This window comes from Flavobacterium sp. C4GT6 (genome assembly GCF_036347315.1).
Classification (GTDB): domain Bacteria; phylum Bacteroidota; class Bacteroidia; order Flavobacteriales; family Flavobacteriaceae; genus Flavobacterium.
This window is the reverse complement of the sequence record NZ_JAZGZU010000015.1, coordinates 55,895-102,712: the sequence shown is the minus strand read 5'-3', so window position 1 is coordinate 102,712 and position 46,818 is coordinate 55,895. Positions and strand designations below refer to the sequence as shown.

45 protein-coding genes and 3 tRNA genes (1 of these 48 running past the window's edge) are annotated in these 46,818 nt (G+C 37.3%); 34 read left to right on the top strand and 14 right to left on the bottom strand.

The features are described 5' to 3' along the window. Positions 1-822: 822 nt before the first annotated feature. From V3Z67_RS15375 to V3Z67_RS15365, 3 genes are all read right to left on the bottom strand, one after another. Positions 823-1,602 (bottom strand): hypothetical protein, encoded by a 780-nt coding sequence (locus V3Z67_RS15375; RefSeq protein ID WP_330444149.1) that lies wholly within the window; start codon positions 1,600-1,602, stop codon positions 823-825. 73 nt (positions 1,603-1,675) lie between these two features. Next, positions 1,676-2,152, bottom strand: a complete 477-nt coding sequence (locus V3Z67_RS15370; protein ID WP_330444148.1) for a hypothetical protein — start codon at positions 2,150-2,152, stop codon at positions 1,676-1,678. Between the two features lie 37 nt (positions 2,153-2,189). Continuing rightward, positions 2,190-2,669 (bottom strand): hypothetical protein, encoded by a 480-nt coding sequence (locus V3Z67_RS15365; protein ID WP_330444147.1) that lies wholly within the window; start codon positions 2,667-2,669, stop codon positions 2,190-2,192. A gap of 290 nt (positions 2,670-2,959) precedes the next feature. On the opposite strand from V3Z67_RS15365, the gene V3Z67_RS15360 reads away from it, so the two are divergent. Further along, complete coding sequence (locus tag V3Z67_RS15360; protein WP_330444146.1) at positions 2,960-4,936, top strand: trehalase family glycosidase; 1,977 nt, start codon at positions 2,960-2,962, stop codon at positions 4,934-4,936. Positions 4,937-4,955: 19 nt separating this feature from the next. On the opposite strand, the gene V3Z67_RS15355 is transcribed toward V3Z67_RS15360, so the two are convergent. After that, positions 4,956-5,444 carry a hypothetical protein gene (locus V3Z67_RS15355; RefSeq protein ID WP_330444145.1) on the bottom strand — a complete coding sequence of 163 codons (489 nt, stop codon included), beginning with the start codon at positions 5,442-5,444 and terminating at the stop codon, positions 4,956-4,958. Between the two features lie 140 nt (positions 5,445-5,584). Between V3Z67_RS15355 and V3Z67_RS15350 the strand changes: the two genes are divergently transcribed. Then, a complete protein-coding gene (locus tag V3Z67_RS15350; RefSeq protein WP_330444144.1) occupies positions 5,585-6,091 on the top strand; it encodes a hypothetical protein in 507 nt (168 codons plus the stop codon). Between the two features lie 71 nt (positions 6,092-6,162). Beyond that, positions 6,163-6,534, top strand: a complete 372-nt coding sequence (locus V3Z67_RS15345) for a hypothetical protein (RefSeq protein WP_330444143.1) — start codon at positions 6,163-6,165, stop codon at positions 6,532-6,534. A 116-nt stretch (positions 6,535-6,650) separates the two neighbouring features. On the opposite strand, the gene V3Z67_RS15340 is transcribed toward V3Z67_RS15345, so the two are convergent. Further along, positions 6,651-6,959 (bottom strand): GIY-YIG nuclease family protein, encoded by a 309-nt coding sequence (locus tag V3Z67_RS15340; RefSeq protein WP_330444142.1) that lies wholly within the window; start codon positions 6,957-6,959, stop codon positions 6,651-6,653. Between the two features lie 233 nt (positions 6,960-7,192). Here V3Z67_RS15340 and thrS point away from each other — a divergent pair, with 233 nt between their 5' ends. The 7 genes from thrS to V3Z67_RS15305 all read left to right on the top strand — a co-directional run bounded on the left by thrS (position 7,193) and on the right by V3Z67_RS15305 (position 13,848). Next, positions 7,193-9,145, top strand: coding sequence for a threonine--tRNA ligase (gene thrS, locus V3Z67_RS15335; protein ID WP_330444141.1), 1,953 nt, complete (start codon positions 7,193-7,195; stop codon positions 9,143-9,145). A gap of 19 nt (positions 9,146-9,164) precedes the next feature. Further along, entirely contained in the window at positions 9,165-9,719 is a 555-nt protein-coding gene (gene infC / locus V3Z67_RS15330) for a translation initiation factor IF-3 (protein WP_442902272.1), read from the top strand. 63 nt (positions 9,720-9,782) lie between these two features. Continuing rightward, positions 9,783-9,980, top strand: a complete 198-nt coding sequence (gene rpmI, locus V3Z67_RS15325) for a 50S ribosomal protein L35 (protein ID WP_084596089.1) — start codon at positions 9,783-9,785, stop codon at positions 9,978-9,980. Between the two features lie 99 nt (positions 9,981-10,079). Next, complete coding sequence (rplT, locus tag V3Z67_RS15320) at positions 10,080-10,424, top strand: 50S ribosomal protein L20 (RefSeq protein ID WP_035135856.1); 345 nt, start codon at positions 10,080-10,082, stop codon at positions 10,422-10,424. Positions 10,425-10,605: 181 nt separating this feature from the next. Then, positions 10,606-12,081, top strand: a complete 1,476-nt coding sequence (locus V3Z67_RS15315) for a glucosyltransferase domain-containing protein (protein ID WP_330444140.1) — start codon at positions 10,606-10,608, stop codon at positions 12,079-12,081. Positions 12,082-12,091: 10 nt separating this feature from the next. Then, on the top strand, positions 12,092-13,048 hold the full coding sequence (locus tag V3Z67_RS15310) for a glycosyltransferase family 2 protein (protein WP_330444139.1): 957 nt from the start codon (positions 12,092-12,094) through the stop codon (positions 13,046-13,048). A 35-nt stretch (positions 13,049-13,083) separates the two neighbouring features. Next, a complete protein-coding gene (locus tag V3Z67_RS15305; protein ID WP_330444138.1) occupies positions 13,084-13,848 on the top strand; it encodes a hypothetical protein in 765 nt (254 codons plus the stop codon). A 28-nt stretch (positions 13,849-13,876) separates the two neighbouring features. Here V3Z67_RS15305 and V3Z67_RS15300 read toward each other — a convergent pair whose 3' ends face one another. The 6 genes from V3Z67_RS15300 to tgt form a co-directional block, all read right to left on the bottom strand. Then, positions 13,877-15,139, bottom strand: a complete 1,263-nt coding sequence (locus tag V3Z67_RS15300; protein ID WP_330444137.1) for an asparagine synthetase B — start codon at positions 15,137-15,139, stop codon at positions 13,877-13,879. 320 nt (positions 15,140-15,459) lie between these two features. After that, entirely contained in the window at positions 15,460-17,016 is a 1,557-nt protein-coding gene (gene dnaB, locus V3Z67_RS15295; RefSeq protein ID WP_035135852.1) for a replicative DNA helicase, read from the bottom strand. A gap of 154 nt (positions 17,017-17,170) precedes the next feature. Next, entirely contained in the window at positions 17,171-18,124 is a 954-nt protein-coding gene (locus tag V3Z67_RS15290; RefSeq protein WP_330123372.1) for an acetyl-CoA carboxylase carboxyltransferase subunit alpha, read from the bottom strand. 67 nt (positions 18,125-18,191) lie between these two features. Beyond that, entirely contained in the window at positions 18,192-19,085 is an 894-nt protein-coding gene (locus V3Z67_RS15285) for a DMT family transporter (protein WP_330444136.1), read from the bottom strand. Continuing rightward, a complete protein-coding gene (locus V3Z67_RS15280; RefSeq protein ID WP_330444135.1) occupies positions 19,072-20,154 on the bottom strand; it encodes an LptF/LptG family permease in 1,083 nt (360 codons plus the stop codon). The genes V3Z67_RS15285 and V3Z67_RS15280 overlap by 14 nt, the downstream gene beginning before the upstream one ends. A gap of 21 nt (positions 20,155-20,175) precedes the next feature. After that, positions 20,176-21,306, bottom strand: a complete 1,131-nt coding sequence (gene tgt / locus V3Z67_RS15275; protein ID WP_330444134.1) for a tRNA guanosine(34) transglycosylase Tgt — start codon at positions 21,304-21,306, stop codon at positions 20,176-20,178. Between the two features lie 135 nt (positions 21,307-21,441). Between tgt and V3Z67_RS15270 the strand changes: the two genes are divergently transcribed. The 5 genes from V3Z67_RS15270 to V3Z67_RS15250 all read left to right on the top strand — a co-directional run bounded on the left by V3Z67_RS15270 (position 21,442) and on the right by V3Z67_RS15250 (position 27,427). Then, complete coding sequence (locus tag V3Z67_RS15270; RefSeq protein WP_330444133.1) at positions 21,442-22,230, top strand: SMEK domain-containing protein; 789 nt, start codon at positions 21,442-21,444, stop codon at positions 22,228-22,230. Positions 22,231-22,234: 4 nt separating this feature from the next. Beyond that, positions 22,235-24,424, top strand: coding sequence for a tetratricopeptide repeat protein (locus V3Z67_RS15265; RefSeq protein WP_330444132.1), 2,190 nt, complete (start codon positions 22,235-22,237; stop codon positions 24,422-24,424). A gap of 413 nt (positions 24,425-24,837) precedes the next feature. Beyond that, the gene (locus V3Z67_RS15260; protein ID WP_330444131.1) at positions 24,838-25,686 is read left to right on the top strand and encodes a transketolase; all 849 of its coding nucleotides are present in this window, start codon (positions 24,838-24,840) and stop codon (positions 25,684-25,686) included. 80 nt (positions 25,687-25,766) lie between these two features. Further along, positions 25,767-26,720, top strand: a complete 954-nt coding sequence (locus V3Z67_RS15255; RefSeq protein ID WP_035135841.1) for a transketolase family protein — start codon at positions 25,767-25,769, stop codon at positions 26,718-26,720. Between the two features lie 248 nt (positions 26,721-26,968). After that, positions 26,969-27,427: a hypothetical protein gene (locus tag V3Z67_RS15250; RefSeq protein ID WP_330444130.1), complete on the top strand. Its 459-nt coding sequence runs from the start codon at positions 26,969-26,971 to the stop codon at positions 27,425-27,427. 67 nt (positions 27,428-27,494) lie between these two features. Here V3Z67_RS15250 and V3Z67_RS15245 read toward each other — a convergent pair whose 3' ends face one another. Continuing rightward, positions 27,495-28,394, bottom strand: a complete 900-nt coding sequence (locus V3Z67_RS15245) for an FKBP-type peptidylprolyl isomerase (protein WP_330444129.1) — start codon at positions 28,392-28,394, stop codon at positions 27,495-27,497. 81 nt (positions 28,395-28,475) lie between these two features. Here V3Z67_RS15245 and V3Z67_RS15240 point away from each other — a divergent pair, with 81 nt between their 5' ends. Further along, positions 28,476-28,880 carry an RNA-binding S4 domain-containing protein gene (locus V3Z67_RS15240; RefSeq protein WP_330444128.1) on the top strand — a complete coding sequence of 135 codons (405 nt, stop codon included), beginning with the start codon at positions 28,476-28,478 and terminating at the stop codon, positions 28,878-28,880. 60 nt (positions 28,881-28,940) lie between these two features. After that, positions 28,941-29,435, top strand: a complete 495-nt coding sequence (locus V3Z67_RS15235) for a phosphoribosyltransferase family protein (RefSeq protein WP_330444127.1) — start codon at positions 28,941-28,943, stop codon at positions 29,433-29,435. Between the two features lie 2 nt (positions 29,436-29,437). Here the strand turns inward: V3Z67_RS15235 and V3Z67_RS15230 are convergent, their stop codons facing one another. Beyond that, complete coding sequence (locus V3Z67_RS15230) at positions 29,438-29,953, bottom strand: shikimate kinase (protein WP_330444126.1); 516 nt, start codon at positions 29,951-29,953, stop codon at positions 29,438-29,440. Positions 29,954-30,081: 128 nt separating this feature from the next. Between V3Z67_RS15230 and V3Z67_RS15225 the strand changes: the two genes are divergently transcribed. From V3Z67_RS15225 to V3Z67_RS15170, 12 genes are all read left to right on the top strand, one after another. Then, positions 30,082-30,154 (top strand) — tRNA-Lys (locus V3Z67_RS15225). Between the two features lie 37 nt (positions 30,155-30,191). Beyond that, positions 30,192-30,264, top strand: a tRNA-Lys gene (locus V3Z67_RS15220). Positions 30,265-30,319: 55 nt separating this feature from the next. Continuing rightward, a tRNA-Leu gene (locus V3Z67_RS15215) sits at positions 30,320-30,401 on the top strand. A gap of 206 nt (positions 30,402-30,607) precedes the next feature. Next, a complete protein-coding gene (locus V3Z67_RS15210; RefSeq protein ID WP_330444125.1) occupies positions 30,608-31,606 on the top strand; it encodes an aldo/keto reductase in 999 nt (332 codons plus the stop codon). 72 nt (positions 31,607-31,678) lie between these two features. Next, complete coding sequence (locus V3Z67_RS15205) at positions 31,679-32,575, top strand: helix-turn-helix domain-containing protein (protein ID WP_330444124.1); 897 nt, start codon at positions 31,679-31,681, stop codon at positions 32,573-32,575. A 149-nt stretch (positions 32,576-32,724) separates the two neighbouring features. After that, entirely contained in the window at positions 32,725-33,573 is an 849-nt protein-coding gene (locus V3Z67_RS15200; protein WP_330444123.1) for a bifunctional helix-turn-helix domain-containing protein/methylated-DNA--[protein]-cysteine S-methyltransferase, read from the top strand. A 12-nt stretch (positions 33,574-33,585) separates the two neighbouring features. Beyond that, entirely contained in the window at positions 33,586-34,299 is a 714-nt protein-coding gene (locus tag V3Z67_RS15195) for a 2OG-Fe(II) oxygenase (protein ID WP_330444122.1), read from the top strand. A gap of 2 nt (positions 34,300-34,301) precedes the next feature. After that, positions 34,302-34,547: an Ada metal-binding domain-containing protein gene (locus tag V3Z67_RS15190; RefSeq protein ID WP_330444121.1), complete on the top strand. Its 246-nt coding sequence runs from the start codon at positions 34,302-34,304 to the stop codon at positions 34,545-34,547. Further along, positions 34,534-35,142, top strand: coding sequence for an alpha-ketoglutarate-dependent dioxygenase AlkB family protein (locus V3Z67_RS15185; protein WP_330444120.1), 609 nt, complete (start codon positions 34,534-34,536; stop codon positions 35,140-35,142). Before V3Z67_RS15190 ends, V3Z67_RS15185 begins: the two co-directional genes overlap by 14 nt. 200 nt (positions 35,143-35,342) lie before the next feature. Next, complete coding sequence (locus V3Z67_RS15180; RefSeq protein ID WP_330444119.1) at positions 35,343-36,908, top strand: arylsulfatase; 1,566 nt, start codon at positions 35,343-35,345, stop codon at positions 36,906-36,908. A gap of 236 nt (positions 36,909-37,144) precedes the next feature. Next, a complete protein-coding gene (locus tag V3Z67_RS15175; RefSeq protein ID WP_330444118.1) occupies positions 37,145-37,762 on the top strand; it encodes a DUF6597 domain-containing transcriptional factor in 618 nt (205 codons plus the stop codon). Then, the gene (locus V3Z67_RS15170) at positions 37,749-38,048 is read left to right on the top strand and encodes an FAD-dependent oxidoreductase (RefSeq protein WP_330444117.1); all 300 of its coding nucleotides are present in this window, start codon (positions 37,749-37,751) and stop codon (positions 38,046-38,048) included. The genes V3Z67_RS15175 and V3Z67_RS15170 overlap by 14 nt, the downstream gene beginning before the upstream one ends. A gap of 52 nt (positions 38,049-38,100) precedes the next feature. On the opposite strand, the gene katG is transcribed toward V3Z67_RS15170, so the two are convergent. Further along, positions 38,101-40,374 (bottom strand): catalase/peroxidase HPI, encoded by a 2,274-nt coding sequence (gene katG, locus V3Z67_RS15165; RefSeq protein WP_442902271.1) that lies wholly within the window; start codon positions 40,372-40,374, stop codon positions 38,101-38,103. A 306-nt stretch (positions 40,375-40,680) separates the two neighbouring features. Here katG and V3Z67_RS15160 point away from each other — a divergent pair, with 306 nt between their 5' ends. The 5 genes from V3Z67_RS15160 to V3Z67_RS15140 form a co-directional block, all read left to right on the top strand. Continuing rightward, positions 40,681-42,438, top strand: coding sequence for an amidohydrolase (locus tag V3Z67_RS15160; protein ID WP_330444116.1), 1,758 nt, complete (start codon positions 40,681-40,683; stop codon positions 42,436-42,438). Positions 42,439-42,615: 177 nt separating this feature from the next. After that, complete coding sequence (locus tag V3Z67_RS15155; RefSeq protein WP_330444115.1) at positions 42,616-43,818, top strand: Ca2+-dependent phosphoinositide-specific phospholipase C; 1,203 nt, start codon at positions 42,616-42,618, stop codon at positions 43,816-43,818. A gap of 177 nt (positions 43,819-43,995) precedes the next feature. Next, positions 43,996-44,604 (top strand): hypothetical protein, encoded by a 609-nt coding sequence (locus V3Z67_RS15150; RefSeq protein WP_330444114.1) that lies wholly within the window; start codon positions 43,996-43,998, stop codon positions 44,602-44,604. Positions 44,605-45,015: 411 nt separating this feature from the next. Further along, the gene (locus tag V3Z67_RS15145) at positions 45,016-45,915 is read left to right on the top strand and encodes a MerR family transcriptional regulator (RefSeq protein WP_330444113.1); all 900 of its coding nucleotides are present in this window, start codon (positions 45,016-45,018) and stop codon (positions 45,913-45,915) included. Between the two features lie 55 nt (positions 45,916-45,970). Further along, on the top strand, positions 45,971-46,818 hold the 5' portion of the coding sequence (locus V3Z67_RS15140) for a phytoene desaturase family protein (protein WP_330444112.1). The gene runs 664 nt beyond the window's last position; the window shows 848 of its 1,512 coding nt (coding positions 1-848); its start codon is at positions 45,971-45,973; the stop codon falls past the right edge of the window.

Here is a 46,818-nt window from a genome sequence, read left to right as displayed (position 1 = left end):
TCATCCTGAGCCAGGATCAAACTCTTCATCGTATATTTTTAATGTTTTTACGATCTTTATTGCTAGGTCTGTTTTTTCGATAAATCGAGTTTCTTACTCTCTCTTTATGCTGTCAATCCAATATGTCTATGAACGTGTCTTCTTATTTCTTAATCGCTCCTCAACCAACACCTCTCAGTGTTTGTCTCTCAAAGCGGCTGCAAAACTACAACTTATTTTTAAACCTGCAAGCTTTTTTTTTAGAAAAAAATTTCTTTCATTTTAAAAGCTTTAAACCGGTAAAAATATCAGTGATTTCCGCTGTTTCGATCGCTCAAAACAGGAAGGCAAAGGTAATATCTTTTTCCCTTAACCTGCAAATCTTTTTGATTATTTTTTTTCGGTTAATTTAAGTGATTTTCTTTATTCAATATATCACTTAAATACCGGTCTCAATTTATCAATGTACGTCGCTGTTATTGCGGATGCAAAAGTAGTAAAGTTTTTCTTTTCTGCAAATATTTTCTAAACTTTTTTTTCGAAGCTTTTTAAAGCTACTCCCTTTATTTAAAAGGGTTTCAGGACACTTACATCACCAAAGAACCTTGCTGTTATTGCGGGTGCAAAAGTAGCCATCTTTTCTACTTTTACAAACTTTTAGTACTGTTTTTTTAATGTTTTTTTAACGCTATTTTATAACTAACTGAATAGGTGTGTTTTGAAAGCGAAAGTTTTTTTTGAGAGAGACTTGAAACGACTTGAGATAATAGAGAATAGACTGAAGACAGCTATACTATATATAAGAATACCCCCATACTCTATTATATATGGTGTAATGATTACTTAATTAGAATGCTCATCATAGTAACGCACTGCCAGATATATATTTTCAAAACCTAAAAAACCTGATTTAAAATGGTTAAGTACGCTTGGTTTATCTACAAATAATCTACTTAGTAGCTCAAACCAGTCTTCATCCATACGTAAAAGATGCATTTCGCTATCCTTTTCTATAAAATAACAGGTACCCTGATGACCGGTAGCATATCCGTACAGCTTTAAATCTTTACCTTTATATAGTAACAAGAGCCAATCTTCTTTTGAATCGAGCGTTTCTACTTTTGGTTTATCCCTATACTCATATATATACTGACCTGTTTTATACACCAAACCCAGTTCACCCTTAAACTTCATTTTCTTCCCCTGTTTGGAAATAATGTAACGGGAACCCAGCAAAGGCTTATATACATCACCATATATAGTGTCGTTATTTTTTATAAGGTAATCATCGTGATTATCGATTGAAGTATCCTTTTTAGCATTGAGTCCGGTATAGATACCGTCTTTTGGCTCTTTATTAGTAGTAACATAACCATTATAACGATACCCTTTCAGCTTATCGGCCTCATATCTGGTAAACGATTGGTCTTTATCATTATCAAATTTCAGGAGATAGGTTTTAAGCAACTCCTCTTTCACAGCTCCATATATAGTATCTCCGTTTTGGGTAACAACATAATCTAAAAAGAAATACTCCCTACCCACATCTGTTTCCTGAGCACACACACTATTAATAAAGAAAGTACAAAAGATATATAATAAGCATGCTTTAGCGAAGGACATATAATTGATTTGCTTTTACTGATTTCTAAATATAGTAATAAAGGTTTTTGAACTACACCTATATAATTAGGTATTAATCCAGGAAATGGAGATTGATGAAATAATCACGTGTATGCACATCATAATACACTTCTATTTCCTTTTGCATATATAGTTTAGCTAGCAGCGTTTCCTTACCTACAGGAAAACTATCGCTTTTTAAAGTTTTTGTTGAGCCGTTAATTTTAACCTTTACTTCAATGGTACTGGATATGTGTTGGGTTGTTACTTCGGCATTACGGGAATCCAGTAGCGAATTGAGCGCCTGTGCTCTGTATCCTCCCGATGCCGGCTTTGTAGTGTACCTTTTTGATGTTGTTACCTTACAGTTATCAAAGGGAACTATTATTTTATCCCCCTCTTTCATCAATCGGTTTTTATACTCTGATTGCTGCAGTTTTTGCAAACGCTCATCTTTACGACGGTTAACTTTCTCCCTAATAAGAAATACAAGCATAGCGATTATCGCAATAAGGATTATATAATTACCAATACTACTCATAAAAAGCATGAAATTTATTTTACATCATTAATCGTCACAACACACATTAATCTAAAAAATGTAGATCAAAAAAGTAACCTTCCGTATCGGGGTAATAATATACATTAATCTCTTTTTGCATATAAAGCTTAATTAACAAATTGTCTTTATCAAGAGGCACACTACACTCAAAAGTATGAATTAAACCATCTATCTCTATATTTGCCTCAATTATACTATCTATATACTCTAGCTCTATTTCATCATGACTGTTGTACATAGCCGACTTCAAGCTATCACTATAGTAATCTTTTGCACGTACAGTAGCATAACGCTTTTTTTCTTTAACCGTGTAATCATCAAAGGAGAGTGTTATTTTAATCCCGTCATCACGGAGTTTGGCTTTATATTCAGATGTCAGTATTTTTTGTGAACGCTTCAATTTCAGGTTATTCCTTTTAAACCATAGTAAAACAAATAACCATAGAGCTATTACAGTAAGCACCATGCAATCTTGTGCTGATATTTGAAAGATAAGGGTGGTCATTTTTATTATTTTTCCAAATATAACAAATAGCCTTTATACTTTAGCCCCGATAGAGCCGACATCCCTGTAATGCAGTGAAAGGATACAGGCGAAAGCGGGAAAATGGTTTACCGACACCGCCCGCTCATTATGCTCCTGATAATTTTATCCCTGTTATTTTTAGGATTTAGCAATATAACCCCCTTTAATTTTGAACACATACTAATATTATGTTAAGCAATGTCTTACAATTTTAAAAGCTGTAAGAATTTACTATTTTTAAGCTTTCTCACTTTTAAATACTTTTAAAAATGAGCCACAATAATAAACCAAATGCTACACGTACTCTTATATATATAGGTATAGGCGTAGCCATAAGTATATCTGGTACTTTTATGAGTTGTAACGATAAATTTGTTGAAAGCCAAACCGTGTTTGACCTTCCGGTAAACAGAACCATGCAGGAACTACTTGCCGGATATGACACCGACGGCGATAAGAAAATAACCAAAGACGATGCCCCTAACAAAGATTACTTTTTAGTAAGTACTAAAGGGGACACCGTTATTATACGTAATACCTATTACCTGTCTAACCTGTTGCAGGAACTTGCCATTGCAAACGAAAATGCACAGGATACAGCCCTTATTACCCTTAGACAGATACAGGAACCGCCTGCCGAACGCATATCACGACGCATAAAAACCCAGTTTTGGGACGACCTGACCCGTACTATTGACGAAAAAGGGATTAACCGAATTATGGACGATGATAAAATGCATGATGAGCGCAGGCGCATTTATGTTCCGTATGATGATCAGGTAGGGATTGCCTATTTCCAGAACCTGCAAAAAAAGATGCCGAAACTTGAGGTGGTTGTACTTCCGGAAAATATTACTCCCGAATATGTAGAGTCTATTAACAACATGCCCGGTATTTTAGCACTTAAAATAGAAAACAACAAAGGAGTTCCATTTGTAGTCCCCGGCGGACGTTTTAACGAGATGTACGGCTGGGACAGTTACTTTGAGGGGGTAGGTCTTATTATTGACCACAGGCTGGATCTTGCCAAAGGGATGGTAGATAATTTTTGCTATCAGATTAGGCATTACGGAAAAATACTAAATGCCAATCGTTCCTATTATTTAACCCGCACGCAACCTCCGTTCCTTTCATCTTACATAAGAGAAGTGTATGCTGCTATGCATCCTAAAGATAAAAAATGGCTGGAGGAATGCGTTGCCACTGCCATAACGGAGTATGAAAATGTATGGATGCAAAGCAAGAGATACACACCCTCTACTGGACTTAACCGTTTTTACGCTAGCGGAAAAGGTATTCCGCCGGAAACAGAACCAGGGCATTTTAAAGCGGTATTGCAGGAATATGCCGACAGGCACAAAATTGCGGTGGAGGAATTTGAAAAACTATACAAAGCCGGAGTAATTAAAGACAGTACTCTTGATCGTTACTTTACGCACGACCGTACCCTACGTGAAAGCGGACACGATACCAGCTGGCGACTGGATAATATTGCTGCCGACCTGAATTGTGTTGACATCAATGCCCTGCTGTATAAATACGAGAAAGATTTTGAGTTTTTAATAGGTACTTATTTTAAGGACAGTTTTACCGTAAACGGAAAAACCTACACATCGGCTTACTGGAGCGAAAAGGCTGCCGACCACCGTGAACTCATGGAAAAATATATGTGGAACGAAAAAGCAGGCTGCTTTTTTGACTACAACTTTAAGAAGGAACAAATAACTGATTATATGTCGGCTACCAATTTCTTTCCGCTATGGGCTGGATTATGCACCCATGAGCAAGCCGAAAAGATGGTACCTATACTAATGAGTGACCTCAAAGCTAAGGGCGGTATACTGGCATCTACAAAACAATCGGTAAAGAAATACAAAACCAGCGAGGTACAACGCCAGTGGGACTACCCTAACGGGTGGGCTCCGCACCAAATGTTGTTATGGAAAGGACTTATTGATTATGGCTACGAAAAAGAAGCACGCGAACTGATATACCGCTGGCTGTGGACCATTACCCAAAACGCGGTTGATTATAACGGTACAATACCCGAAAAGTATGATGTGGTAAACACCACCCATAAGGTATATGCCGAGTATGGAAACGTAGGAACCGAATTTGCTTACATTACAAAGTCGGGCTTTGGGTGGATGAATGCGTCTTACCAGTACGGGCTTTCATTACTGCCGCAGGAGTACATTCAAAAACTGGATAATTTAGAAAACCCCGATGTGGTTTTTGGGGAGTAAAAAAACGCTTATCGTTAACCTACTTTTTATCCATTAACTTAAAGGCATCGGTTCTGGTTACGTTTTTTCCGTCAAAGTAAAAATAGGCGTACAGGGGGAAGTCGGCTTCTTTTACAATTACCTGCCTCTGCTCTCCTTTATTAATGTATACCACATTTTTTTGGGTATACTTTATATCTATTTTTAACGAATCCATACGGGAGGTTACCGCATCATGATACAACATATTCTCATCGGCCAGAGTATAAAAACTACCATCTCCTATTTCTTTTTTTAAATCGTTAATCTGATTAGAGTTTAATGCTACTACAATAACCGTAGGTTTATCCAGCATATACTGCTCGGCAGCCATAACGAGTTTTGCATGCGGGGAGTCGGCATCGGTATTAGGTCCGTTAGTATTTTGCTGCATTTCGGTAGTTGTTTCATTTCCTTCCGGTTCTTCTTTGGCTTCCCGCTTGCAGGAATACAAAGCAAACACTGCTAGTAAAATAACAATGCGGTTCATAGGGTTATGGTTTTTAGGTTGCTCTACTAAGTTAGTAATTTTAACGTTTTTATAAGAAATAACATTATCTTTTTATTTGTAGTGTTTTATAATTTAAAAATAAAGTTAACTTTGAAGCAAAACAAAAACTAACTTTTACTATGAATGATGCTCAATTTCACCTGGTAGTAAACCACCTGCCTATCATTACTCCTATTATAGGACTTGTAATTATGCTTGGCGGATTCATTTCGGGTTCGGAAGCTGTAAAGCGTGCTGCTTACTTTATTTTTGTACTAACTGCTTTATTTGCTATCCCGGCAATGGCTACCGGCGAAGGTGCCGAAGAAATTGTGGAACACCTGGGTGCCGATCATCATTTAATTCATGAACACGAAGAGAAAGCCGAAACGCTTGCCATGCTTTGCTATATACTGGGCGGACTTAGCCTTATCGGACTTTGGGCAAGTTTTAAAAACAAGTCGTTTGGTAAAGGTATCGCTATTGTAGTTTTACTGTTTAGCGGTGTTGTCGGTTACTTTGGTTATGAAACCGGACATACTGGAGGCGAAATAAGCCACCCTGAAATAAGAGCCGACTTTAAAGCCGAAGAGCATGAAGATCACGACCACGAAGGCCACGATCATGATGAACATGACAATCACTAGGATATAACGATTACATCTATAAAAAAAATCCCGCTCAATGAGTGGGATTTTAGTTTAAAAACTTAATAACAGTGAACAGCAATTACCCTACCCCATACCTATGGTTCTCTAAGCTAAATATGACTAAGTTTATTCCGTGGCACATTGAACCTCAATTAAGCGAAAAACATTTTGCTAATGAGCGTTTTAGTATTGAAGCAAAGAACCGTGAAGTGATGACTTTTGCAAGCAGACAGGACATGGATACTTTTGCCGGTTTTGAAATAAAAAACGGAATAATTCAGGAAAATGTTCTTGTTTTCCATTTATCCTTCGGTTCTAATAATGACGATTGGAATGTTGTTAAAAAAGAATATCCAAACTTTTTCTCTTTTATAAAAGAAACTGTTCTTCCTGATATGGAAGAATGGATAAGTGTAGATGATGTTGAGGATTATATATAAATTTTAAAAGAAAGATTTCTCCACTTCACTGCGTTTCGGACGAAATGGAAAAAACCAGTCTCCCGTTTGTTGAAATTTGTTCCATTTCGAGTGGAGTGAAACGGAATCGAGAAATCTTAAATTTCTTCATTTAAAAATCTCCAATCAGGATTAACCTTATTTATCAAATCATCTTTTTTAATTCTACTCCATTTTTTTAATTGAGTTTCTCTGTCAATTGCCAACTGAACATCAGTGTAATGTTCCCAGTAAATAAGATAAAAACAATTGTATCTCGCCGTAAATGATTTTAAGTGCGCTTCCTGGTTTTGATGAAAATGTAATCTATCTTTTAAATTAGTAGTAAAACCTATATATAAAACTCTCTTACTTTTATTAGTAAGAATGTAAACAAAATAATTATGCTGCCCTAGAGTTTGAAACATATTCAAATGTAAGGATTTTACCTAGATTTCTCCAGTCCACTTCGTTTCGGTCGAAATGGAAAAAACTAGCCTCACGTTTATTGAAATTTGTTCCATTTCGAGTGAAGTGTAACGGAATCGAGAAATCTCATATGGCAACTTTTTCAATATTTAAATTCTACAAAATCTAATTACTTACCATATTGCCTTTGTACAGTTAATACATTATATTTGCATTCAATAAAATTTTAATAATGATAAATATTACATTACCGGACGGTTCAGTCAAAAAATTTGACGCAGGGGTAACGCCAATAGACGTTGCCATGAGCATTAGTGAAGGATTAGCAAGAAACGTAATCTCGGCTTCCTTTAATGGTACAACTGTTGAAACTAAAACCCCACTGACGACCGACGGTTCATTAATATTATACACCTGGAACGATAAAGAGGGTAAAAAGGCTTTTTGGCACTCTACTTCTCACGTTTTGGCACAGGCTTTGCAGGAAATGTACCCGGGCATCAAACTTACTATTGGTCCGGCTATTGACAATGGTTTTTACTATGACGTAGATTTTGGCGATCAAACTATTACCGATAAGGACTTCAAAGCGATTGAAGACCGAGTGCTTGCCATTTCCAGAGAGAAACATGAATTTAAAATGCGTTCGGCTACAAAAGCTGAGGCGCTTGATTTTTATAAAAGCGAAAACAACCCATATAAGGTTGAGCTTATTGAGAACCTGGAAGACGGTACTATCACTTTTTGTGACCACGCTACCTTTACCGATTTATGTCGTGGTGGGCACATCCCAAACACAGGTATCATTAAGGCGGTAAAAATTATGAGCGTTGCCGGTGCTTACTGGAGAGGTGACGAGAAAAACAAACAGCTTACACGTGTATACGGTATATCTTTCCCTAAACAAAAAGAGCTTACAGAATATCTTGAGTTATTGGAAGAGGCTAAAAGACGTGACCACAGGAAACTGGGTAAAGAGCTTGAGCTTTTTGCATTTTCAAGCAAAGTAGGACAAGGTTTACCTTTATGGTTACCTAAAGGTGCTGCGCTACGTGACCGCCTTGAACAGTTCCTTAAAAAAGCACAGAAGAAAGCCGGATACGAGCAGGTTGTGAGTCCGCACATTGGTCAAAAGGAACTTTATGTAACTTCAGGCCACTATGCAAAATATGGGGCAGACAGCTTCCAGCCTATCCATACTCCAAACGAAGGGGAAGAGTTCCTACTAAAACCAATGAACTGTCCGCATCACTGCGAGATCTATAATACAAAACCATGGTCGTACAAAGACCTGCCTAAACGTTATGCTGAGTTTGGTACTGTGTACCGTTATGAGCAAAGTGGTGAGCTTCACGGTTTAACACGTGTTCGCGGATTTACTCAGGATGATGCACACATTTTCTGTACTCCTGATCAGCTGGATGAAGAATTCAAAAAAGTAATCGACCTAGTACTTTATGTATTCGGTTCGCTTGGATTTGAAAACTTCAGTGCACAAATATCACTTCGTGATAAGGAAGACAGAGAAAAATACATTGGTACTGAGGAGAACTGGGAAAAAGCAGAAAACGCTATTATCAATGCAGCTAAAGACAAAGGTCTTAACACTGTGGTTGAGTATGGCGAAGCGGCTTTCTACGGTCCTAAGCTTGACTTTATGGTGAAAGATGCATTGGGCAGACAGTGGCAGCTTGGAACAATTCAGGTAGATTATAACCTGCCGGAGCGTTTTGACCTAACATACAAAGGTGCTGATAATGAGCTTCACCGCCCTGTAATGATTCACCGTGCGCCATTTGGATCAATGGAAAGATTCATTGCGATTTTACTTGAAAATACAGCCGGAAACTTCCCGCTTTGGTTAATGCCGGAGCAGGCTATCATACTGTCTCTTAGTGAGAAATATGAAAATTATGCTAAAAAAGTTTTAGATTTGCTGGAAAATCACGAAATTCGCGCCCTAATTGATAACAGAAACGAAACGATTGGTAAGAAGATTCGCGAAGCCGAAGTTCAAAAGCTTCCGTTTATGCTGATTGTGGGAGAAGAAGAAGAGAAAAACGGAACGATATCTGTGCGCCGTCACGGAGACGCAGGTAAATCGAACCAAACAATGTCTATAGAACAATTTGCTGCCCTTGTAGAGGAAGAAGTAAATAAGACATTAAAACCATTTGAAGTTTAACATTTAAATTTTTATAGCCATAGCAATAAGAAACAACAGAGGATACCAACCTCGCGTAGAGAAAAAAGATCCGCACAGGATAAACAGTTACATCCGTGTACCTGAAATCAGGCTGGTGGGTGATAATGTGGAACCGGGTGTTTACAACACTTCTAAAGCTCTGCAAATGGCAGAGGAGATGGAACTGGATTTGGTAGAGATCTCTCCAAATGCTGCACCTCCTGTATGCAAGATCATGGATTATAAAAAGTTTCTTTATGAGCAAAAGAAACGTGATAAAATGCTTAAAGCAAAATCTTCACAAATTACTGTGAAGGAAATTCGTTTTGGTCCTCAAACCGATGAGCACGATTACGAGTTTAAAAAGAAAAATGCTGAGAAATTCCTTAAAGAGGGTTCAAAACTAAAAGCTTTTGTATTCTTTAAAGGACGTTCTATCATATACAAAGAGCAGGGACAAATACTTCTTTTAAGGCTTGCCCAGGATCTTGAAGAGTACGGTAAAGTAGAATCTATGCCGGTTCTTGAAGGTAAAAGAATGATTATGTTTATCGCTCCTAAGAAAAAGAAATAATAAGGTATAACAGCCTTAAAGTTTTAAAAACAAGTAAGTAAGATAACTAAATACAGGAAGAAAATGCCTAAGATGAAAACTAAATCCAGTGCTAAAAAGCGTTTTAAGCTTACAGGTTCTGGTAAAATCAAAAGAAAGCACGCTTTCAAAAGTCACATCCTGACAAAAAAATCTAAAAAGCGTAAGCTGGCTCTTACTCACTCAACTCTTGTTCACAAAGTTGACGAAAGAAGCGTGAAAGAGCAATTAAGACTTATCTAATATATAAGTCCGGTTAAAACAATTTAATAACCCTGGAGTATGGCTTTTTAAGTCTCCCTATTAATAACGGAGCGCCTACTACAAAAAACATTTAAAATTATGCCAAGAGCAGTAAATTCAGTTGCTTCAAGAGCTAGAAGAAAAAGAGTATTGAAGCAAGCCAAAGGATACTTTGGAAGACGTAAAAACGTTTGGACAGTAGCTAAAAACGCGGTTGAGAAAGCAATGGCTTACTCTTACCGTGACAGAAAACAAAAGAAGAGAAACTTCCGTTCTCTATGGATTATGCGTATCAACGCTGGTGCAAGACTACACGGAATGAGCTACTCTCAATTCATGGGTAAAGTGAAAGCTAACGGTATTGAACTTAATCGTAAAGTTCTTGCTGACCTAGCTATGAACCACCCTGAAGCTTTTGCAGCTATCGTTAATAAAGTTAAATAATTACGTAAACAATATATTATCTTACTTATAATAAAACCCGCTCAATGAGCGGGTTTTTTATTTACACACAAAATTAACTCCCATTTTTTTGATTATAGAATTTAACTATCTTTAGTCAAAATTTGATACAAAACTAATCGTTTTAAATAAAGCATAAACCAGCCAATAAACACACACCTTTATGCAACACAAGATAAATGCTACCGGAGCAAGGCTATTTTTATTTTCCTGCTTTATTGCTGTTATTACTTATGGGTTTGCTCTTACAAATTACACCCTCACTGTAGATAGCGAGTCACCTATTTATTCAACATTTTCGTTAGAACATGGACGATGGGGTACTAACCTAATACGTTACCACATTTTTAACGGGCATTTACCTTATTTCACAATGCTGTTAGGACTCCTAGCTCTGAGTCTTACTGCTGTGGAACTGACAAAAGTTTTTAAGTTTACTAATATTAAGGCTTATGTATTTTGTGCCCTGTTTGTATCAATACCACAAATAGCCTATTCAATAGTGTTTACAATGCAGGCAGATGTAGTTCCAATAGGGTTTCTGGCTGCCGTAACAGGAACAAGGCTGTTTACCGAAAATTACTCTTCCCCCTCAATAATTAAAAAATACAGTAATTTATGCATCGCTGCATTGCTTATAATGTTTGCGGTAGCATGCTATCAGGCACTAGCCCTGGTTCCCATAGCTGTATTTGTTGCCTACTTTTTTCAGCAAACTTTTAGCGACAGCTTCAACACAAAAAGTAAACTCAAAGAAGTATTGTTTTTCGGCTTACTAATGATAAGCTCTGCCATACTTTATTATATATCTGTAAAAATACTAAGTCCTCAGGCTAGTGGCGCCTACCTTTCATCATATACATCAGGCAATGCAAACATGCTTGAAACCATCAAAACCATACTGGAGGAAAACCTTTCGGGAGGCTTTTATTATGGTAATATGCTCTACCCAATTGTTGTTGCCCTCATAGCTATTGCAGCACTTAAATCTCTTTTAGGGAAGCATATCCTTTTACGATTAATTTGCTTAATTTCTTTGTTACTTATACCCTATGGATTTTCATTTGTAATCACAAGTGGTTATCATCCGCCACGCATATATCTTACAACAGGAATTGTATTTGCTTTTATAGTAACCCATCATATTCCTAATGTAAAATTCCAAAAGCAGTATGTACAGCTTTGCGGTATTATATGTATTACCCATATTTACTTTATTACATCGTTATTTTATTCGGCAAACAGAATATATAACCACGATAAGGAAACAGCAAAAAAAATAGATTTTCTTATAAACCGTAAGTATCCTGAGTTTAACCCTGCCAAAGATTATGTATATTTCTACGGATGCCTGCCTTGGGAGCACCACAATAAATACAGGCTGGAAAACGCTGAAATATTTGGAGGATCATTATTTCACTGGGATAACGGAAACAACTGGAGAATAATAAACTTTTTTAAAGTTACCGATATAGCCGATTACCGATTTATGGACTACAGACCATCTTACTATAATGCAGTAGATTCTCTAAAAACTATGCCTACCTGGCCTAACCCTGAATCGGTTAAAAAAGTGGGAGATGTAATTCTGGTAAAATTAGGAACCGAAAAAGGTGTTCCGTTACCATTTGAACAATAACTTTACATTTATGCAGCAAACAACCACACCCATAATAGGAATAATTTCACCTTGCTACAATGAGGAGCAGGTACTTAATGAAACAGCAAAACAGCTGAATGGTGTGATTGAAGGACTTATTGCCAAAAATATAATATCTCATCAAAGTTTTATAGCTTTTGTAGACGATGGCAGTAACGATAACACCTGGAAACTTATAGAGGAAAACAGTAACCGCTACACACCTGTAAAAGGTTTAAAGCTTGCAGGAAATGTAGGCCACCAAAAAGCTTTGCTTGCAGGACTGCTTACATTTAAAGATGAAGCCTCTGCCCTTATCTCCATTGATGCCGATTTACAGGATGATGTTTCTGTTATTGAAGAAATGATTGTAAAACACAAAGCTGGTACTGATGTATTATATGCCGTAAGAAAGGAAAGGACTACCGACTCTGGTTTTAAACGAAATACTGCACTTATCTTTTACAACCTCATGAAAAAAATGAAGGTAAACATAGTACATAATCATGCCGATTACAGACTGTGCAGCAGCAGGGTTTTAAACGCATTGGCAGAGTTTGACGAAGTAAACCTTTTCCTTAGAGGAATAATACCATCCATAGGCTTTTCTAACGATGTGGTTTACTATAACAGGCTGGAACGTTTTGCCGGAGAGTCAAAATATCCTTTTAAAAAAATGCTGTCATTTGCCTGGAATGGTATTACATCATTTAGCAACTACCCGTTAAAGTTAGTTACCATAATAGGTTTTGCAGTATTTTTTATTTGCCTCTTAATGTCGGGCTACGCCTTAATCGCCATGTTTACCGGGCAGGTAGTACCGGGATGGCTATCAACTGTACTGCCTATGTACTTTTTAGGAGGAGTGCAATTATTTTGCTTTGGTATAATTGGCGAATACATTGGTAAAATTTACCTTGAAGTAAAAAAGAGACCCCGCTATTTTATAGATAAAAGAGTAGATTAATTTATAACTTATATAGTAACCAAAAGCTGCGCCTTATGTTTTGGAATAAAAAATATAAACCTACAGTCACTCCTGAAGATAAAGAATGGATAGAGGGTGAATTACTTTTCATAAAAGAATCATTACTTGACAAAAATGCCTTTAATGAGCTTGACATTATATTACCCACAAAACAGTATTATAATTTAGAATTTAACGGCACTGAAGAAAACGCCCGTCATATACTGGAACAAACGAAGATTTTCCTGAATATTGACGATGAAAACATTAAGCTGAAGTTTGTAAAAAACTTCTCTGTCAAAATGGATAACAGACGTATATTAACTTCATCTTCAAAAGACATCTATGGTACATCTAATGATTATATTGGCAGCTACAACAACGACAACGGAGAGACAACCATCTATATTGAAAATGAGTTATTAAAATCTCCATACAGCTTAATATCTACTATAGCATATGAATTATGTTATCATATATTACTTTCGAAAGAAGAGCTGGAAGAATCTAACGGATACCTTACCGAACTCTTTGCAATTGTTTATGGCTTTGGCATATTTATAGGCAATTCAAGGTTTAGCTATTCAATTACAAAGAATAGTGATCTGAGCACCTTACACGAAACATCGAGTACGGGCTATTTACCGGAAGAAGTCGCCGCCTATGCAATGGCATGGTTAAGCGTATATCGAAATGAAAATACCGACTGGAAAAAATTCCTAAACAAATCTATGCTCAAATATTTTGAACAAAATATACAGTATATAGAAAACAACAGAGACAAGGTTGCTTTCGAATAAAAAAGTCCGCTTATAGCGGACTTTTTTATTATGTTTTAAGTTTCTTTTTCCTTGCTGCCGGGAACAACACATTATTTAATATTAGCCTGTAGCCCGGTGAATTAGGGTGCAAATCTAACACAGTAGGTGCATCACCTACTCTATGCTGATAATCTTCGGGATCATGCCCTCCGTAAAAAGTGAACATCCCTTTTCCTTTAGTACCATGTATGTAACGGGCTTCTCCGTTTTGAAGATTTTGCCCCATTATAAGTACATTCGATTTTACTAAACTTTCATCAAACGATGTGGTTTGCCCCATAAAACCTTTTACCAGTTGTGTATGGTTTTGGCAAAGCATTGTAGGGATTGGGTCCCACTTTGCCGAATACTCCATTAGCGTAAAATAATCGTTATCCATAAGCACCTTACGCTTGGTGGTCATATCAATATCTGAGAACTCATAAACCACAGGGTTACGCTCCAAATGGAAATCTTTAAACGCCATTGTTTTGTTGTAATCAATACTCGCCTGATAGTTTGGATCACTAGGATCTCCGTCAAACATAGTTTCACAAATATCTACTCCTTCTGCCGAAAGGGCAATATCAAAACTATCGGTAGCCGAACACATTGCAAACATAAAGCCGCCACCTATTACAAAATTCCTTATTTTATTAGCAACAGCCAGTTTCTCTTCAGATACTTTACTGTACCCCAGTTTTGCCGCCAGTGCCTCGGCTTCTTTCTTCTGCTCAATGTACCACGGTGCATTGCGGTAGGCTCCAAAAAACCGACCGTATTGTCCTGTAAAATCTTCATGGTGCAGGTGTAGCCAGTCATATAGTAATAAAGCGTCGTTTAAAACCTCTTCATCATATATTTTTTCAAACGGAATCTCGGCATAAGTAAGCACCAAGGTTACGGCATCATCCCACGGCTGCTTTCCTGCGGGGGTGTATACCGCAATCTTAGGTGCTTTCTCAAGAACAACGGTCTCCATATTTTGAGACGGACTACTAATCTCATCCTGAATGGACTTAGCCTCCCCGTCGCTTATTACTTCAAAAGTCACTCCCCTAATTTGGCATTCACGTCTTATCTCTTCGGCATCAGGAAGCAAAAACGAACCTCCCCTGTAATTAAGCAGCCAACTGGCTTTATAATTTTTCTCCAAAACCCAATAAGTTATCCCGTATGCTTTTAAATGGTTTTGCTGCGTACTTTCATCCATTGGTATTAAAATCATGGAAGCACGACCCGCAAACGAAACCAATAAAAATAATAGGAGTATGAATTGTTTTTTAAGCATTTTAAAATAGATTTTATTCAAAGATAAACTAAAAGCTGCGGTAATACACGGCTATTAGTTTACATAGAGTAACGATTTATAATTTAAGGTATTATAAAAGTATCAAAAAGAAATAAAAAAAGCACATCCAAACGATGTGCTTTCTATATTTTTTAAGGTTACATAATGTTTTACGCCTTAAGGCTCTAGTACTACCACATGTTCTGCTTCGTGTACTTCAATATCCCAAAGGGCTTTTTCGGCTTCTGTACTGGCTTGTAAAAAGTCGTTGTTCATATGCTTGCGGGGTTATAATTGGTTACTTTGCTATTCTTTATTATTTAGAACGGAACATCGTCATCATCATGCGCTCCGCCGCCGCTGTTCATGTTACTGCCAAAGGCTTCGTTTGCCGAAGGCAGGTTTTTGATTATACCGGCATTATCGTTATCATTCATACTCGACGGAAGCTCGTCAAACGGCGAAGCGAAATCGTCAAGGTTATCAAACTTACCGAGACTACCTACGAATTTAAGCCTGATGTTATCCAAACCACCGTTACGGTGCTTAGCCACGATAAACTCGGCCTGTCCCTGTGTTGGCGATCTTTCTTCATCATCCCATTCGTCAATCTTATAATATTCCGGACGATAGATGAACGATACGATATCGGCATCCTGCTCAATCGCACCCGATTCCCTAAGGTCAGAAAGTAATGGCCTTTTGCTCGATCCCCTTGTCTCTACAGCACGAGACAGCTGTGATAGTGCAATTACCGGAACGTTAAGCTCTTTTGCCAGTGCTTTAAGGTTACGGGAAATGGTCGAGATTTCCTGCTCACGGTTACCTCCGTTTTTCCCTGCTGCTCCACCGGCGGTCATAAGCTGAAGGTAGTCAATAATAATCATCCTGATTCCGTACTGAGAGGCAAGCCTCCTTGCTTTTGCCCTAAGGTCAAAAATGGAAAGCGATGGTGTATCGTCAATATACAAAGGAGCTTTTTCAAGATCCTTAACTTTAATACTTAGTTGTTCCCACTCGTGTTTTTCAAGTTTACCGGTACGCAGCTTTTCAGACGACAGTCCGGTTTCGCTCGAAATCAAACGGGTAATTAGCTGTACCGAGGACATCTCCAGCGAGAATACTGCCACACCATGGTTAAAATCGATAGCAATATTTCTTGCCATAGAAAGTACAAAAGCGGTTTTACCCATACCCGGCCTAGCCGCGATAATGATAAGGTCACTGGGCTGCCAGCCCGATGTAAGCTTATCCAAATCGTGGAAACCGGTTGCAACACCACTTAATCCTTCCTTACCTGCAATTTCCTCAATACGTTTCTTTGCCTGGATAACAAGGCTTTGCGCCGTTTCAGAACTACGCTTAATATTACCTTGTGTTACTTCATACAGTTTTGACTCTGCCTGATCCAGCAGGTCAAAAATATCTGTTGTCTCATCATAAGCCTCTTCGATAATTTCGCTCGATATTTTGATAAGGCTTCGCTGAATGAATTTTTGTAATATAATCCTTGAGTGAAACTCAATGTGAGCAGAAGACGATATCTTTTGCGTTAGCTGTATAAGATAAAAGTCTCCGCCTACCTGATCCAGTTTTCCGTTCTTTTTAAGCTGAGCAGAAACTGTTAATAAGTCAATTGGCTGGGTGTCGTTAAATAGTTGGACTATGGCCTCAAAAATAAACTTGTGGGCCTCTTTATAAAAGGCATCCGGCTGTAATATATCTATTACCTCGTCTACCCCTTTTTTGTCTATCATCATGGCACCTAAAACAGCCTCTTCAAGGTCCAGCGCCTGCGGTGGTAGCTTGCCTTTCTCCAAGTTGATAATAGATGATTTATCAACTTTTACCGGGTTTACGTTCCTGATGTTTTCCATTATGCTAATGTAATTAAATTTAAAATGGGTGCGTTAAGCAATTGTTAAGAACCTTATGTTAATTAACTGTTGATAAACTGTTAATCAATTGTTTATAACTCAAAAAAAATCCGAAGCTGCAAGGCTTCGGATTAATAATGCCGTTAAAACAAGGTTATTCTTTAAATTCCCCCATTTTACTATACTTATCCATCCTTTTCTCAATCAGCTCCTCTGTTGATAAGTCTTTAAGTTCTTTATGTGCTTTTAAGATGAATTTCTTTACACTTTCGAAAGTGGTCTCTCTGTCATAGTGAGCACCTCCAAGTGGTTCAGGAATAATATCATCAATAAGCTTTTGTTTTTTCATGTCAAAAGAAGTAAGCTTTAATGCCTCAGCAGCCTGCTCCTTAAACTCCCAGCTTCTCCAAAGGATTGAAGAACACGATTCTGGCGAAATTACAGAGTACCATGTGTTTTCCAGCATGAATACTTTGTCTCCAACACCAATACCTAATGCTCCACCGGAAGCACCCTCACCTACTATAACGGTAATAACAGGTGTTTTAAGGCGTACCATCTCAAAAATATTTCTTGCAATGGCTTCTCCCTGTCCTCTTTCCTCTGCCTCAAGCCCTGGGTATGCACCCGGAGTATCTACTAGAGTGATTACAGGAATACCAAACTTCTCGGCCATTTTCATAAGGCGAAGCGCTTTACGATATCCTTCAGGGTTAGCCATACCAAAGTTTCTGTATTGTCTTGTTTTGGTATTGAAACCTTTTTGCTGACCTACTATCATAAACGACTGATCGCCTATTTTTGCAAGTCCGCCCACCATTGCTTTATCATCTTTAAAGCTACGGTCTCCAAACAGCTCAAGGAAAGTTCCGTCAGACAGAGCCTTGATGTAATCCATTGTATACGGACGACTAGGATGTCTTGAAAGCTGAACCCTTTGCCATGCAGATAGGTTCTTATATATGCTTTTCTTAGTTTCTTCTAACTTTTTCTCAATTTGCTTACATGTATTAGATACATCCACATCCGATTCCTGACCAATTAGTGTGCATTTATCTAACTGATCTTCAAGCTCTTTAATCGGAAGCTCAAAATCTAAGTATTCCATAGTACAGGCAGATTTTTTAATATAGTTCGAACTACAAAGATAGAATTTTACCTTTAGAAAGAAAGAATTATATTTTTTTAAGTTTGTTTTTTGGGTAATTCTTTATTACCCCATTGAGTATCACAGTGCTAAGAATTATAGCAGCTCCTAAATAAAATGCAGGGCTCATTTTTTCGTCCCCTTTAAACACCAAAACCGCAAGAATTATCCCATAAACAGGTTCCAGGTTTATAGTAAGCATAACGGTGTATGGGCTTAAAAACTTCATTACCTTAACCGATGCTATAAATGCATAAGCCGTACATGCAGATGCCAGTACAAACAGCCACAACCAGTCATCTGTCGTAAGCGAGAAAAACTGAGGTGTAAAGTTACCTGCAAACAACATATATATAGTAAGGAAGAAAACTCCTCCCAGCAATTCCCAAAACGATACCTGAGTTGCATTATGCTTTACTGCATATTTACCGTTGATAACCGAGAAGGTTGCCGACAGGAATGCCGATGATAATGCCAACAGTATACCATACAGGTAGTCGCCTTCAAAACTAAATATAATGTATAGCCCGGCTACTACGAATAACCCGAACATTACCTCATACCATATTACCTTTCTCCCATAAAGGAGCGGCTCCAGTAATGAGGTAAAAAAGGCTCCGGTAGAAAGACATGCCAGTGTGACCGATACATTAGACACCTTTATAGCCTTAAAAAAGGTAAACCAGTGCATTGCAATAACAAGCCCTGCAAACAGAAAACCTACCAGTGTTTTACCGGGTACTTTTAATGAAACTTTTGCGATTTTTGCATACAGCAAAACGAGTAGTACTGCGATACCCATTCTATACCACACAAGTGGAAGGGCATCAATCGTAATTTGTTTTCCGATAACAGCAGTAAACCCCCATATAAATACTATTAAATGAAGGTGTAAATAACTTTTTAATTTATCTCCGGGCATTTCTTAAAAGGAAAATAGCTAAAATACCAAAGGTTACATTTGGGATCCAAACAGCCAGAAGCGGTGACATACTTGATTTCTCTCCCATTGTACCAAAAACTTTATCAAAAAACACATACGAAAACGCTAAACCAATTCCCATGGCAAGGTTTACTCCCATACCTCCCCTTCGCTTCATGGAAGATACGGCTACGGCGATAATAGTAAGGATAAATGCCGAAACGGGTATACTATACTTTTTATATTTTACAACCAGGTAACTGTCAATGTTAGCTGATCCTCTTTTCTTTTCTTTCTCAATAAATTTGTTTAATTCGCCAAGCGTCATAGTCTCGGCAACATAAACCGTTGGGGTAAGTTCATCGGGTTCAAAAGGCAGTTTCATTACTTTTTGCGACTCCCTTACAATTACATCATTAGTAGCCCCATCTCCTACAATCCTTTTATTATAACCATATAAGGTATAAGTACTGTCTTTAGGATTCCAGGTAATAGTATTGGCATTAATTTTAGAGATGAGCTTATCTCCTCTATATGTTTCAAGATTAAATTTACTTCCTGATTTATTCATATAGTTAAAAGCTCCTACATATATGGTTTGAGTATCATTTACCTGCTTGTATACCTGATCACTCTCCCTAATCTTGGCATTATTCTTTAAATAGGTATACCTAAAATCATTAAATCCTTTACTGGCTTTTGGCACAAAAAAGAATCCCATAACCAGTGCAAGTAGTGATATAAATGTAGCTCCTATAAGATAAGGCCTTAGAAATCGCATAAACGATATACCCGACCCCAATATGGCAATAATCTCTGTATTATTAGCCAGCTTAGATGTAAACCATATTACCGAAAGGAACAGAAATATAGGGAACAGCATATTGGCAAAATACAGGGTAAAGTCACCATAATAACCTGCAACCTCTGCAAAGGGTACTTTTTTAGCCAGTATTTTGTTTATTTTTTCCGATACGTCTATAACAATCCCTATGGGGATAAACATAAGCAACATTACAAAAAACGTTGCCAGGTATCTTTTTAAAATGTACCAGTCTATTATTTTCACTCCGGTTCGTTTTGAATATAGTTACAGCCTTTGGCTCATTTGTTTTACCATTTTTTCTTTCCACTCACGGAAATCTCCCGCTAAGATATGTTTTCTTGCCTCACGAACCAACCACATATAGAAACCAAGGTTGTGTATGGTTGCTATTTGTTTTCCTAAAAATTCGTTTGCAGCAAAAAGGTGTCTTAGGTATGCTTTAGAGTATTCGGTATCTACAAAAGTGATGCCCATTTCGTCAATAGGAGAAAAATCATCCTCCCATTTCTTATTTTTAATGTTAATACTACCGTTTGCTGTAAACAACATACCGTTACGGGCATTACGTGTAGGCATAACACAGTCAAACATATCTATACCAAGGGCTATATTCTCTAATATATTAATAGGAGTACCTACTCCCATAAGGTAACGAGGCTTATCTTCCGGAAGTATATTACACACCACCTCACTCATTGCATACATCTCCTCTGCCGGTTCGCCTACAGACAGTCCGCCAATAGCATTACCTACAGCCCCTGCGTTAGCGATATACTCGGCCGATTGTGCTCTTAAATCCTTATAAGTACTACCCTGTACAATTGGGAAAAATGCCTGATCGTAACCATACTTTACCGGAACTTTTTCAAGGTGGGTAATACAACGGTCCAGCCAACGGTGCGTCATGTGCATGGAGCGTTTTGCATAACGGTAATCACAAGGGTATGGTGTACACTCGTCAAACGCCATAATAATATCAGCTCCAATGGTACGCTGAATTTCCATTACGCTTTCGGGTGAGAAAAAGTGGTACGAACCGTCTATATGTGATTTGAATTTAACTCCTTCTTCCTTAATCTTACGGTTCCCCGATAACGAATATACCTGGTACCCTCCACTATCGGTAAGGATATTTCTGTCCCAGTTCATAAACTTATGAAGTCCTCCAGCTTTTTCCAGTATTGGGGTTTGCGGACGCAGGTACAGGTGGTAAGTGTTACCTAAAATTATATCGGGATTAATATCGTTTTTAAGCTCACGCTGATGCACTCCCTTTACGGTAGCTACGGTGCCAACCGGCATAAAAATAGGCGTTTCTATTGGTCCGTGGTCGGTAGTAATTAAACCGGCCCTAGCTTTAGACTGAGGATCTTTGGTAATTAAATCAAATTTCATATTCCGTTTTTACAAGGCGCAAAGATAGGTAATAGATAATAACAAAATATACTAAATTAATTTAACTCAAAACAACAAAACTACTACTAAAAATATTTTACTTTTTTTGTTAAATTTGCATAAATCACCTTACGTATGAATCAACATAAAAGCTTAATTCGAATATCTGAATTATTATCTCGATTTAAAATCGAAGTCTCACTTTTGAATTCAAATGCATTATTAGATATAAATATCATTTCTGAAGATATATTAATCCCAATATTTAACATAATCTTCAATTGTAATTTACAAAATGCTAAATACTCAAAAGATGACAGTAATTTTCCTTCCTTAGATTTACTCGACGAATCAAAAAGAATTGCTTTACAAATTACATCTACATCTGACCTACAAAAAGTAAAAAAAACTCTCAAGGGGATAGTAAAAAATGACTTTTATAAAAATTTTGATACTTTTTATATTTATATAATTACTCAAAAACAAAAAACATATGATGAGACAATCATAGATAATACAACTGAGAATTTATTCAAATTCACAAAACAAAATATTCTTGATGAAAAAGATTTATACAAACTAATATCATCTCTCCCCTACGATAAAATACAAACTATAGAATCAATTCTAGAAAATCAATTTAGTGATTTGAAAAAAAATGAGCAACAAATACAGAATAATATTTTAAATATCACTAATAAACTAAGTGATGATTTTGAACAGAAATTAATTACTACTCAACTAGAAGGAAACTACAGACTTCGCCAAAAACTCATAGAAAAAAGGATTTTTTTAGAAGAAAAGCTTTCAGTAATTAGCGATGCTAATCAAGAATTCAGTTTATTTAAAATAATTGAAGAAACAAACCTTAAGATTCAAGCTTTAAATGATGAAATCTCTGAAACCCTAACCTTAATAAAATGACAACATGTTTAATGAAACTGATAAAAAAATAATTGAAACTGAGATTCAAGGACTTAAAGAAACCAAATTAGAATTAATTAAAAAACTAAACGTTTTAAACATAGCGCACGTTAACCTTTCAGATCCAGATCAATTACATTCAAATCAAATAAAAATTAATGAGATTAAAAGTAGAATAGAAGAAAATGATAATTTAATTTCAGAAAAAAAAGTATTTCTACAAGAAAAAAGCTTAGAGCCTTTAAGTAATGACACTAAAAATGATCTAACAAAAGCCATAGAGATATACAAACAAGAATCAAACAAACTTAGCTACGGATCTACAAAAGAAGATTTTAAAAGGATACTTGATTTAAAAACAAAAATATTTGACGAATTATTCGATGATTCTGACAAAAAATTAAGTTTTGTATCATCAAAAAAAGAGTTAATGCATTCATCGGTTTTATTTGAAACTATATACTCAAGTGAAACTTTAGCTCAAACAACAGTATTAGAAATCCAAAAAATTAGAGAAGAAGTAGATAATTACAAGTGGTACGATCGCAGCATAATTGTCAGCTCACTAACCCTAAGTCTTTTAAATTTTAAATTTGATGAAAAAAAAGCTAATCTGCTTTTAGATTTTTTAACCGATTTTGAAACAAATGTCTGGGAAAGAGCACTAGTAGGTTTAGTCACTTCAATTATCTATCAAAAAAACAGGGGTTGGCAAAGATCAAATGTATTTATGAATAGACTTGAATCTCTTCAAAACAATGAAAAAATTCAAAAAGGCTTAAAGACAATTGATTTAGTTTTAAAAAACCAGACTTACAAACATACATTTTTTAATGAAAATATCTATGAAATAGATTTATTTAAAAACCCTATGAATAGTTTTGTTCCTTTTTATGAGAATAATGAGATTATGAATAATGCTATAGAAAACGCCGAGTACAGTTTTGATATTGATGATTTTCAAGAATACGTCACTACATTACCTCTCATGAGTTCTCATAAATACACATTATGCCTTGCCTTAAGCGAAGGAAAACTTTCAAAATCTACTTTAGAAACAAAAACAGCAATTAAATTTAATAATAGCCTAGCCCTATCCGACATCCTAGCCCCTTACCAAAACTTGTTTAGTGAGTATTACTATTTTTTTAATTTTTTCCCCGAAAAATCAAAAAGCGATATTCTAAATAAGCAAATTAGTATAACAGATACTCATTTAAAAAAGATAATCCTGAATAAAATTAATCAACTATTAATAGAAGGAAATTCAGATTATCACAATAAAAAATACAAGTCAGCTATAAGTAAATACGAACAAGTCATAAAGATTGAAACTGACAATAAAGAAGCTCGTTGGCAATTAGGAAATTGCTATTATTACATAAATAATATAAAGCTAGCGTTAGGTCATTTTGAAAGCATTGAAAATACTGAAAATATAAACAAAGATATTTTCTATAAAATAGCAATATGCCATAATCGTAAAAAAAACTATATCAAGTCAAACGAATATGCTCTAAAACTTGAAGAAACTAAAAAACATCAAAATTATGAACTTCTATCATTAATAAGTGATAACTATTTTGAAATAAATGAAAAAGACAAATCTCTTGCTTATTTAAAAAAAGCAGAGGAGAAGACTATAGACGATTTAGATTTGCGTTTATTAGCCGAGAGGTATAATCAAGCATCTGAATTTATTGATGCTGAAAGAGTTATTAAAGAAGCTATTAACTTAAACCCAAAAAATTATGGGCATTGGCTTGAACTGGCAGATATAAAATGTAATACTTTCAGTTGGACTGAAGGACTTGAAGCTGTAAAAGAATCTGAAAAATTAAACAATGATAAAGATTACAATAAAGCTAGTGTAAAGATGACCCATGGAAGAATATTATTATTTTCTGGAAATAATATTCTGGAAGCTAAAAATCTTTTTGAACAAGCTCTAAAACATAAGGATAGTCCTAAAGAATTACTATACGGTAATTTAGGACATTTTTATTTAACACAAGATAATGAAGAAGAATACATTAAAAATTATCTTGAATGCATTAAAATACTAAAAGATAAAAAAGATTTTGAAGATCGAATGACCAAAGATTTAAAGTATCTCATAAACTTAGGTATAAGTAAAGAAAAATACATATCAATCAAAAACCAAATAATTTCATTGTATACAGAAACCAAATAAATTTGTTATTTTTTATTGATTATAAAACAAAAATTTGCAAAACGGCTGCAAAAAATAAAATTGTTAAGCATTTGTTGCCGCCTGTAAACAATAATCTATCTTAAAAATAGTACTCCTATTAATAGAAAGACGTTAACTTAACCATTAAAAAAACTGCTTTAAAAACATAAACAACTAATAATCAAAAAGAATCGCCTTTACAAAACTCAAGCAAACGTTTTGCAAAACAGTTGCAAAACACTGACATTGACAATGACATTGAATATGATAATGATATTGAAATGAAAAGAGGGGTATGGGGAGAAAAACAGTAAAAAAACGGTTTACTGAAACGGCTTTTTCAGTAAGTGAAATTAATTTGCCAGTAGCAAAAATAAGAATTACTTTTGCATCCAGTTTAACTTATTAGAAAAATGAAGGCTAACACACAACAACTAAACGATTTAACGATTCAGGTAAGAAGGGACATCCTTCGAATGGTTCATGCGGTAAACTCAGGACACCCCGGAGGTTCGCTTGGATGTGCTGAATTTATGGTAGCACTTTACCAGGAACTTATGGACCGTAAGGAAGGTTTTGACATGGACGGAATTAACGAAGATATCTTTTTCCTTTCTAACGGACACATCTCTCCTGTATTTTACAGCGTGCTTGCAAGAAGCGGATACTTCCCTGTATCAGAGCTTGCTACGTTCCGTCACATTAACTCAAGGCTTCAGGGTCACCCAACAACTCATGAAGGACTTGAAGGTGTAAGAATCGCATCTGGATCACTTGGACAGGGACTTAGCGTTGCTGTAGGTGCAGCCCAGACAAAAAAATTAAACAATGACAATCACCTTGTGTACAGCCTTCACGGTGATGGTGAGCTACAGGAAGGTCAAAACTGGGAAGCTATCATGTATGCTGCTGCTTACAAAGTAGACAACATTATCGCTACGGTTGACCTTAACGGAAAACAAATTGACGGCCCTACAGACGAGGTTCTTAACATGGGAAGCCTTAGAGCTAAGTTTGAAGCCTTTGGATGGGATGTTCTTGACATTGAAAAAGGTAATGACATGGAGGCTGTTGTAGCCGGAATGACCGAAGCTAAAGCTAAAACAGGTAAAGGAAAACCGGTTTGTGTATTGCTTCATACCGAAATGGGTAACGGTGTAGACTTTATGATGCATACTCATGCATGGCATGGTAAAGCTCCTAACGACGAGCAACTTGAAAAAGCTTTAGCTCAAAACCCTGAAACTTTAGGAGATTATTAATAGAAGATTTGAGATAACAGATATGGGATTTGAGATTTCTGAATTCTCACTACTCAATTCTCACTACTAATTTTAGCAAAATGAAAAAATACACAAATACAGGAAATAAAGATACTCGTTCTGGTTTTGGCGCTGGCCTTACAGAACTTGGTAAAACAAACGAAAATGTTGTTGCCCTTTGTGCTGACCTTATCGGGTCGCTTAAAATGGACGACTTTAAAGCTAACCATCCTGAGCGTTTCTTTCAGGTAGGTATTGCCGAAGCCAACATGATTGGTATGGCTGCAGGTATGACAATAGGTGGTAAAATTCCTTACACAGGTACTTTTGCCAACTTCTCTACAGGTAGGGTTTATGACCAAATCCGTCAGGCGGTTGCTTATTCAGATAAAAATGTAAAAATATGTGCATCTCACGCCGGTTTAACACTAGGTGAAGACGGTGCCACACACCAAATACTTGAAGACATAGGTTTGATGAAAATGCTTCCAGGCATGACTGTAATCAATACTTGTGATTATAATCAAACTAAAGCGGCTACTATCGCTATTGCAGAGCACCACGGTCCTGTATACCTACGTTTCGGTCGTCCTTCTGTACCAAACTTCACTCCGGAGAACGGAGAGTTTGTAATTGGTAAAGCTGTGATGTTAAACGAAGGTACAGATGTTACTATTGTTGCTACAGGTCACCTTGTATGGGAAGCACTTGTTGCTGCTGAGGCTCTTGAGGCTAAAGGTATCTCTGCAGAGGTTATTAACATCCACACTATTAAGCCACTTGACGAGGAAGCTATCCTTAAATCGGTTGCTAAAACAGGATGTGTAGTTACTGCAGAAGAGCACAATGTTCTTGGTGGTCTTGGTGAGAGCGTTGCACGTACACTTGCTGCAAACAACCCTGCTCCACAGGAATTTGTTGCTGTTAACGACAGTTTTGGTGAAAGTGGTACTCCTGCCCAGCTTATGGACAAGTACAAACTTAACAACGAAGCTATTGTTGCTGCTGTAGAAAAAGTAATCAAGAGAAAATAATTCTCCCTTACAATACATTAAAGATCCCAACCTTGCGGTTGGGATTTTTTTTATTCAAAAACTAAATACCTTAACATATTCAAACCACAACTAAACCTGTAAATAATTATTTATCAAACACATATGTTAAATAATTTTAACTTACTTACTCGAATTAATTACTCTTTTTATCGAAAATAAAACAACCCTACCTTTAAAATGCATAGTTTAAAAGAATTAACAGGTAAACCATTTAATTTTTTAATATTATGCGAAAATTTCTTTTATTGCCCGTATTTTGCCTTACCGTATTGGCAACAAGCTGTTCTTCTGACGACAGCGTACAAATGAATGAGGACTATTCAAATTTTACAACTAAAGTTGCAAAATGTACAAACATTGAAGATTTAGAACACGGAGCCGTGCTTTTAGGCAATAACATATTGTTCTATTGGAACAAAGGCAATCTGTTAAGGATTGTAGGCCGAACTTACACCAGTAAACTTGAAATCAAGAACAGAGGATGTACAGGCTCTACCTCAATAACAAGCTACACTATTGACCTTCTTAACTCAGAAACCTACACCCTAAATGGTGGTGTACCAGCACCTACATTCCCGGCAGGAGGTACTGATAACTGTTTCCAATACAGATACACAGTAACAAGTTATGACGGATTAAATCAATTCTGTTATACTGAAAGTGAGTGGTTTGATTTTCCAAATTAATTAAATATAATTTATAAAAAAAAGCCTCTGCAATTGCAGAGGCTTTTTAAAATCTTTTCTTTATTACTTAGTCTATTTCCTGATGACATGCAGAATCAAGGTGTAATTTGATTCCGCTGCTGCAGGTAGGTATATTTTCAAAATCATAAACCTCGTCAGTACCCGGTATGGTAATCTCGTCTCTTGTTGGGTAACCGTCGTTATCATCATCTGCATCAAGATAGTTAGGGTAACCATCACCATCAGTATCATAGGTTAAAATATCTCCGTCTTCAGGGTCTATCTCATAACGGTTTGGAATACCATCACCATCTGAGTCAAAAATATTCATATCATACAGTTTAAAGCTAAATACAAGCGGACTGTATGAAGGGATATTAACCTGAGCATTTGCATAGTAACCAAAAGCAGACGGCAAGAACATTACCCCTGCTCCATAATCGGTAAAATTAGCCGGATTTGGGTCACCCGGAATATCATTATAAACCCCTGTTTTAAATAAAGGAATTATTTCCTGCCATCCGGTAATAAGGCCGAATAACGAATTAAAACTTTCAGGATACGGGTTGTAATCAAACTGAACATCATCCAGCCTCCAGCCTCTGTAAGCTACTTTTACCTGATCGTATTTTGTTGGGCTCTCCCCTACACCTTCATTAAGTACAAGGTAATATAAAGTATGATCTACTTCATCAAGAGTAACAACCTTAGTCATTAAAGGATATTCTGTTTGATCCCAAATAGATGTTTGCGGATTATCCTCGGTTATAGAATCTATAACTATAGTAAAATCTTCATCAACACTAACTATATAATGAGTATTAAGGTAATTTTCTAAATCAGCCTTATCGGTCACATATTGCTCACCATAATCTCTTGGCGGAGCTATGGAAGTATCGTCATCCTTTTTACATGAACCTAAAAAAGTTAAAGACAACAGGCTTAAAGCCATCAAACATCTCTTCATTTTAATTTTTTTTAATGGGCGCAAGATACAATTTTCATTTATTTTTGTATTGCTTTATAACAATGAATTTAAGGATTTAGTATGAGGATAGATAAATATTTATGGTGCATTCGCTACTATAAAACCCGCAATATTGCAACCGAAGCCTGCAAGAAAGGACATATAACTATAAACGGGCAGCAGGCAAAACCATCGCGTGAGGTATACCCTACCGATAAACTTACCGTAAGAAAAGACCAGATAAACTATAAGCTTACTGTTTTAGACATTCCGCCAAACCGTGTAGGGGCTAAACTTGTGGATATTTACCGTAAAGACGAAACTCCGGCAGAAGCGTTTGAACACCTGGAACTACTTAAACTGTCTAAAGATTATTACCGTGCTAAAGGTACCGGACGCCCTACTAAGAAAGACAGGCGCGACCTGGACGATTATGCCGATGATTTTGACGACAATTTCATTACCGGAGAGGATAGCGAAATATAGCTTTTAAAAGCTTCATTATACCCAAACACTTTTTATCTTTGAAGAACTAAAACAATACCCATGAAAAATATAATCCTTACACAACAGGAAATAGAACATAAAACAAAAAGAATTGCCTACCAGATATATGAAACCTTTGTAGATGAAAAGGAAATTGTTATTGCCGGAATTGCATCTAACGGTTATGTTTTTGCTGAAAAACTGGCTAAAATGGTAGACGAGATCTCTGACCTAAAGGTTACCCTGTGTGAGGTAAAAATAAATAAGCAAAACCCAATTGAGGAAGTAATCACCTCTATTCCTGCCGAAGAATATGCTAACAAAGCCCTTGTACTGGTAGATGATGTACTTAACAGCGGCACTACCCTTATATATGGCGTTAAGCATTTTCTTCATGTTCCGCTTAAAAAATTCAAAACCGCGGTACTTGTAGACCGCAACCACAAGCAATACCCCGTTAAAGCCGACTTTAAAGGGCTATCGCTTTCTACCTCACTACAGGAACATATACATGTAGTATTTAATGATAATGAAGAGTATGCCTATTTAAGCTAAGCTTAAAACAGGCTCATAATCTCATTAACTATATTCTCGGTTGTTTTACCATCTGTCAGGATTACATGTTTTGACTGATGGTAAAAATAACTACGATCAAACAAATGTTTGGCTACAAACTCCTCCTGCTCCTCTGGCGGTTGTTTATCAAACAACGGTCTTCCGCCACCGTCTGCCCTTAATCTCTTTAATAGTTCGGGTATACTAGCCTTTAAATATATCGACATAACATCGTCACGCTTTAAAAACTCATGGTTATTGGCATAACAGGGCGTTCCACCCCCTAAGGCAAGTATTAAACCTTTATCGTCGCTTAGAACGGCTTTAAGAGCTTCATGTTCCATTTTGCGAAATTTTATCTCTCCGTCCTCCGAAAATATATCGGAAACGCTTTTTTGAGCATTTTCTTCTATAATATCATCCAAATCCCTGTAGGGAATTCCCGATGCTTTTGATAATAACTGAGCAATTGTTGACTTTCCGGAGGCCATGTAGCCTGACAGCAAAATTTTTTTCATATAATAAATCCCTATAAATTAAGGCGTTAAATAAATTAATAAAAAAAAACTCAAATTTATGACATTTTCGCTTTGAATTATAAAGAATACATGCGTATATTTGCACCCGCATTCAGGGAATGAATAATGACTCGATAGCTCAGTTGGTAGAGCACAACACTTTTAATGTTGGGGTCCTGGGTTCGAGCCCCAGTCGGGTCACTAAGAAAGACCAAAATTATTTATCCCTGAAAGCAATGACTCGATAGCTCAGTTGGTAGAGCACAACACTTTTAATGTTGGGGTCCTGGGTTCGAGCCCCAGTCGGGTCACAAAAAAGTTAGGCGTTCTTTTATGCTTAACTTTTTTTTTTGCTTTATACCCAACGGCCATGTGGAGGAATTGGTAGACTCGCCATCTTGAGGGGGTGGTGCTGTAAGGCGTGCTGGTTCGAATCCAGTCATGGTCACAAACAACAAAAAGCCTGAGAATTTAGCTTCTCAGGCTTTTTGTTGTTTAATATACCTCCTTTTCAAATTCAAACTTATAATTATCAACATCTAATTAAACCTTTATCTAACTAACCCTGATTTACATACAACCTTCGGGGTTTTGCATACAAATTCCTAAATGTTAGTAGCTAATTTTGACCTATTAACATTTAACAGTATGAAAATGAAGAAAATAAATTTAGGAAGCGAAGGTCTAACTGTACCTAATATAGGCTTAGGCTGTATGGGTATGACAGGTTTTGAAGACGGAAACATGTATGGAGAGGCTAATGAGCAGGAAGCTATTGCCACTATTCACAGATCGCTTGAGCTTGGTGGTAATTTTTTAGACACTGCCGATTTGTATGGACCTTTTAAAAACGAACAGTTAATTGCTAAAGCTATAAGCGGCAACAGGGATAAATACATTATCGCATCAAAATTTGGTTGGGAAATAGATGATAACAACAAAGTGACCTGGGCTATTAACGGTAAAAAAGAATATGTAAAAAAATCGGTAGAGCGTTCCCTTAAAAACCTAAATACAGATTATATTGATTTGTATTACATGCACCGACTTGACAAAAACACGCCTATAGAAGAAACTGTAGAGGCAATGAGCGAACTGGTGAAAGAAGGGAAAGTGGGTTATCTCGGGCTATCTGAAGTATCATCAGAAACTGTAAAAAGAGCCCATGCTGTTCACCCTATTACAGCAGTACAGAGTGAATATTCGTTATTTGAGCGTACAACAGAAGAACGCGGCATACTTAACACCTTAAACGAGCTTGGAATAGGGTTTGTTGCTTACTCACCATTAGGGCGTGGCTTTTTATCAGGACAGATAAGAAGTATTGATGACCTGCCGGAAAATGATTTTCGCCGTGCCATCCCCCGTTTTCAGGAAGCTTACTTTCACAAGAATATTGAATTAGTGAAAGCAATAGAAACAATGGCCGAAGAGAAAAACATTACCTCATCTCAGTTGGCATTGGCATGGATTATAAGTAAGGGGATTTTACCTATACCGGGTACTAAAAGAAGAAAATATTTAGAAGAAAATATAACAGCGACCGAAATTGAATTGAATGAGGCTGATTTACTAAAGCTTGAAAGTATAGTGCCACTGGGTACTGATACCGGAAATCCATACGACGAATTTAGTATGGGGCTTATTGACTAAAGTAAGCATAGCGGTTGCATCTTTGAGAATACAACCGCTATGTTACACAATTAAAATATTTAAATTAGAGCTATGAATGCTATCAAATCTATATCAGAGTTTCACAGGCTACTCTCTTTACCCGAGCCGCGTCATCCGTTAGTAAGTGTGATTAACCTTGCAGAAAGTATTTTTTTGGAAGATGACATATGGAAAGGTTTTGTAAACCGGTTTTATTGTGTAGCCCTTAAAAGAGAGGCTAAGGGTAAAATACGATACGGTCAGTTACATTATGATTACGATAAAGGTGTTCTGAGCTTTACCGCTCCTAATCAGGTTCAATACCTGGATGTAAATACCGTAGAGTGCGGATTAGGTTACCTGCTTATTTTCCATCCTGATATTTTACTGGGCCATCCTTTAGTAAGTAAAATGAATAGCTACAACTTTTTCTCTTATGCTGTAAACGAAGCACTACACCTTTCTGCCGAAGAAGAGGAAGACCTTATTACTATATTAAAAAAGATTGATACAGAATGCCAGCATATTGATAAATACACTCAGGAAATAATCCTCTCGCAAATCGAATTGTTACTTAATTATTCCAACCGATTTTACGAAAGGCAGTTTATTACCCGTAAAAATCACAACAATCAACTGATTGCCAAATTTGAAAATCTCATTGATGAGTATTTTGACAGTAACACAAGCACACAACCAGAGCTGTTAACAGTACAACGCATAGCCGAACTAATGAACCTGTCTCCTAACTACCTTAGTGATTTACTGCGTATGCATACAGGACAAAATACCCAACAACATATACATCAAAAGTTAATTGAAAAGGCAAAGGAAAAACTATCGACCACAAATTTATCGGTAAGCGAAATTGCTTTTACATTAGGTTTTGAGCACGCACAATCGTTTAGTACACTCTTTAAAAAGAAAACCAGTTTATCTCCTGTTGAATTCAGGAAAACGTTTAACTGACAGTAAAGAATACCCATAACAAATTAACTAAACCCGTTTTGTAACGGGTTTTATTTTTTAATACCTTTCCTGTATTCTCCAAACATAGCAGGTTTCGGATTTTATAACCGCTCAATGATTAAGAAATTTGCAGTATAAGATTCAGAGAAATGGAAAAACAAGATCAACTTAATTACGAGAGGATTGCAAAAGCGATTGAGTACATAAAGAAAAACTTCAAATCGCAGCCCAGTCTGGATGAAATTGCAGATAAGGTACATATCAGTCAGTCGCATTTTCAAAAAATGTTTACTAACTGGGCTGGTACAAGCCCTAAAAAATTCCTTCAGTTTATAAGTATTGAGTATGCAAAAAAAATACTCAAAGAAGAAAAGGCTACTTTGTTTGATACTGCTCACGAAACCGGACTTTCAAGCACCAGCAGACTGCATGACCTGTTTATAAACATAGAGGGAATGACACCTATGGAATATAAAAACGGTGGTAAAAACCTGCAAATAAACTACAGTTTTGCCGAGAGTCCGTTTGGTTCATTAATAGTCGCCTCCACTCCAAAAGGAATTTGTTATATGGCTTTTGAAAATAATGATGAAGTGGCATTAAAAAACCTGCATAATAAATTCCCTAACGCTGCATTTCAGCGTAAACTGGACTTAATGCAACAAAATGCATTGTTCATTTTCCAAAACGACTGGAGTAAACTAAACAAGATAAAACTGCATTTAAAAGGCACTGATTTTCAGTTAAAGGTTTGGGAAAGCCTGTTAAAGATTCCAATGGGAGGTCTTTCAACCTACGGCAGGCTGGCCGAAAGCATAGGCAACCCAAACGCATCGAGAGCTGTTGGGACAGCTATAGGCAGCAATCCTGTAGCTTACCTCATCCCGTGTCACAGGGTAATACATTCTACCGGAAACTTTGGGGAATACATGTGGGGAAGCACCCGTAAAACGGCTATTATTGGCTGGGAAGGCGCTAAGGTTGATTCGCAAATCTAAAAAGGTAAACCAATGCAGGATATCATTCAGAAAATAGAGAATATAGATTGGAAAACGATTACCGAAACAATGCACCAAAACGGTTATGCAATTATTCATAATTTACTTTCGGGAGAGCAATGCGAAACATTAAAAAACAATTACGATAATTCAAACCTGTATCGTAAAACGGTAACAATGGCCAGGTATCGCTTTGGCTTAGGCGAATACAAGTATTTTACTTATCCGTTACCCGATATTATTCAAACTGTAAGGACAAACATTTACCCTCACCTCGCTCCTATTGCCAACGCCTGGTTTAAAGCGTTGAAGATAGATGTATCTTTTCCGTCAAATCACGAAGAGCTGCTTAGGCAATGCCATGAAAACGGACAGGAAAAAGCCACCGTACTGATTTTAAAATACGGCAAAGGTGGTTTTAATACTTTGCATCAGGATTTATATGGTGATATATATTTCCCTATTCAGGTTGTTTTTATACTTGACGAACCCGATACCGACTTTACAGGCGGTGAGTTTGTGCTCACACAACAAATCCCGAGGGCTCAGTCTAAAGCCATAGTATTGAAACCCAAAAAAGGCGATGTATTGATTTTTACCACAAACTTTAAACCCGAAAAAGGCAGCAAGGGCTATTACAGGGTTAATATGAAACACGGCGTTAGCGAAGTAAAATCGGGTAACCGCCACAGCTTAGGGATTATTTTTCACGATGCTGTTAGCTAATCATGATACAACATATTGAAATATCTGATATATCTTTAAGGTCTAAAATTAAGAACGGAGAAATAAGCCTTGGAGGAAATAAAAAGCTTAAAATCTACGGACTTTTATCCTGCAAGTCAGGAAAACGGATGAAACAGCAAAACAGGGTTTTCTTCAGTTCTGAACAGGAGGCCAGAGAGAATCAGTTCCGTCCCTGTGGGCATTGCATGAAAACGGAATACAAAAAATGGAAAGATGGACTTATTTGACCAAACAACCGGTAAAGAAAAAAACTGGCTTCCGTATGAGGGTACAGTCAATTATTACGGTAGGATATTAAACCGGAAGCAAGCCGACTTTTATCTGAAAAAACTTTTGGAAACCATTGAATGGCGAAATGATGAAGCAGTAATTTTCGGGAAAAGGATAATAACCAAACGTAAGGTAGCCTGGTATGGAGAAAAGCCGTTTGAATACACTTACTCCAACACCACAAAACATGCTCTGCCATGGACAAAAGAGTTACAGGAACTAAAACTTTTGACGGAAAAGGAAACAGGCGAAACGTTTAACTCCTGCCTGCTTAACCTGTACCACGACGGAAATGAAGGCATGGCTTGGCATAGTGACGGTGAAACAGACCTAAAGAAAAACGGTGCAATAGGTTCGCTAAGTTTTGGTGCAGAAAGAAAATTTGCTTTTAAACACAAGGAAAGCAAAGAGAAAATAGACCTCTTTTTAAAACACGGTAGCTTATTGGTAATGAAAGATACCACACAAGAGCATTGGCTTCACCGGTTACCACCTACAAAAAAGATTACTACTCCACGGGTAAACCTAACCTTTAGAACTATTGAAGAGTAAAATATCTGATAGTAATACGATATTGGTCACAAAATATGAAAACCTTGTACATTGATTTGTACAAGGTTTTTTTTATTGCATTTACGTGTATTCCGCAATAAAAAAATTGGCAATAAATTCGTGTTATATTTTTTATTAAATTAGTATACATGTAGTTAGCCTCTACAATCCAACCTTAATTTTAACTAAAAAACCAACCCATGAAAAAACTTTTATTCTACCTGTTGCTTTGTTTTACCTGTTTCAATATTCAGGCTCAAAACAAAAGTAAAAGTCAAAATCCAAACATACTTGTTATTATGTCTGACGATATGGGTTGGCAAAACCTCAGTATTTATGGTTTAGGTACAATGGGATATACCACGCCTAATATAGACCGTATAGGCCGCGAGGGTATTGTATTTACCGATCATTATGCACAGCCATCGTGTACAGCCGGCAGGGCATCTTTTATAACGGGTCAGTATCCTATAAGAAGCGGAATGACAACCGTAGGACGTCCGGGCGATGAACTGGGTCTGCAAAAAGAATCCCCTACACTGGCAGAAGTCCTTAAAACACAGGGGTATGTTTGCGGACAGTTTGGAAAAAACCACTTGGGCGACCATAATGAAAATCTCCCTACAGTACATGGTTTTGACGAATTTTACGGAAACCTGTACCATCAAAACGTATCGGAAGAATTAGAGAACAATGACTACCCTACCGATCCTGAGTATAGAAAAAACTGGGGACCACGTGGTGTTATTCATTCTTTCGCTTCAACAAAAGATGATGGCGCTACCGATAAGCGTTTTGGCAGAATAGGAAAACAAACAGTCGAAGACGTTGGGCCACTTACTTTGGAGTGGATGAAAACAATTGACAAGGATTTCTTTGGCAGAGCACAGCAATTCATGAAAGATGCCAGTGACGATAACAAACCTTTCTTTGTTTGGTTAAACCCTGTAAGGATGCACATGCACACACATCTTTCTAATGAGTCACGATACTTAGCCCGCGAATATACATCTGGCGACGATATGTATGGTAGTGGAGTTATGGAACACGACCAGATGGTTGGTGAACTTCTTGACTATATGGAAAAAAATGGCTTACTTGAAAATACAATTGTTATTTATACAACAGATAACGGACCTGAACAGGAAGCCATGTTCCATTCGGGCGTTACACCTTTCAGGGGTGATAAAATGACTACTTACGAAGGTGGCCTTAGAGTACCAACACTGGTAATGTGGCCCGGACACATAAAACCGGGACAATACTTAAACGGTATTCAAACACACATGGACTTGTTTACATCATTAGCTGCTGCTGCCGGAGTTAAAGATGTACGCAAAAAAATTATCAATGAGAAAAAACAATATATAGATGGCGTTAATAATCTTGACTACTGGTTAGGAGAAACTAAAAAAAGTTATCGAAACAATTTCCTGTATTTCTATGAATCTAACCTAATGGCTATTCGCATGGGGAACTGGAAAGTAAATTTCCAGACAACCGAAAATTATTATGGTGCTTACACCAAACTTAAATTCCCGTTAATGTTTAACCTCAGGATGGATCCGTTTGAAAGATATGAGAATACCGATGCTCAAACATGGGCTATACAGTCAAAACAGTTTGTAAACGACTTTATAATGATGAACCTTAATGATTTTAAAAATTCGATGGTCGATTATCCTCCCGTACAACGAGCCAAATCAATTGACTTTAGCGGAATGCTGGACAAAATAATGACCGACGTAAACAGTAGCGGTCATTAATTTCGTAAATCTGTTTTCTTGATACATAAAAACCGCTATTAAGCGGTTTTTGTTTTTAATACTTATAAGTACATTGCGCCTTTAAACTAAGTAATACCTGCACTTAAATAAGCATCAAGCGGGAGTATACACACTATAAACAACACTTGTGTTGAACCTAAAACAGACCTTGTATATAAATACCGGAACATTGAAGAAGGACAAATTTTAATGTTACCTCAAGAAGTAAAAAAACCATGAACAACGACACTTTTTATTGTAAATTCATAGCACCGGAAGAATCGCTAGCCGACTTTGTAGAAAGTATAGGTGTGTTTCATAATCCGGCAAATGAACCAAGAGAAGTTGTTGTATTACCCGACGGACGCATTGACCTGTTTTTTTCCCGATCGGCTACCGAGCCTTTTCATGTAACACTCATGGGGCTGGAAACCGAACCCGAACAACGAAGTGTTACTCCACAAACCTTAAACTTTGCGATTAGCTTTAAACCTCTGGCGGTAGAATATATTTTACAGACTTCCATAGCCGATTTTCTAAACAGTGCCCAAAACTACCCTAACGACTTTTGGGGCTTTAATGATAACGACCTCAACGATTTTGATGCCTTTTACAAAAAGATTTCCGATAAAGTAAAAACACTTATCCCGAAAGAGATTGACGAAAGAAAACGTAAACTGTTTATCCTTATCTACGAATCTAAAGGGGAAATGACCGTGCAGGAACTATCTCAAAGCGTATCATGGAGCAGGAGGCAAATTAACCGTTACTTTAACCAATATCTTGGTCTTTCCCTAAAACCCTATTGCAATATACTCCGCTTTAGGAAATCACTGGAAGATGTTGCCAAATGAAAACTGGGAAGCACAACCTAACCTTACCCTGCTTGGCGATGCAGCACATGTAATGCCACCGTTTGCAGGAGAAGGCGTTAATATGGCAATGAAAGATGCTTTGGAGCTTAGCGAATACCTAACCTCAACCGAGTATGCTACTGTACATGAAGCTATAGAAGCCTACGAGAATGGTATGCGCAAAAGAGCATCTGTTATAGCGAAGGAGTCGCTTGATAACGGAGAACGTATGCACTGTAAAGATGCTGCTAATGCAATGGTACAGATGTTTATTGAAATGGAATAAAAAAAGCCAGTCTTTCAACTGGCTTTTTTACAATAACTAGTAAACAATATAATTACGCTAAATCAAATCTGTCTGCATTCATAATTTTATTCCAGGCAGCCACAAAGTCGTTTACAAACTTGTCTTTGGCATCGGCACTGGCATATACCTCAGCAACCGCCCTTAGTTCTGAATTCGAACCAAAAACAAGGTCGGCTCGCGTACCTACCCATTTAGCCTTACCTGTATTACGGTCGCTACCTACATAGGTTTCCCTTTCGTCTGACGTAGCTTTCCATTCAGTATTCATATCCAGCAGGTTCACAAAGAAATCGTTTGTTAACTGCCCCGGCCTATCGGTAAACACACCATAGTTCGATCCGTCAAAATTAGTATTAAGTACACGCATACCTCCTAAAAGCACTGTAAGTTCGGGTGCTGTTAGGGTAAGCAGTTGTGCCCTGTCTATTAAAAGCTCTTCGGTAGATACCTGTGATTTTCCCTTGCGGTAGTTACGGAAACCATCGGCAAACGGTTCAAGGTAACCAAACTGTTCAACATCGGTTTGTTCCTGTGAGGCATCCATACGCCCTGCTGCAAACGGCACGGTAACGTTATGCCCTGCATCTCTGGAAGCTTTTTCAACTCCGGCAGCCCCTGCAATAACAATAAGGTCGGCCAGCGATACTTTTTTACCTCCGCCCTGAGCGGCATTAAAGCTGTTTTGAATATCTTCCAGTTTACCCAGTACTTTTTGTAACTGTACAGGGTTATTTACCAACCAGTCTTTTTGTGGCGCTAAACGGATACGTGCACCGTTTGCTCCTCCTCTTTTGTCTGATCCGCGGAAGGTTGAGGCAGAAGCCCATGCTGTAGATACAAGTTCTGAAACGCTTAATCCCGACTCCAGTACTTTTGCCTTTAGTGCAGCCACATCACTGTCGTTTACCAGTTCGTGGTTAACTTCAGGGATTGGGTCCTGCCATAGCAGTTCTTCCTGTGGCACTTCCGGACCAAGGTAACGGGATTTAGGCCCCATATCACGATGTGTTAGTTTGTACCATGCTCTTGCAAAAGCATCGGCAAACTCATCTGGGTTTTCATAAAAGCGTCTTGATATTCTTTCATATTCCGGGTCAAATTTCAGGGAAAGATCGGTAGTAAGCATTGTAGGCCTGTGTTTTTTACTTCCGTCAAAAGCATCTGGTATTATATTATCGGCATTTTTAGCCACCCATTGGTGTGCCCCTGCCGGACTCTTAGTCAGTTCCCATTCGTAACCAAACAGGTTTTCAAAAAAGTTGTTACTCCACTGTGTAGGCGTTTTGGTCCAGGTCACTTCCAGTCCGCTTGTAATGGCATCACCACCTTTACCTGTACCGAAGCTATTCACCCAGCCCAATCCCTGTAACTCAAGGTCGGCTCCTTCCGGTTCAACCCCTACATGATCGGCAGATGCGGCACCGTGTGTTTTACCAAAGGTATGCCCTCCGGCAATAAGCACTACCGTTTCCTCGTCATTCATTGCCATACGTCCAAAAGTATCACGAATATCCTGTATTGCTGCTACAGGGTCAGGGTTACCGTCTGGCCCTTCAGGGTTTACATATATAAGTCCCATTTGCACAGCTGCAAGAGGGTTTTCAAGGTCGCGGGTATGTTTGTCACCATCGGCATCGTCGTCAGATACTGTTACACCATGTCCTTCCACTACACCTTCAGAACCATGCCCGTAACGAATATCTCCGCCCAGCCAGGTTGTTTCACTACCCCAGTATACATCTTCTTCCGGTTCCCATACGTCTTCACGACCTCCAGCAAAACCGAATGTTTTAAAGCCCATAGACTCTAAAGCCACGTTACCGGTAAGTATCATTAAATCGGCCCACGATATTTTTTTACCATATTTCTGCTTGATAGGCCAAAGCAGTCTTCGTGCCTTATCAAGGCTAACGTTATCAGGCCAGCTGTTAAGCGGGGCAAAACGCTGTTGCCCGGCACCTGCACCACCACGACCATCACCTACACGATACGTCCCGGCACTGTGCCATGCCATACGGATGAATAGTGGACCGTAGTGTCCAAAATCGGCAGGCCACCAGTCTTGAGAATCAGTCATCAGTGCATGTAAATCCCTTTTTACTTCATCAAGATCAAGACTGTTAAAAGCTTCGGCATAGTTAAAGTCCTTATCCATAGGGTCAGACAGTGATGAGTTTTGTCGCAGCACACTTACTTTAAGCCTTTTAGGCCACCAGTCGTTATTTTGGGTTCCCCCTCCGGCAACATTGCTTTTCATACTGCCGTTATGAAACGGACATTTACTGATATCGTTTTCTTTTCCCATAATTTAATACTTTATGATTGGTTAATATTTTGTTCATTTTTTTGTTGTTACTCAACCATATAAAGTTATGATTTTAAGAGAGATAATCAAAGGAGTTTAAAATCAATTAATTCTATATTGACATAATTAAAACCTATCTCATATTGCTTTTTGATTAATTAATCTATAAAAACGTTTAGCCTGGAAACACACCTGTATTTATATAGATTGAGTATTTCTCCTTCCAAAAAAACAGGTAATTATACGTATAGGTAGTTTTTCATTTATTGATAATTTTGAAAATCACCAATAAATAAATTATTAACAATGAAACAATTAACCTATCCAATTGCAGTACTACTGGTACTGCTAACCTGCATTGTATCGTGCAACAAAAAAACGACAGAAAAAGATTCTGCTAATCAGGCAATCATTTATTATGGCGGAGACATCCTTACCATGGAGGGCGACGCACCGGTATATGCCGAAGCTATTGTAGCCCAAAACGGAAAAATTGTTTTTGTGGGAACAAAACAGGAAGCTCTTGACAAATACAAAGAAAACGGTACCGAGGTAGATTTAAAAGGTAATACCCTACTACCGGCATTTCTTGACGGACACGGGCATTTTTTTGGTGTTGGCTTTACTTCACTAACTGCCAATATACTTCCTGACCCAGATGGACCCGGGAAAAATTTTGACAGTATAATAAATACTCTCAATAAATATAAGGACACCGAAAACGGAAAATATGTTGTAAATAAACTGGGATGGATAATCGGAAACGGCTATGACGATTCACAACTGGAAGAAAAAACACACCCTACCGCAAGTGACTTGGATAAGGTAAGTACAGATATTCCGGTTATGATTATGCATCAATCAGGACATTTAGGAGTTTTAAACTCAAAAGGACTGGAGCTTATGGGCTACACTAAAGAACATAATGACTATGGCCAGGGAGGTAAAATATGGATTGATGACGAAGGAAACCCTACCGGGTTACTTGAAGAGGGTGCTATTTTTAGTGTAATAGGACCTTTAATGGGTAAAATGGACGATGACATGTCTACCAAATGTATAGAAAAAGGACAGGAAGAATATGCCAAAAAGGGATACCTTACCGCTCAGGACGGGAGAACAACAACACCTCAATTAGCGGCATTAAAGAAAGGGGCCGAAAATAAACAATACTATCTGGACATAGTATCTTATCCTGATATTACACAAGGCTTAGACAGTACCAGCATGGACTCTTATTATACACATGATCATACCTATAAAAACCGTTTTAGAATTGGGGGTGCAAAACTTACCCTCGATGGGTCTCCACAGGGAAGAACAGCATGGCTAACGCAATGTTACCACACCAATCCAACCGGGATACAGGGCTGTTATAAAGGCTATGAAATAATAGATAATGATAAAGCTACAGAATATGTTAAAGAAGCCTATAAAAACAAATGGCAGTTGCTTTGCCACACCAATGGCGATGCAGCGATAGACCAATATCTAAATGCTATTGATGAAGCTCAAAAAACACTTAACTACGACGACCACAGAACCGTAATGATACACGGGCAAAACCTTAGAAAAGACCAAATACCGGAACTGGTTCGCCTTAATATAATGCCATCACTATTCCCTATGCATACCTATTACTGGGGTGACTGGCATGTACAGGCTATTTTTGGTCCTAAAAGAGGAAATTATATTTCTCCCTGCAGGGATGTTATTGATGCCGGTTTAAAAATAACCTCACACCATGATGCCCCTGTTACATTCCCTAACTCCATGAGGGTACTGGATGCAACCGTTAACAGAATTTCCAGAAATAAAAATATTATTGGTGCTGACCAGAGAATATCACCTTACGAAGGTCTTAAAACATTAACCGACTGGGCTGCTTACCAATATTTTGAAGAAGACAGTAAAGGCACTCTTACTGTAGGTAAACTGGCCGACTTTGTTATTCTTGATCAAAACCCTGTAACTATAGATACTCTCACAAATATCTATAAAATAAAAATTTTAGAATCGATTAAGGAAGGGAAAACCGTTTACAAAAACACAGATAGTAAATAAGCTGATTTTTAATCATATACTTAAAGTCCGTCACTAAATTATGTGGCGGACTTTTTTTATTATTTATGTTAAGATAGGTGTTTTTACGCAGTGTAAAAAAACAGGTAATTATACTCGCGGAAACCTTTACGGATAGCCATAACTTTGCTATACAAACCAACCAACTAATATTTAACGATGGAAAGCTTAAAGTACAATCAGGTTATCTTTAAGGCTTCCGGCAATTGCAGTAAAAACAGAGCAACACTGGAGGAACAACTGGCTTTTAATCCAAACGTACCCGACAATTGCGGTTGTCTTAGTCTTGAGTTTCGGGCATGGAGGCACAGCACCCCTTTTAACCCTTACAAAAGCATAGAGCCGGACTTTTTTGCCCTATCACGATTTACTACAAACGGGGCATCGTTAAGTATCTATTTAAAAAAGTTGCAGGAATGGCACAATGCCACACCAAACCACTACCCTGTACTTATTAACCTTGACATTAACAGCCTTAACGGCATTGACGCAAACTTTCATGATGAAATAGATACCTACCTTACATGTTATTTTGGAAAGGATCTTATTTTTAAACCGGGACAACTTATAAAAAACAGTAGCCTTAGCCTTGCCGAAAATATAAAAAATAACGGATGGCCTACGTTAGCCCAAATGCAGGGAAAATTTATATTTTGCCTTACGGGGAATTCCGATCGTAAAAACAAATATGCCAATACCGATATTGAAAACCGATACTGTTTTAGCGAAGGGGTAATCTCTACACTAAAAGAAATTCCGGAGAAAGGAAATATTGTTTTTTTCAGCACCATATATTCACAATACCAGCCTTATAAGGAACTATTCAAAAAAAAACTGGGCTATTATCATGATGCTAATTATATAACCCGTCTGTATAATGTAAACAGTAGTGATGCCTGGGAGTATGCTATTACTCATAACTTTAGTGTTATTACTACCGACAGGTTAAACGCATCAGGCGATGCTGAGATATCTCCACTTGTGCCTATAAGGCGAAAAGCCATAACCGTAAAGGGGTATTTAAAAAATAAAGCCAATAACGAATACAGAACCAACAAAGCCAGTAAAATGTGCCGTACGTTTAAAAATGACGTTTGCACTTTTATTTTTGAAAAGCACGGAAAAGGCTTTGCCCTTAAAAACGAGGAAACTCAGGAATACCTAAACAGTAACATGAATTACATTCCGCTTGCCGGATATACAGAAGATGAACTGTGGGTAGCCATAAGAGCCGAAGGCGAGGAAAACGGCTATTATTTTAAAAATATAAAAAACAGTAAGTACCTAACTAAAAAGGCTTCAAGACTATCGGACTCACAAGGTGATACCGAAATTTTCCTAACCGGTACTGCATTAGAATAATACCGATACAAAAGCTATTTCGTCGTGTTTATTTACCCTTAAACGAAAACATAGCAGTTTATTTTTCAATCAATTAGGCACTACATTATATTTGCAGCAACCTTACAAAACCAGACAATGGCATCCAACTTGCAAATATATTTTATTCAAATTACAGGGATTATATCCCTGTTTTTTTTGCACTCTTGCAAACCCGCTACAAACGATAACGACAGTAATAGTGTTGGGGCAGAAAAAAGCACTCAAGAATCGCCTACTGATACTATGGGAATAGTAAAACCTACCCTTGATAATCCAAGCAGCAAAAATTATTCTGCACTTACTACAAGTAAAGAATCGGCCGAGAAAATTAAAACATTCTTACATCAAAAATACCTGGAAGATTTTGACATACTAAGACCTACCGACAGGAAATTCAGTTTCTTTCAAACCGACTTTAACAACGACGGAAAAGACGATTATTTTATACACTTATACGGAAGTTATTTTTGTAATGCAGAAGGATGTACTTACCTGCTTTTAGATAATAACCTTAATGAGGTAGCTGTTTTTAACAACCTCTATTCCCCTATTTACAGAAGTGACAAAACCACAAACGGCTGGAATGATATAATTCTTTTCTCTCCCGATATTTTAAAGGATGAGCACCAATACATAAATATCACCTATAAAAACGGTAAATACAATTACAATACAAAAGAAGCTAAAAAGCTAGATGCCATTCCGTCTCAAAACTGTATCGTAATGTGGAACAATGAAGTAAACGCTAAAGAGTTTTCCTTTTAAACATCATTAACTTTATCCATACATAATGAAAAAAGCCCCGTTGGTTATCGGGGCTTTTTTATCTCTAAAACTTGCGTTAATAGATTGATCGATTGGTTTGTTGTGGTACAAAGATGAGATTCCCCCTACAATTTTACAATACAGGAAAACACTGAATTTTATTACGGAAAATACGTAACCTGAATTTTAGGCATAAAAAAACCCGCTTTGTCCCCAAAGCAGGTTATAATAGAACAAACATTGCATAACCCGTCGTAGGTCGGTTTACGGGCACAAAAGTCGAATACTCAAAAACGTTTTACAATACAGGAAAACACTAAATCTAAGTAAGTAAAATACGTAACCTTGTTAACATTTGTAATTATATTAAAATTATTTTTACTAATTTTGTTTAATCATTTTAAAAAAACAATGAACACAATTAAAAACGTATTCAATATTAAGGACTTGGAAAACCTTTCGGGCATCAAGGCCCATACCATCCGTATTTGGGAAAAAAGGTATAATATCCTTGAGCCTATGCGTACCGATACCAACATACGTTTTTATGATATTAAAAATTTACAGAAGTTACTCAATATAACCACGTTACACAACTTTGGCTATAAGATATCAGCCATATCAAAAATGCCGCCCGAAAAGCTACCTGTACTGGTTAAAGAGATCTTATCAAAAAACAATCTGACCGATCATGTACTGAATAACTTTAAGCTGTCTATGATGAATTTTGATCAGGCATTGTTTCTCAACACCTACAATTCCCTGCTACAGGAAAAATCATTTAGAGAGATATTCCACGAATTCTTTATACCGCTGCTTAGCGAAATAGGCTACCTGTGGCAAACCAATACTATCACCCCTGCACACGAACATTTTATAAGTTATTTAATTAAACAAAAACTCGCCTCTAACACCGAGAAAATACAAATAACTCCTCCTACAAAAACCGACAGGACTTACGTTTTATACCTGCCGCAAAACGAAATACACGAACTTGGGCTTATGTTCCTTAACTATGAACTGGTATTAAATGGCTATAAAACCGTATATTTAGGAGAAAGTGTACAATTAGATAACTTAAGGGATGTAAAAACCTATTTTAACAAAATTACGTTTATAACCTATAGTACTATTGCGCCAGACAATAACGAGATAATTAATTACGTAAACAACCTTAAACAACAGGTAGTAAACGATACAGATACCAGGCTATACATTTTTGGCAGGAACGGAAAATTCCTAGATCAGGATACCTTAAACAACAATATTAAGGTGTTTAACAGCATAGCTCAATTTACCGACAGCATATAATTTAATAAAAGATTGTTTTGTTGTTGTTTAATCTTTTTCTATTTTTATTAAACAAATGAATACTACCATAAACATAATCGGATCAGGATTTTCCTCTTTGGCAGCCGCCTCCTATTTAGCCCGCACAGGCTGTAATGTTACTGTATACGAAAAAAACAGTATTATAGGCGGAAGAGCACGTCAGTTAAAAAAAGACGGATTCACTTTTGATATGGGACCTACATGGTATTGGATGCCCGATGTTTTTGAACGTTTTTTTGAAGATTTCGGGAAACGCCCTAAAGATTATTATGAGTTAAAAAAGTTATCACCTGCTTATAGTGTGTGCTTTGGCATGAACGATTTTATAACGATAGGTGATAATCTTGACGAGATATGCCGTGTGTTTGATAAAACAGAACCCGGTAGCAGCAGTAAACTGCGCAAATTTATAGCCGAAGCAAAAAGCAATTATGATATTGCCATAAAAGATTTAGTATACCGCCCGGGTTTATCCCCACTTGAGCTGGTTACCCCACAAACCATCGCGAAGCTCGGGCAATTTTTCGGCAACATCTCAAAAGATATACGTAAGGAATTCAAAAACAAAAAACTGGTACAAATACTGGAATTCCCAGTACTTTTTCTTGGTGCTAAACCAAGCGACACCCCTTCGTTTTACAGTTTTATGAACTATGCCGATTTTGGACTTGGCACATGGTACCCTAAAGGCGGAATGTTTAGCGTGGTGGAAGCCATGCAGCAACTGGCTGCCGAACAGGGTGTGAAATTTGTTACCAACGCCAACGTGGAAAAAATTGAAGTAGATGAAGACGGACGTGCCACACACATAATTGTAAACGGAGAAAGGATAGCCGGAGATATTACATTAAGCGGCGCTGATTACCATCATACCGAAACACT

What these genes read in the sequence shown, in the direction of transcription:
- V3Z67_RS15230 (WP_330444126.1), bottom strand. Translation starts at nt 29,953, where the DNA reads ATGAAAAAAATTTTGCTGTCAGGCTACATGGCCTCCGGAAAGTCAACA.
- V3Z67_RS15370 (WP_330444148.1), bottom strand. Translation starts at nt 2,152, where the DNA reads ATGCTTTTTATGAGTAGTATTGGTAATTATATAATCCTTATTGCGATA.
- V3Z67_RS15190 (WP_330444121.1), top strand. Translation starts at nt 34,302, where the DNA reads ATGATACAACATATTGAAATATCTGATATATCTTTAAGGTCTAAAATT.
- V3Z67_RS15145 (WP_330444113.1), top strand. Translation starts at nt 45,016, where the DNA reads ATGAACACAATTAAAAACGTATTCAATATTAAGGACTTGGAAAACCTT.
- V3Z67_RS15205 (WP_330444124.1), top strand. Translation starts at nt 31,679, where the DNA reads ATGAATGCTATCAAATCTATATCAGAGTTTCACAGGCTACTCTCTTTA.
- V3Z67_RS15175 (WP_330444118.1), top strand. Translation starts at nt 37,145, where the DNA reads ATGAACAACGACACTTTTTATTGTAAATTCATAGCACCGGAAGAATCG.
- V3Z67_RS15290 (WP_330123372.1), bottom strand. Translation starts at nt 18,124, where the DNA reads ATGGAATACTTAGATTTTGAGCTTCCGATTAAAGAGCTTGAAGATCAG.
- V3Z67_RS15240 (WP_330444128.1), top strand. Translation starts at nt 28,476, where the DNA reads ATGAGGATAGATAAATATTTATGGTGCATTCGCTACTATAAAACCCGC.
- V3Z67_RS15170 (WP_330444117.1), top strand. Translation starts at nt 37,749, where the DNA reads ATGTTGCCAAATGAAAACTGGGAAGCACAACCTAACCTTACCCTGCTT.
- V3Z67_RS15250 (WP_330444130.1), top strand. Translation starts at nt 26,969, where the DNA reads ATGCGAAAATTTCTTTTATTGCCCGTATTTTGCCTTACCGTATTGGCA.
- V3Z67_RS15235 (WP_330444127.1), top strand. Translation starts at nt 28,941, where the DNA reads ATGAAAAATATAATCCTTACACAACAGGAAATAGAACATAAAACAAAA.
- V3Z67_RS15195 (WP_330444122.1), top strand. Translation starts at nt 33,586, where the DNA reads ATGCAGGATATCATTCAGAAAATAGAGAATATAGATTGGAAAACGATT.
- V3Z67_RS15285 (WP_330444136.1), bottom strand. Translation starts at nt 19,085, where the DNA reads ATGCCCGGAGATAAATTAAAAAGTTATTTACACCTTCATTTAATAGTA.
- V3Z67_RS15360 (WP_330444146.1), top strand. Translation starts at nt 2,960, where the DNA reads ATGAGCCACAATAATAAACCAAATGCTACACGTACTCTTATATATATA.
- V3Z67_RS15315 (WP_330444140.1), top strand. Translation starts at nt 10,606, where the DNA reads ATGCAACACAAGATAAATGCTACCGGAGCAAGGCTATTTTTATTTTCC.
- V3Z67_RS15245 (WP_330444129.1), bottom strand. Translation starts at nt 28,394, where the DNA reads ATGAAGAGATGTTTGATGGCTTTAAGCCTGTTGTCTTTAACTTTTTTA.
- V3Z67_RS15210 (WP_330444125.1), top strand. Translation starts at nt 30,608, where the DNA reads ATGAAGAAAATAAATTTAGGAAGCGAAGGTCTAACTGTACCTAATATA.
- tgt (WP_330444134.1), bottom strand. Translation starts at nt 21,306, where the DNA reads ATGAAATTTGATTTAATTACCAAAGATCCTCAGTCTAAAGCTAGGGCC.
- V3Z67_RS15200 (WP_330444123.1), top strand. Translation starts at nt 32,725, where the DNA reads ATGGAAAAACAAGATCAACTTAATTACGAGAGGATTGCAAAAGCGATT.
- V3Z67_RS15365 (WP_330444147.1), bottom strand. Translation starts at nt 2,669, where the DNA reads ATGACCACCCTTATCTTTCAAATATCAGCACAAGATTGCATGGTGCTT.
- V3Z67_RS15305 (WP_330444138.1), top strand. Translation starts at nt 13,084, where the DNA reads ATGTTTTGGAATAAAAAATATAAACCTACAGTCACTCCTGAAGATAAA.
- V3Z67_RS15185 (WP_330444120.1), top strand. Translation starts at nt 34,534, where the DNA reads ATGGACTTATTTGACCAAACAACCGGTAAAGAAAAAAACTGGCTTCCG.
- V3Z67_RS15300 (WP_330444137.1), bottom strand. Translation starts at nt 15,139, where the DNA reads ATGCTTAAAAAACAATTCATACTCCTATTATTTTTATTGGTTTCGTTT.
- rpmI (WP_084596089.1), top strand. Translation starts at nt 9,783, where the DNA reads ATGCCTAAGATGAAAACTAAATCCAGTGCTAAAAAGCGTTTTAAGCTT.
- V3Z67_RS15155 (WP_330444115.1), top strand. Translation starts at nt 42,616, where the DNA reads ATGGAAAGCTTAAAGTACAATCAGGTTATCTTTAAGGCTTCCGGCAAT.
- katG (WP_442902271.1), bottom strand. Translation starts at nt 40,374, where the DNA reads ATGGGAAAAGAAAACGATATCAGTAAATGTCCGTTTCATAACGGCAGT.
- V3Z67_RS15270 (WP_330444133.1), top strand. Translation starts at nt 21,442, where the DNA reads ATGAATCAACATAAAAGCTTAATTCGAATATCTGAATTATTATCTCGA.
- V3Z67_RS15350 (WP_330444144.1), top strand. Translation starts at nt 5,585, where the DNA reads ATGAATGATGCTCAATTTCACCTGGTAGTAAACCACCTGCCTATCATT.
- V3Z67_RS15260 (WP_330444131.1), top strand. Translation starts at nt 24,838, where the DNA reads ATGAAGGCTAACACACAACAACTAAACGATTTAACGATTCAGGTAAGA.
- V3Z67_RS15265 (WP_330444132.1), top strand. Translation starts at nt 22,235, where the DNA reads ATGTTTAATGAAACTGATAAAAAAATAATTGAAACTGAGATTCAAGGA.
- thrS (WP_330444141.1), top strand. Translation starts at nt 7,193, where the DNA reads ATGATAAATATTACATTACCGGACGGTTCAGTCAAAAAATTTGACGCA.
- V3Z67_RS15255 (WP_035135841.1), top strand. Translation starts at nt 25,767, where the DNA reads ATGAAAAAATACACAAATACAGGAAATAAAGATACTCGTTCTGGTTTT.
- V3Z67_RS15375 (WP_330444149.1), bottom strand. Translation starts at nt 1,602, where the DNA reads ATGTCCTTCGCTAAAGCATGCTTATTATATATCTTTTGTACTTTCTTT.
- dnaB (WP_035135852.1), bottom strand. Translation starts at nt 17,016, where the DNA reads ATGGAAAACATCAGGAACGTAAACCCGGTAAAAGTTGATAAATCATCT.
- V3Z67_RS15310 (WP_330444139.1), top strand. Translation starts at nt 12,092, where the DNA reads ATGCAGCAAACAACCACACCCATAATAGGAATAATTTCACCTTGCTAC.
- rplT (WP_035135856.1), top strand. Translation starts at nt 10,080, where the DNA reads ATGCCAAGAGCAGTAAATTCAGTTGCTTCAAGAGCTAGAAGAAAAAGA.
- V3Z67_RS15180 (WP_330444119.1), top strand. Translation starts at nt 35,343, where the DNA reads ATGAAAAAACTTTTATTCTACCTGTTGCTTTGTTTTACCTGTTTCAAT.
- V3Z67_RS15340 (WP_330444142.1), bottom strand. Translation starts at nt 6,959, where the DNA reads ATGTTTCAAACTCTAGGGCAGCATAATTATTTTGTTTACATTCTTACT.
- V3Z67_RS15355 (WP_330444145.1), bottom strand. Translation starts at nt 5,444, where the DNA reads ATGAACCGCATTGTTATTTTACTAGCAGTGTTTGCTTTGTATTCCTGC.
- V3Z67_RS15160 (WP_330444116.1), top strand. Translation starts at nt 40,681, where the DNA reads ATGAAACAATTAACCTATCCAATTGCAGTACTACTGGTACTGCTAACC.